This is a genomic window from Micromonospora sp. NBC_00389 (genome assembly GCF_036059255.1).
GTDB lineage: Bacteria > Actinomycetota > Actinomycetes > Mycobacteriales > Micromonosporaceae > Micromonospora.
Genome location: NZ_CP107947.1, coordinates 1,817,700 through 1,874,014 on the forward strand (window position 1 = coordinate 1,817,700; position 56,315 = coordinate 1,874,014).

Below are 56,315 nucleotides of genomic sequence, written 5' to 3' on the forward strand. Positions count from 1 at the left end.
CTGGATGGGCGTGGGGACCTGGTCGTCTTTCGCCAAGTGCGACAACGGGCACGTCGCTTTCAATGCGACGTGGCAGACGCGATAGTCCGATCCTCGGATGCCGGGCGTCGGACGCTACCTGTCCGACGCCCGTGCGCATTGGCAATAATGCCCGCGTCCTGCAATCAGCAGTGAATGCTGGCTGCAATTGAGGATTCACCGATCTCTGGAATCCGTGCTGCTAGCGCAATGAAACCGGACAGGAAAACGACGACCGACGGTCAGTTCGGTGCGTGGAACAGGCCGGCGGACCAGGCGATCAGCAGACCGACGGCGGCGGAGCAGCAGCAGACGAGCAGGGCACCGACCACCACCGCGAGGATCATCCAGGCGGACGCGCGCCTGGCCGCTCCCGGCGGCGCATCGGTCTCCGACCCGTCCCGGTCCTCGTCGGTGTCATGCACCGGGCGGGTCGTCGATGGAGATCTGCGATGCCGGGGCGCCGCTCTGCGATGATCCGGCCACTCGTGCTCAGTACACCCGCCTCGTGCAGACGCCGTCGGTCGAGCGGGCCCTGGAGGTACCGCTGGAGCAGTTGGCCTGGCTCGGTGCCGGCGCGTTGGCGGCGGTGCTGGTGACGGTCGGTGTCGGCCTGCTCTTCCTGCAGGTCAGTACGGCGGTGGAGGAGCTGCGCCCGGCCTGAGTCGATGTAACGCCGTTGATGGCGGTGCCGCTATCTGCACCGGAGACCCGGACCATCGGGTCCCCGGCGCCGGACCGGATGGTTCCCGGCGCGGTGATGGCGGGAGCTCGCTAGATGCACAACCAACCGGGCGGTGCTCCGCCGGTGTTCGTCGACGCGACGGGGCGCCGTCGTCGGCTGACCGTCATCGCCGGAACCGCGATGGGTCTCGGCCTGCTCACCAGCCTCGGGCTGATCGCCGCCGGGCTCTTCCTGGACACCTCGGTGCCGCTGCCGGGCTGGTCCGACGACCCTCGGGTGCCCCCGGTGGAGGCCGGCGTGGACGGGATCAACCAGTCACGGTTGGCCGACACGCCGTCGCCCTCGTCCTCCCCGGCGACCAGCACGTCTGTGCCACTGCCCAGCCCAGCCCCGACCACCGGCGCCCGGCGCTCCGGCCCGCCTACCACGGCCACCGTGGCGCCGTCCGCCACGGAGCAGCCGGGCCGGGGCGACCAGCACCGCAACACCGCGAAGCCGAGCAGGTCACCCGGTAAGCCGCAGTGATGACGGCGCGACACGTGGCCCGGCGCGATCCGCGGGCGCACTGGCTCCTGCTCCTCCTCGGGCTGCTCCTGCTGCTCGCGGCGCTCACCGTCAACGGCCTGGTGACCGGCATGGCCGGTGGCTCCGGCATCCCCGCGGCCGACAGTCCCGACGCTGGCGTACCGGCCCAGGTCGGCTCGGGCGGCCCGGTGCTGCGGCTGGATCGGGCCGAGCCGGTCAGCCGGGCCGTGCCGGACCGGACCATCGCGCTGACCTTCGACGACGGACCGGATCCGCGCTGGACCCCGCAGGTGCTCGACGTGCTGCGTCGGCATGGCGCGCACGCCACCTTCTTCGTGGTCGGGGCCCGGGTCAACGAACACCCGGAGCTGGTCCGGCGGATCCTCGCCGAGGGCCACGAGATCGGGTCGCACACCTTCACCCACGCCGATATCGCCGCCGTACCGCCGTGGCGGCGTGACCTCGAACTCTCGCTGACCCGCAAGGCGATCGCCGCGGCCACCGGCCAGGAGGTCACCCTGCTCCGGCCACCGTTCTCCTCGGTGCCGACGGCGCTGACCGGACCCGAGTACGCCGCGCTGCGCGCCGCCGCCGGGGCCGGGCACGTCGCGGTGCTCGCCGACCGGGACACCAGGGACTGGCAGCGCCCCGGCGTCGACAAGATCGTGCAGGCGGCCACCCCGACGCAAGGGCGGGGCGCCGTGGTGCTGATGCACGACGGCGGCGGTGACCGGGCGCAGACGGTGGCCGCGCTGGACCGGCTGCTGCCCGCCCTGACCGGTCAGGGCTACCGGTTCACCACCGTCTCCAGCGGCATCGACGCCTCGCCGTCGATGGTCCCGGCGGGCGTTGGCACCCGGTTGAGCGGCGCCGCGCTGCGCTGGACCCAGACCGGCGCACGCTGGTCGGCCGGGGCGATGAACCTGCTGCTCGCCGTCGCCCTCGTGCTCGGCGTGGTGCGTCTGGCGGTGCAGGTGTTCTGTGCCCACCGGCACGTGCGCCGGGTCCGCCGGCCCCGGCGGGACGGGCCCGAGGTACGCGCCCCGGTGTCGGTGATCGTGCCGGCGTACAACGAGGCGGCGAACATCGCGGCCACGGTCCGTTCCCTGGTGGCCAGCGCATATCCGGCGCTGGAAGTGATCGTGGTGGACGACGGGTCGGACGACGGCACCGCCGACATCGTGGAGCGGATGCGGCTACGCGGGGTACGCGTGATCCGGCAGGCCAACGCCGGTAAGCCGGCGGCGCTGAACACCGGCATCCGGGCCGCTCGGGCGAACCTGCTGGTGCTGGTGGACGGGGACACCGTGTTCCAGCCGGACACCGTGCACCGGCTGGTGCAGGGCTTCGCCGACCCGTCAGTCGGCGCGATCAGCGGTAATACCAAGGTCGCCAACCGACGCCGACTGCTCGGCCGGTGGCAGCACCTGGAGTACGTGATCGGCTTCAACCTCGACCGGCGGATGTATGACGTACTGGAGTGCATGCCAACCATCCCCGGCGCGATCGGCGCGTTCCGCCGCGAGGTGCTTCTGCGGGTGGGCGGGGTGCCGGCGGACACGCTGGCCGAGGACACCGACCTGACCATGAAGGTGCTCAGGGCCGGGTGGCGGGTGGTCTACGAGGAGTCGGCCATCGCCTGGACCGAGGCCCCCTCGTCGCTGCGTCAGCTCTGGCGGCAGCGCTACCGCTGGTGCTACGGCACCATGCAGGCGATGTGGAAGCACCGGCACGCGCTGCGCGAGTCAGGTGCAGGCGGGAAGCTCGGCCGGCGTGGGCTGCCGTACCTCACGGTGTTCCAGATCGTGCTGCCGCTGGCCGCGCCGGCGGTCGACGTGTTCGCCGTCTACGGTCTGCTGTTCCTGCCCTGGTCGACCCTCGCCATCGCCTGGGCCGGGCTGCTGCTACTCCAGGCGGCCACCGCCGGCTACGCGCTGCACCTCGACGGGGAGCGGTACGGGCCACTGTGGGCGCTGCCGTTCCAGCAGCTGGTCTACCGGCAGCTGATGTACCTGGTGGTGGTGCAGTCGGTGGTCACCGCGCTGATCGGCAAGCGGCTGCGCTGGCAGCGGATGGTGCGTACCGGCGAGGCCGCCGCCCTGGTCGGCGCCGGCCGCGGCTGACTGGGCCGCTCAGGCGGCACCGGCTGACTGGGCCGCTCAGGTGGGACCGGCGGGTCGGGGACGCACGGCGATCGGTCAGGTCAGGGGGTGGAAGAGGCCGGCGGACCAGGAGATCAGCAGGCCGACGGCGGCGGAGCAGCAGCACACGAGCAGGGCGGCGGCCACCACCGCGAGGATCATCCAGGCGGATGCGCGCCGGGCCGCGGTCGGTGCCGCTTCGGGCGTCAAGCCGTCCTCGTCGTCGCCGGTCAACGCCGCCCCCCGATCACTCCGGAAGTCTAGGCGGCACCGCCGCCCGGCCGACCGTCATTCGCTGCGCGGAGCTGCCCGGCGACCGGGCAATGTCCTGGAAGTAGTGGCCTCGACGGGAAGCCAAGGCCACTACTTCCAGGTTGTAGCGCGATCATCCCGGTGGGCACCGGGAGGCTCGACCGTCAGGCGCGGTTGAGGCGGTCCACGATCCAGGCGTTGATGAACGCCTCCTCGCGCCAGGCGTCGTAGCGACCGCTCGGACCGCCGTGACCGGCGCCCATCTCCGTCTTGAGCAGGTAGTCGCCGGTCGGGGCGACCGCCCGCAGCCGGGCGATCCACTTCGCCGGCTCCGAGTAGAGCACCCGGGTGTCGTTGAGGCTGGTCACGGCGAGGATCGCCGGGTAGTCCACCGACGCCACGTTCTCGTACGGCGTGTAGGACTTCATGTACGCGTACACCTCGGGGTCCTCCAGCGGGTTGCCCCACTCCTCCCACTCGGTGACGGTCAGCGGCAGCGACGGGTCGAGGATCGAGGTGAGCGCGTCCACGAACGGCACCTGCGCGACGATCCCGCTGAACGCGTCCGGGGCGAGGTTGGCCACCGCGCCCATCAGCAGGCCACCGGCCGAGGCGCCCCGGGCGACCAGTCGGTCGCTGGCCGTCCAACCGGCCTTGACCAGGTGCCGGGCGCAGGAGACGAAGTCGGTGAAGGTGTTCTTCTTGGCCAGCATCTTGCCCTGGTCGTACCAGCGCCGGCCCAGCTCACCGCCGCCTCGGATGTGCGCCACCGCGAAGACCACGCCCCGGTCCAGCAGGGACAGCCGGGCCACTGAGAACCACGGGTCCATGCTGGCCTCGTACGAGCCGTAGCCGTACAGCTCGCAGGGGGCCGAGCCGTCCCGGGGAGTGCCGACCCGGCAGACCAGCGAGATCGGCACCCGGGTGCCGTCATCGGCGAGTGCCCAGTCGCGGTGCTGCTCGTACTCGGCCGGGTCGTACGGCCGCCCGTCCGGCCCGGGCAGCACCGGCTTCTGCTTGCGCAGCACCATCTGCCGGGTGACCAGGTCGTAGTCGTACACCGAGTCGGGGGTGACCAGCGAGGAGTAGCGCAGCCGGACCTGCCCGGTGCGGTACTCCGGGTTGGCGTCCAGCCCGACGCTGTACAGCGGCTCGGGGAAGTCGATGTCGTACTCGTCGCCGCCGCCGATCGGCAGCACCCGCAGCCCGGTGAGCCCGTCGGTGCGCAGCGACACCACCAGGTGGTTCGCGAAGGCGTCCACCGCCTCCAGGCGGGTGCCGGGGCTGTGCTCGATCAGCGGCACCCAGTCGCCCGGCGTGTCGGCCGAGGTGAACGCCAGCGCGAAGTCCTCCGCGCCGTCGTTGTGCAGGATCAGGAAGCGGTGGCCGTGGTGCTCCACCGTGTACTCGACGCCCTGCCGCCGAGGCGCGATCACGGCCGGCGCGCCGGTCGGGTTGCCGGCCGTGACCACCAGCACCTCGCTGGTGACCTTGCTGTGGATGTCGATCAGGATGAACTTCTCCGACCGGGTCAGCTCCACGCCCACCCAGAACCGCTCGTCGTCCTCCTGGTGGACCACCACGTCATCGGCCGCGGCCGAGCCGACGGTGTGCCGCCAGACCCGGTTCGGCCGCCAGGCGTCGTCGACCGTCACGTAGAACAGCACCGAGGCGTCGGCCGACCAGGCGGTGCCGTAGAAGGTGTCCGGCACCTCGTCCGGCAGCAACTCGCCGGTGGTCAGGTCCTTCACCCGCAGGGTGAACCGCTCGTCGCCGGAGAAGTCGGTGGAGTAGGCCAGCCAACGCCCGTCGGGGCTGACGTCGAAGGCACCCAGCGAGAAGAAGTCGTGCCCCTCGGCCAGCAGGTTGCCGTCGAGCAGCACCTCCTCGCCGTCCAGCGGGGCGCCGTCCGCGCTGAGCGGCGGGTCGGTCTCGGAGTCGCGGACCGCGCGCCGGCAGTGCACCCCGTACTGCTGCCCCTCCACCGTCCGGGTGTAGTACCAGTGCCCGCCCTTGCGGGTCGGCACGGACAGGTCGGTCTCCCGGGTGCGCCGGCGGGTCTCCTCGAACAGGTCCGCGCGCAACTCGGCCAGGTGCGCTGTGCGCTCCTCGGTGTACGCGTTCTCCGCGGTCAGGTAGGCGATCGTCTCCGGGTCGTCCTTGGCGGCGAGCCAGGCGTACTCGTCGACGACGGTGTCGCCGTGGTGGGTGCGCTCGGTGGGCACCCGCTTCGCCGCGGGCGGGGCAGTCTCGGTGGTCACGGCGGCCACGTTACCGGCCGGCCCGCTCCGCGCGCCGGACCAGCGGCATCCCGATAGTCGCCACCACGCCATTCGAACACATGTACGATGACCGGCATGGCGGCAGCAGCGAGTTCCCTCGGCCGGTCCGGAGCCCTCGAGATCACCCGGCGGTTGACGGCGATCTGCGGTCCGCCGTTCGCCCGGCTCGCCGGGCCGGCCGACGAGGTGGCCGGGCGGCCGGCCCGCTGGGTGGCGGTGCCGGGTGGTCCGCACGCCGCGGCCGAGGTGCTGCGGCTGGCCGCCGCGCACGACCTGGCGGTGGTCCCGCGCGGTGCCGGCACGAAGATCGACTGGGGTGCCACCCCCGTGCAGGTCGACATCATGCTCGATACCGGTCGGCTGGCCGGCATCGGTCACGAGCCGGTCGGCGCGCCGGTGGCCGAGGTGGGCGCCGGCACCCCGCTGCGAGCGGTGCAGGCCACGCTGGAGCGCACCGGGCAGCGGCTGGCCATGGACGCCCCGTCGCCGGGCGCGACCCTGGGCGGGGTGCTCGCCGCCGGTGAGGCGGGCCCTCTGCGGCACCGCCACGGCAGCCCGTGCGACCAGCTCCTCGGCGTCCGCTACCTGGGCGCCGACGGCGAGCTGGTCAGCGCCGGCGGCGGCGCGCCCGGGCTCGACCTGGCGCGGCTGCTCTGCGGCTCGCAGGGCGCGCTCGGTGTGCTGGTCTCGGCGAGCATGCGGGTGCAGTCGGTGCCGGCCAGTCGGCTCTGGGTGTCCCGGCCGGTGTGGACGCCGCTGGAGGTGCACGACCTGGTCCGGGCGATCCTCGCTGCCCGGCTGGAGCCGGCGGCCATCGAGCTCGATCTGCCGGCCGGAGCGCCCCGGCCCCGCTCGCCGTACCCGTCCGGCCACCCGGCCGCCACCGCCCGGGAGCGCCACCCCTCGATGTCCGGGCGGGCCAGCGCCCCGTCCCGGGCGGGCAGCCTGGTGGTGCTGCTGGAGGGCGGTCCGGCCGACGTCACGGAGCGGGCCGAGCGCCTGGTCGGCATGCTGCACGGGGAGGCCACCGTCACGCACTCCGCGCCGCCGTGGTGGCGCCGCTACCCGTTCGCACCCGGCGACACGGCGCTACGCCTGGAGGTGCCGATCAGCGACCTGCACGCCGCTGTCTACGCGCTGCGCGACGCGGCCGGCACCCCGGTGCCGGTGCGGGGTTCCGCCGGGCTGGGCGTGGTGCACGCGGCGCTGCCCGGCGCACTGCCCCCCGACCGGGTGGCATCCATCCTGGCCGCCGTCCGGGGGGTCCTGCTGGCCCGGCAGGGCCGCTGCGTGGTGGTCTCCGCCCCCGCGCCGGTGCGGCAGGCCGTTGACCTCTGGGGTGAGCTGGCCGGCCTGGCCCGGCTGCGGTCCGCCAAGGAGCACCTCGACCCGGAGCATCGACTCGCCCCCGGCCGCCTCCCCGGCGGCCTGTGACGGGGCTCCGCCACCGCCACCGCTACCGGTGCTCGGTCAGTCCAGCCACCACCGGTGCATGTCCAGCAGCGGCGGGGTGAACCGGGCCACCAGCACCAGCAACGTGACAGCCGCACCGGCCAGCAGCAGCGTCCGGGTCACCCGGGGCAGGGCGTCCCGTTCCCGCGCGGCGACGGCCACCGCGACGATTGCCAGCGGCAGCCCAAGCACTGCGCCCACCAGGTAGAGCATCCCCACCACGGCGTAGAGCCAGAGGAACGGGTTCGCACCGTGCATCCCGAACGGGATCAGCTCCTTGGGGTCGTACGCGCCGGTCAGCATCTCGGCCGGGCCGACGCCGGCGGCTGCCATCCGGCCCAGGTAAAGAAGCAGCACCGTGAGGAACGCTCCGACGGTCGCCAACTGCCCGGCGATCAGCGCCCGGACCGCTGGCCGGGAGTACGGCGTGGCCTGCGCGACACTGGACATGACCGTCAATCTACCGAGCCGACCGGGACCCGGTGCGACGAGCGGCGGTCAGCGCGCGTCGTTGCGCAGGACCAGGATGGCGATGTCGTCCCGGGGCGGCTCGACCGAGAAGTTGATCGCGGCGGCGCGCAGCCGGGCCGCCACCACGTCGGCCGAGTACCCGCCCAGTGGCGCCGCCGCGTCACGCAGCCGGTCGGTGCCGAACAGCTCCCGGCCGCGCCGCCGCTCGGTCACCCCGTCGGTGTAGAAGATCAGGGAGTCACCCGGGGCGAGCGTGATCTCCGCCGTCGGCGAGGTGATCGTGTCGAGCAGGCCCAGCGCGGTGCCTCCGGTGCCGACGAACCCGGCGCCACCCGCAGCGGCCAGCAGCACCGGCCGGTCATGCCCGGCAAGGTGCAGCGAAACGTCCAGCTGGTCGCCGTCGCCCTGGGCGACCGCCGCCAGTGCCAGGGTGCAGTACCGGCCGCCGCCCCGCTCGACCAGCGTCTCGTTGAGCCGGGCCAGCGCCTCCGGCAGCGGCTTGCCGTCACCGACCAGCACCCGGATGACGTCCCGGACCAGCCCGGTGACCGCGGCTGCCTGGACGCCCTTGCCCGAGACGTCCCCGATCACCACCAGCCAGCGCCCGTCGGGCAGCGGCAGCACGTCGTAGAAGTCGCCGCCCACCTCGGCGTCGTCGCCGGTGGGGACGTACTCGGCGGCGAAGCCGATCCCGTCCACCAGTGGCAGCACCGGCGGCAGCAGGGACTGCTGGAGCGTCTGTGCCACCCGGCGACGCTCGGCGTGGATGCGGGCGTTCTCGATGGCCAGAGCGGCCCGTCGGGCCACGTCCTCCAGCACGGCCACCTCGTCCGGGTCGTGCCGGTGTCGCTGGTGCCGCCCCACGGCCAGGGTGCCGAGCCGCTGCCCGCGTGCGATCAACGGGACCGCGAAGCCCTCCATCGGCCCGCCGAGCGGAATCTGCGCCGCGCTGCGGGATGCCTCACGCAGCCGGGCCTGGATCGAGTCCGGGCCGGTCTCGGCCAGCACCTTGTGCAACTGCGGCAGCACCGACTCGTCGGCGTGGCTGGCCGCCGCCAACCGGAGCCGGCCCCACTCGTCGGTGGTGTGCACCGCGCACCACTGGCCGAGACGGGGCACTACCAGGTGCGGGATCAGCGCCATGGTCAGCTCGACGTCCAGTGACTGGGCCAGCAGTTCGCTCGCCTCGGCCAGGAAGGTCAGCCACGCCTGCCGGCGGACGTCGGCCCGGCGTAGCCGGTCGTTCTCCAGGTGCAGCGACAGCCGCTCGGCGGTGAGCACCGCCAGCGGCCGGGCGTACGCCGAGGGTGCGGCGTCCAGCTCCAGCTCCCCGGCGTACGGGCGGTGCACCGTGAGCGGCACCCGGAGCAGTTCACTGTCGTCGCGGGGTTGTCGGCCGAAGCGGGCCAGCACCTGGCGACCCTGCCCGTCGCCCCGGTCCAGACGGATCATGCCGCCGGCCGCGCCCACCATCTCGGCGACCCGACTGAGCAGGCTGTTGGCGAAGTCGGGCAGCGGGTCGTCCGCGTAGATGTCGGGGGCGGTCTGCATGAGTTCGCTCATCGCGCCGGCGCTCGGCGCGGAGCCGTCGGTGGCGGCCCCCGGGCCGGAACTGGCCGGCATCGACTCGCCGCCCGCGCTGGCCCCGGCCGGCGGGTCGGCGCCGGGGCGGTTCAGCCGGAACCAGACGCCCTTCCCGGTGGGCAGGTACGTGGTGCCCCAGCGGCTGGCGAAGTGGTCGACCAGCAGCAGGCCCCGACCCCGCTCGGAGACCTCGTTGATCTCGGTGGCGTCGTTGCGGGTGCCGACGGTCAGCTCGTCGCCCGTACCGGGCGCGAAGTCGGAGACGGTCACGGACAGCCCGATCTCGTCCGCGACGACCTCGATGTCCAGTTCGGTGCCGGCGTGCTCGACGGCGTTGGTGGTCAGCTCCGTGGTGAGCAGCAGCGCCTCGTTGGCCAGCTCGTCCAGGGCCGCCTCGGTCAGCACCGAGCGGACCACCGCTCGGGCAGCGGCCGGCGTACGACGGTCAGCGGGCAGGCGGACACGCCGGACCGCCCCGTTCCGGGCCCCGGCCGTCGCGGGCCCCGCCTCGGCTGACACCCCCGTATCCTCCACCGTCCCACCGCCGGGTGCCAAGCCGATCGACCATCGCGTGGGCCAGGTCGCCAGCCGGTCCCGTTCCGCTCTCCGCCCGGCTGCGACCATCCGCCCGCCGTGGCGGGGTCCCGGCACCCGGGCGAGGTGTCCGACCGGACGCGCCCGCTCGGCCCACATAGAGCGGATCGGGTGGCCCAGCGGGGCCAATCGGCGGGTCGCGCACCCTGGCACTGCGGCGGACCCGGGCACAATATGGAATGCCGGCGTGTGCGCACGGGCCGGCGCCCCCGAGTTGAGCGAGGAATGATGACCACGGCGAAGCAGTCGGTGGCGGATCCGTCCGCACCCGACCACGAGGCGCTCCTCGGTGAGTTGACCGAGGCGCTGCGACGGGTCCGTCGCGGCGACCTGAAGGTTCGGCTACCCCGCCGCGCGGGCAAGGGCGGCGAGGTGGCGGACGCCTTCAACGAGGTGGTCTCGCTCCAGGAGCGGCAGTACCTGGACCTGCGGCGGATCAGCCGGATCGTCGGTCGGGACGGCCGGCTCACCGAGCGACTCGACGACGAGGGGCTGGACGGCTCCTGGGCGGAGGGGCAGCGGGCGATCAACTCGCTGATCGACGATCTGGGTCGGCCGACCACCGAGATCGCCCGGGTCATCGTGGCGGTCGCGGACGGCGATCTGTCCCAGCACATGGCGCTGGAGATCGACGGCCGACCGCTGCGCGGTGAGTACCTGCGCATTGGGCGCACGGTGAACACCATGGTCGACCAGCTCTCGTCGTTCTCGAACGAGGTGACCCGGGTCGCGCGCGAGGTGGGCACCGAGGGCAAGCTGGGTGGCCAGGCCGACGTCCGGGGCGTCGCCGGCACCTGGAAGGACCTCACCGACTCGGTGAACACCATGGCGTCGAACCTCACCTACCAGGTGCGGTCGATCTCCCAGGTGTCCACGGCGGTGGCCAAGGGTGACCTGTCCCAGAAGATCACCGTGTCGGCCAAGGGTGAGGTCGCCGAGCTGGCGCACACCATCAACTACCTCACTGACACGCTGCGGCTCTTCGCCGAGCAGGTGACCCGGGTGGCCCGTGAGGTGGGTACCGAGGGCAAGCTGGGCGGCCAGGCCGAGGTGCCGAACGTGGCCGGCACCTGGAAGGACCTGACCGACAGCGTCAACTCGATGGCGTCGAACCTGACCGCCCAGGTGCGCAACATCGCCCAGGTCTCCACGGCGGTGGCTCGCGGTGACCTGTCGCAGAAAATCACGGTGGCGGCGCAGGGCGAGATCCTGGAGCTGAAGGACACCGTCAACACGATGGTGGACCAGCTGTCGTCGTTCGCCGACGAGGTGACCCGGGTGGCCCGTGAGGTGGGCATCGAGGGCAAGCTCGGCGGCCAGGCCCAGGTGCGTGGGGTCTCCGGCACCTGGCGTGACCTCACCGAGAACGTCAACCAGTTGGCCGGCAATCTGACCAGCCAGGTCCGCAACATCTCCCAGGTCTCCACGGCGGTGGCGAAGGGTGACCTGTCGCAGAAGATCACGGTGGACGCCCAGGGCGAGATCCTGGAGCTGAAGTCGACGGTGAACACGATGGTGGATCAGCTGTCGTCGTTCGCCGACGAGGTGACCCGGGTGGCCCGTGAGGTGGGCACCGAGGGCAACCTGGGTGGTCAGGCGCAGGTGCGCGGCGTCTCGGGCACCTGGCGGGACCTGACCGACAACGTGAACTCGATGGCGTCGAACCTGACGAGCCAGGTTCGCAACATCGCCTCGGTGACCACGGCGGTGGCGAAGGGTGACCTGTCGCAGAAGATCACGGTGGATGCTCGGGGCGAGATCCTGGAGCTGAAGTCGACGGTGAACACGATGGTGGATCAGCTGTCGTCGTTCGCCGACGAGGTGACCCGGGTGGCCCGTGAGGTGGGCACCGAGGGCAAGCTCGGCGGCCAGGCCCAGGTACGCGGCGTGGCCGGCACCTGGCGGGACCTGACCGACAACGTGAACTCGATGGCGTCGAACCTGACCGCCCAGGTGCGAAACATCGCCCAGGTCTCCACGGCGGTGGCGAAGGGTGACCTGTCGCAGAAGATCACGGTGGACGCTCGGGGCGAGATCCTGGAGCTGAAGTCCACCGTCAACACGATGGTCGACCAGCTGTCGTCGTTCGCCGACGAGGTGACCCGGGTGGCCCGTGAGGTGGGCACCGAGGGCAAGCTCGGTGGTCAGGCGCAGGTCAAGGGCGTCTCGGGCACCTGGCGGGACCTGACCGACAACGTGAACTCGATGGCGTCGAACCTGACCGGCCAGGTGCGCAACATCGCCTCGGTGACCACCGCCGTGGCGAAGGGCGACCTGAGCCAGAAGATCACCGTGGACGCGCAGGGCGAGATCCTGGAGCTGAAGTCCACGGTGAACACCATGGTCGACCAGCTGTCGTCGTTCGCCGACGAGGTGACCCGGGTGGCCCGCGAGGTCGGCATCGAGGGCAAGTTGGGCGGTCAGGCGCAGGTCAAGGGCGTCTCCGGCACCTGGCGTGACCTCACCGAGAACGTCAACCAGCTCGCCTCGACCCTGACCACCCAGCTGCGAGCCATCGCGCAGGTGTCCACGTCAGTGACCCGGGGTGACCTGACCCAGCGGATCGCGGTCAAGGCGCAGGGCGAGGTCGCCGAGCTGAAGGACAACATCAACCAGATGATCGTCACCCTTCGGGAGACGACCAAGAAGAATGCCGAGCAGGGCTGGCTGGACTCCAACCTGGCCCGGATCGGCGGCCTGTTGCAGGGCCAGCGGGATCTGGGCGAGGTCTGCCGCATGATCATGACGGAGGTGACCCCGCTGGTCGACGCCCAGCTCGGCGCCTTCTTCCTGGCCGACGACGCCGACGGCAGCATGCGACTGAAGCTGACCTCCTCCTACGGGTACGTGGCGCGAGGGCACGACGTCACCTTCGGGCCGGGTGAGGGGCTGGTCGGGCAGACCGCCCTCTCCCGCCGGACGATCCGGGTCAGCGCATCCCCGAACAGCCGGCTCACCCTGCGCTCCGGCCTGGCCGAGACGCCCCCGTCCGACCTGGTGGTACTCCCCGTGCTGTTCGAGGGGGAGCTGCTCGGGGTGATCGAGTTCGCCAGCGTGGCGGCCTTCTCCGAGCTGCACCTGTCGTTCCTGGAGCGGCTGGTGCTCACCATCGGCATCGCGGTCAACACCATCCAGGCCAACCGTCGTACCGAGGAGCTGCTGGCCCAGTCACAGCGGCTGGCGCACGAACTCCAGGAGCAGTCGGCGGAGTTGCAGCGCACCAACGCCGAGCTGGAGGAGAAGGCCACCCTGCTCTCCGAGCAGAAGGGCAACATCGAGACGAAGAACCGGGAGATCGAGCTGGCCCGGCTCGGCCTGGAGGAGAAGGCGCAGCAGCTCACCCGGGCCTCGGCGTACAAGTCGGAGTTCCTGGCCAACATGAGCCACGAGCTGCGGACGCCACTGAACTCGCTGCTGCTGCTGGCCCGGCTGCTGGCGGAGAACTCGGAGCAGAACCTCAACCCGAAGCAGATCGAGTTCGCCCGGACCATCCACAGCGCCGGCTCGGACCTGCTCTCGCTGATCGACGACATCCTGGACCTGTCCAAGATCGAGGCGGGTCGGATGGACGTCGAGCCGACCGAGATCCGGTTCGCGGAGATCCGCGGCTACGTCGAGCAGGCGTTCGCGCCGCAGGCCGAGGAGAAGAACCTGGACTTCCAGGTACGGGTGAGCAAGGACCTGCCACCGGCGCTGGTCACGGACGCGCAGCGGTTGCAGCAGATTCTGCGCAACCTGCTCTCCAACGCGGTGAAGTTCACCGACAACGGTGCGGTGACGCTGCGAATCGCCCCAGCGGCGGAGAACGCGGTCTTCGACGTGCCGGCGCTGACCAACGCCCAGCAGGTGATCGCGTTCACCGTGATCGACACCGGGATCGGCGTCTCCGACGACAAGCTGTCGATCATCTTCGAGGCGTTCCAGCAGGCGGACGGGACCACCAGCCGCCGCTACGGCGGCACCGGCCTGGGCCTGTCGATCAGCCGTGACCTGGCTCGGTTGATCGGGGGCACGATCACCGTGTCGTCGGCGCCCGGGCAGGGGTCGACCTTCACCCTGTTCGTGCCGCAGGTGCTGGCCCCGGACGCCGTGGTCGCGCCCCAGGCGCCGTCCCCGCAGCGCGCCGGTCTGCCGTCGTCGCTGCTGATGCCGCCGCTGGAGCTGTTTCCCGAGCGGCCGGAGGCGCCGGCCACCCGCCAGCTGGACGGGTCCACGGTGCTGATCGTGGACGATGACGTGCGTAACGTCTTCGCCCTGACCAGCGCCTTGGAGTTGCACGGGATGACCGTGCTGTACTCGGACAACGGCGTGGACGGTGTCCGCCTGTTGGCCGAGCACCCGGAGGTGGACATCGTGCTGATGGACGCCATGATGCCCGACCAGGACGGGTACGAGACCACCCGCCAGATCCGCCGCAACCACCGGTTCGCCGACCTACCGGTCGTCTTCCTGACCGCGAAGGCGATGCCGGGCGACCGCGAGTCCGCACTCGCGGCCGGGGGCAGCGACTACATCACCAAGCCGGTCGACCTGGACGACCTGATCGAGCTGATGTCGTCCTGGATCAGCGGCAGCCGGACCGAGGAGACTTCGTGACCCAGATGGCCAAGGCGCTGCTCGTCGACGACCGGCGGGAGAATTTGATGGCACTGGAGGCGATCCTCCAGGGCCTGCCGGTCCAGTCCGTGGCGGTGGAGAGCGGCGAGGCGGCGCTCAAGCAGCTGCTGGTGGACGACTTCGCGGTGATCCTGCTGGACGCACAGATGCCGGACATGGACGGCTTCGAGACGGCCAGCCACATCAAGCGCCGGGAGCGGACCCGGCACGTGCCGATCATCTTCCTCACCGCCGCCGACCGGGACGCTCAGCTCGCCCTGCGCGGGTACCAGGTGGGCGCGGTGGACTACCTGACCAAGCCGTTCGACCCGTGGGTGCTGCGGGCCAAGGTGTCGGTCTTCGTCGAGCTGTGGGTGAAGACCCGGCAGTTGGCTGCCCAGTCGGACCTGGTGCGGGAGCGCGACACGCAGTGGCGGCGGCTCACCGACGCGGTCGACGAGGCGGTCACCCTGCTCCGCTCCGACGGGCCGGAGGCTCGGGACCGGGCGGTGGAGCTGCTCGAACAGGCCCGCTGGGGCAACACCTCCTGACGGAGGGGCGGGCGCTCAGCCCTCGCCGGGCGGAGCAGGGTGGCCGCCCGGCGGGCCTGCCAGCGACTGGGCCTAGCCGGTGGGTTGGTCGTTGCGGATCATCAGGGCGCTGCGGAGGCCGGTGATGTCCAGGACGCGGATCAGGAAATCACCCACGTGGGTGAGCATCAGCAGGCTCTGCGCGTGGCTGGCCTTGCGGCTGAGCACGACCAGGGTGCCCAGGCCCTGTGAGTCGCAGAAGGTGACGCCGCCGAGGTCGAGCACGATCTTCGGCGGCGGGTCGGCCAGCACCTCGTTGACCACGGTGGAGAGCTGCGCGGCCGTGAGCATGTCGATCTCACCGGCCAGGCGCAGCACTGCTTCGTCGCCCGTCCGGTGTAGCGTGATGGACAGTTCGGCACGATCCACCCGATCAGCCTAGCGCGATCCGGACGACCCGGCCTGTCGAGGCCGCGAGGCGCTCCGGCCGCCGTGTCGGCCCCGTTGACGGGCACTGGAGGCGGGTGAGCCGGGTAACCCCGGTCCGGGGTGGCTGCGGCCTGACCGTTCGGCGCTGACACAATGGCGGCATCGTGACCGAGACATTCTCTGCCGGATCCGGCCGCTACCCGGCCGACGCGCCGGCCTCCGAGGCCCTGTTTGACCGCGCCCGCGCCATCGTGCCGGGCGGGGTGAACTCCCCCGTGCGCGCCTTCCAGGCGGTCGGCGGCACCCCGCGATTCATGGTTCGTGGCGAGGGTCCGTGGCTGCACGACGCCGACGGCCGTCGCTACGTCGACCTGGTCTGCTCCTGGGGTCCGCTGATCCTCGGGCACGCCCACCCGGAGGTGGTGGACGCCGTACAGGCCGCCGCCGCCCGGGGCACCAGCTTCGGCACCCCCACCCCCGGTGAGGTGGAGTTGGCCACCGAGATCGTCGACCGGACCCCGGTGGAGCAGGTCCGGCTGGTCAACTCCGGCACCGAGGCGACCATGTCGGCGATCCGACTGGCCCGTGGCTTCACCGGCCGCTCCAAGATCGTCAAGTTCGCCGGCTGCTACCACGGGCACGTCGACGCTCTACTCGCCTCCGCCGGGTCCGGCGTGGCCACCCTGGGCCTGCCCGACTCACCCGGCGTCACCGGCGCGGCGGCCAGCGAGACCATCGTGCTGCCGTACAACGACGTCAGGGCGGTCGAGGAGGCCTTCGCCGCCGAAGGCCAGCACATCGCCGCGGTGATCACCGAGGCCGCCGCCGGCAACATGGGCGTGGTCGCCCCCCGCGACGGCTTCAACCAGCAGCTCGCCCGGATCGCGCACGCGCACGGCGCGCTGCTCGTGGTCGACGAGGTGATGACCGGCTTCCGGGTCTCCCGCGCCGGCTGGCACGGCCTCGACCCCTCCGACGCCGACCTGTGGACGTACGGCAAGGTCATGGGTGGTGGGCTGCCCGCCGCCGCGTTCGGCGGGCGCGCCGAGATCATGGCCCGGCTCGCCCCGGCCGGCCCGGTCTACCAGGCCGGCACGCTCTCCGGTAACCCGCTCGCCTGCGCCGCAGGCCTGGCCACTCTGCGGCTGGTCGACGACGAGCTGTACCGCCGCCTCGACGAGACGGCCGCCGTCGTGGGCAAGCTCGCCGCCGACGCGTTGGCCGCCGCCGGGGTCCCGCACCGGCTGTCGTACGCGGGCAGCATGTTCTCGATCTTCTTCACCGACGCCGAGGTGGTCGACTACGACAGCGCCCGTACCCAGCACGTGCCGGCGTTCAAGGCGTTCTTCCACGCGATGCTCGCCGCCGGCGTGTACCTGCCGCCGAGCGCGTTCGAGTCGTGGTTCGTGTCGGCGGCGATCGACGACGCCGCTCTGGAGCAGATCGCCGCCGCGCTGCCGACGGCGGCGAACGCGGCGGCAGCGGCGGGTCACGGGGGGTAACGAGCGGTGAGCAAGACGGTGGTCCACGTGCTCCGGCACGGCGAGGTGTACAACCCCGACCAGATCCTCTACGGCCGGCTGCCCGGTTTCCGCCTCTCCGAGCTGGGTGTGCAGATGGCCAAGGCCGCCGCACAGGGGCTGGCCGAGCGGGAGGTCGTGCACGTGGTGGCCAGCCCGCTGGAGCGCGCCCAGCAGACCGCCGAGCCGATCGCCGCCCAGTTCGGGCTGTCGGTCGGGGTGGACGAGCGGCTGATCGAGAGCGCCAACTGGTTCGAGGGCAAGAAGGTGTCCCCGGGCGACGGGTCGTTCCGCGACCCGCGCAACTGGTGGGTGCTGCGCGACCCGGTGACACCGTCCTGGGGCGAGGCGTACCGGGTCATCGCCGAGCGGATGTTCGCCGCCGTGCACGCCGCCCGGGTCGCCGCCGAGGGGCGCGAGGCGGTGCTGGTCTCGCACCAGTTGCCGATCTGGACGCTGCGTCGGTACGTCGAGCGCAAGCGGCTCTGGCACGACCCGCGCAAACGACAGTGCGGGCTGGCCAGCCTCACCTCGTTCCACTTCGACGGCGCCAAGGTGGTCGGCATCGGCTACAACGAGCCGGCCGCGCACCTGATCGCCCTCTCCGCGACCGCCCGGACGGCCAAGGGGGCCTGATGAACGCCCGGAGGTGGACCGCGGGTCTGCTCGCCACCGTCGCTGCGGTGGCGCTGGTCGGCTGCACCTCGCAGGGCCGGGAGAAGACCTGCACGACCACCTCCGACGGTGTCATCGAGTGCACACCGGACCAGCGCTCGGCACCGCCCGCGATCAGCGGTGAGCTGCTCGCCGGTGGCAACTACGACGTCAGCCAGGCCCGTGGCCAGGTGGTGGTGCTCAACTTCTGGGGTTCCTGGTGCGCGCCCTGTCGCGCCGAGGCGGACGACCTGGAGGGCACCTACCAGGCCACCAAGGCCTCCGGGGTGACCTTCCTCGGCATCAACGTCCAGGACCAGCGGGACAAGGCCAAGGCGTTCGAGGAGGGCCGGGTCACCTATCCGAGCCTGTTCGACCCGCCGAGCAAACTGGCGCTCGCCCTGGACATCCCACCGAACAGCATTCCGGCGACCGTGGTGCTCGACCGGGAGGGCCGGATCGCCACGGTGATCCGGGCAGCGGTCAAGCAGGAGGGCCTGCAACCGATCGTCGAGCGGATCGCCGCCGAGAAGGCGGCGTCTCGCTGATGGGCGAGACCTTCAAGGAGTTGGCCACGAGCGGGCCGCTGCTGCTCGCCATCGGCGCGGCGGCGCTCGCCGGCCTGGTCAGCTTCCTCTCCCCGTGCGTGCTCCCGCTGGTCCCCGGCTACCTCTCGTACGTCACCGGCCTCGCCGGCGCCGACCTTGAGGGCCGCCGTCCGGTGGCCGACGCCGCGCCGGCCGAGGCCACTGGCGGTGTCGCCGTCCGGGAGCGGACCGCCACGGCCGCGGCCGTCAAGGGTCGGGTGCTCGCCGGGACGCTGCTCTTCATCGCCGGCTTCACCGTCGTCTTCGTCGCCACCGCGATCCTGTTCGCCAGCATCGGCCGGGTCTTCTTCGAGTACGAGCGGCAGCTGGAGATCGCCATCGGCGCGCTGATCATCGTGCTCGGGCTGGGCTATCTCGGGCTGATCCCGGCCCTGCAGCGGGAGTTCCGGATCTCCCGTCTGCCCTCCGCCGGGCTGCTCGGCGCCCCGGTCTTCGGCGCGGTCTTCGCGCTCAGTTGGGTGCCCTGCACCGGCCCCACGCTCGGCGCGGTGATGGGCATGGCCACCGCGAGCGGCCAGAGCGACCGTGCGGTCGTGCTCGCCGTGGCGTACTGCCTCGGGCTGGGGATACCGTTCGTCGTCTTCGGGCTGGGCTTCCAGCGCCTGCTCGGGGTCTTCCGCGCCGTTCGGCGCAACAGCCGCTGGGTCACCCGGGTCGGCGGCGCCCTGCTCATCCTGATCGGCCTCGCGCTGGTCACCGGCGGATGGCAGAGCTTCGTGATCTGGTTGCAGACCACCGTCGGGGTGGGCGAGGTGAGCATCTGATGACCGCCCTGGACGACCGGCCGGAGACCGCGGCCCCGGCGCCTCGGCGCCGGCCCAACCGGCTGCTGGCCCTGCTGCGCAACTCGTGGCGGCAGCTGACCAGCATGCGTACGGCGCTGATCCTGCTCTTCCTGCTCGCCGTCGCCGCCATCCCCGGCTCGGTGCTGCCGCAGCGCGGGATCAGCCCGGAGAAGGTCAACGAGTACTTCACCGAGCACCCTGACCTGGCCCCTCGGCTGGACCGGATCGGCGCGTTCGAGGTCTTCGGCTCGGTCTGGTTCTCCGCGATCTACCTGCTGCTGTTCACCTCCCTGATCGGCTGCATCACGCCCCGGCTGCGCGACCACGTTCGGGCGCTCCGGTCCCGGCCGCCGGCCGCGCCGAAGCGGCTGCAGCGGCTGCCGCAGCACGCGGTGCTGCCCGCCCCGGCCGGCGGCGCGGCGGCGGTCGCCGAGGTGCTGCGCGGCCGGCGCTGGCGGGTGGAGGTCCGCGGCGACGAGGTCTCCGCCGAGAAGGGGTACCTCAAGGAGACCGGCAACCTGCTCTTCCACACCTCGCTGATCGCCGTGCTGATCGGCGTCGCGCTCGGCTCGTGGTACGGCTGGAGCGGCAACCGGCTGCTGGTGGCGGGCGCCGACAACGCCTTCTGCAACACCCGGCAGCAGTACGCCGAGGCGAAGCTCGGCCCCCAGGTGGACAGCGAGGACCTGCCCCGTTTCTGTCTGCGGCTGGACGACTTCCAGGCCCGGTTCCTGGCCTCCGGCCAGCCGGAGTTCTTCGACGCCACGGTCACTGTCGACGGCCCTGACGAGCCGACCCGCAGCGCCAACTTCTCGGTGAACTCGCCACTGCGGCTGGGCGACGCGAACGTCTACCTGCTCGGCCACGGGTACGCCCCGGTCATCCGCTACACCGACCGGTTCGGCCGCACCCAGGTCAGCGACGAGCCGTTCCTGACCACCGGCGACATGGGCCTGACCAGCGAGGGGCTGGCGGCCTTCCCGGACGCGAACGTCGACCCGCGCACCGGGCAGCGCGCACCGGATGAGCAGATGGCGTTCACCGGCATCTACCTGCCCACGGCGCCGCAGCAGGCACCGTTCGTCAGCTCGCAGTACCCGACCGAGCGCAACCCGGCGCTGAACCTGGTCGCCTACCGGGGCAACCTCGGTTTGGACGCCGGCATCCCGGGCTCGATCTACCAGCTCGACCAGCGGCAGGTGCGGACCGGCAAGGTCAAGGAGGTCGGCACCAAGCTGCTCAAGAAGGGCGAGACCTGGACGCTGGACGACGGCAGCAAGGTCGAGTTCCTCGGCACCGAGCGGTACGTCACCCTCTCCGTCCGGCACGATCCCGGCTCGACGATCCTGCTGATCAGCTGCGGGTTCCTGCTGGTCGGGTTGATGGGCTCGCTGTTCGGGCGGCGCCGCCGGGTGTTCTTCCGGGTGATGCCGGCCGACCCGGCGGACGGATCTCCGACGGGCGGTAGTAGCTTGATGGAGGCCGGTGGCTTGCCGCGCACCGACTATCCAGGGTTCGCCGACGAGTTCGCCCAGCTCGTCGCCGCGGTCAGCGGTGACGAACGGGCGGCCGAGCGGGCGGCAACGGATGCTGACTCCAGCGGCCGGGCCGGTGTGCGAGAAGGGACCGAGTGATGTCCGCGCTCTCCGACAATCTGGTGACCTTCGCGATCCTGGTGTACCTGGTCGCGATGATCTGCCACGCCGTGGAGTACGCGCTGGGCAACGCGCGTACCTCGGTCGCCGCCGCGGCTCCGGCTCCTGAGCTGGTCGGCGCTGGCGTCGGCGGAGGCGGCGGTGTCGTCCCGACGTCGTCCGCGCCGGTCCCGGTGTCGGCCGCAGCCGACCGCTCGGCGCGGCGCGCCCGGATCGCCGGCCTGGCCGCGGTGGGCGCCACCGCGCTCGCCGCCGTGCTGCACCTCGCGGCGCTGGTCACTCGCGGCATCGCGGCCGACCGGATGCCCTGGGGCAACATGTACGAGTTCGTGCTCACGGTGACGTTCATCGGGGTCGCGGCCTGGCTCGTGGTGCTCTGGAAGCGGCCCTCGCTGCGCAAGCTCGGGCTGTTCCTCACCCTGGTGATGGTGTTGCTGGTGGCCACCGCCGAGCTGGTGCTGTACGTGCCGATCGTGCCGCTGGTGCCGGCGCTGAACTCGTACTGGTTCGTCATCCACGTCTCGACCATCGTCTTCGCGTCCGGCATCCTGCTGTTGGGCGCCGTGCCGGCGGTCGGCTACCTGATGCGCTCCGGGTACGAGCAGGGCAAGCGGAGCTTCCCGTACACCCTCGCCAAGCGGTTGCCGGCGGCCGCTGGTCTGGAGCGGCTGACCTTCACGCTGCACGCCTTCGCCTTCCCGATCTTCACCTTCGCGGTGATCGCCGGTGCGATCTGGGCCGAGGCGGCCTGGGGGCGGCCGTGGGGCTGGGACCCGAAGGAGACCTGGGCCTTCATCTCCTGGGTCGTGTACGCCGGCTACCTGCACGCCCGGGCCACGCCCAGCGTGAAGCGCAACGTGGCCACCTGGATCGCCGTGCTCGGCTTCCTCACCGTCCTGATGAACCTGTTCGGCGTGAACATCTTCTTCACCGGCCTGCACTCGTACGGTGGCCTGGACTGATCCTCGGGTAGCCCGACGTCCTACCCGTCGGATCCCGGCGACCGGGGTCGCCAGCCGCGCAATGTCCGGTCCACCTGCACGGTGACCTGGTAGGCCACCTCCGGCAGGTCGGCCAGTTCGATCCGTTCGGCGCGCAGCGCCAGTTGGGCGTGCAGTTCCCGGGCGATGGCGTCGCGCACCTCGACCAGCAGGGGCGACAACCCGTCCGGGTCGCCGACGACGTAGGCATCCGACACGCCTTCCAGGCTGCGCGCCGGCGGGCGAGGCACGCCAGTGCCGGTGAGATTTGTCCGCGCGGCTTGACCCACTCCAGGTCGGCGATGTCGCGGTGTTTCGCGCCGCCAACACCGCCATGTCGGCAACATGGTGTCGATCAACCCTGGTGCGGTCAGCCGCCGAACCACCCTGGCACGTCGAGCCGGAACCAGTTGGCGGCGGCCATCGTCCGCAGGTCGTCCTCCAGGGCGTCGACCCGCTCCGGGCCGAGGGTGTCGGCCCACTGCTCGCGCAACCGGTCGAAGATCTCCGCCGAGCGGCGCAACCCGTCGACACCGCGCGGGGTCATCATGACCAGCCGGCGGCGGGCGTCCTGGGGGTCGTCGACCCGGGCGAGGTAGCCGACGGCGACCAGCCGGTCGACCGTCTTGCCGGCTGCCTGCTTGGAGATGCCCAACCGCTGGCCCAGTTCGGTGGCGGTGGTGCCGTCCGCCCCGACCGCCTGGAGCACGAAGCCGTGCAGCGGTCGCAGCTCCGGATGGCCCTGGCGGGCCAGCTCGGCGTGCAGGTCGTCGATCAGCGTCCGGAAACCGGCCAGGAGCAGCAGCGGCAGCTGGAAGCCGGGCCGGGCGGGTTCAGCGGTTGCCATGTTCGACAACCACGTTTACTATCCCGTCAACCACGTTGACTATCGTACGGGGCTCCGGGCGACGTGGCACTCCCGACTCCGCTGCCGAAAGCAGGTAACCGTGTCCGTCTTCACCGCGCACACCGCCGAGACCGCCCCCGTCGCCGCCCGTCCGACCGTCGAGGCGGTACGCCGCCGGTTCGGCTGGTTGCCCGCCCCGGTGGCGCTGATGGCCGACTCGCCGCAGCTACTCGCCGGCTTCCTCACCGCCAACGCGGGCTTCGAACAGACCGCCCTGGAACCGCTGGAACGGGAGGTGGTCGTCCTCGCCGTCGCCACCACGAACGAGTGTCACGTCTGCGTCGCCCTGCACACCGGCACGCTCACCCGGCTCGGCGCGACCACCGAGCTGATCACCGCGCTGCGTGCCGGCACGGCGCTGCCGGAGCCACGGCTGGAGGCGCTGCGCCAGTTCACCCTGGCCGTGCTCGACCATCGAGGTGCGGTGCCCGACGACGTGCTGGACGACTTCCTGACCGCCGGCTATCAGCCCCGGCACGCACTGGACGTGGTGCTCGGTGTTGGCACGTACACCATCTCCACCTTCGCCAACCGGCTCACCCGCGCGCCGCTCGACCCGCCGCTGGCCGCCCACGCCTGGGAGCCGGCCGCCTGACGGCCGCCGCCGGTGGTCGGCCGGCGGCCGAGCCGGTCAACCTTCGGCCGCCACCCGGTCGAGCCACTCGCCCAGCAGCGCGTCGAACAGCCCGGGCTGCTCGATCTGGAGGTTGTGGCCGGCGACGTCGAGCACCGCGAACGTCGCCCGCGGGTAGTGCGGCAGCAGCACAAACTGATCGAGGTAGCCGGTGACGTGGTCCTGGCGCCCAGTGAGGATCAGGGTCGGCCGGGTGAACGGCGCGCCGTCCTCGGGATCCTCGCTGAGCGTCCACCGCTGCCGGATGCGCGCCATCGCCGTGGTGTCCGCGAGATCGAGGCCGGTCAGGATCTCCTCGCGGAACCGGCGCAGCGTCTCCGGGGTCTGCGCGACAGAGATGTCCGCGAACTCGGCGGCGGTCCGTGCGTCGGTCGAGGCGAGCAGATCCGGGTCGGGCCGCAGCACCTGCGGACGGGGCACCCGGCGATCCGCGTTCTCCACCGCAGTGCCGGTGGGGCAGACCAGCGCCAGGCCGCACACCTGCTCGGGCCGGGACCGAGTCAGAGCGCGCGCGAGGTAGCCGCCGTACGACTCGCCGACGAGCAGAAACGGTGCGTCGCCGAGGACGTCGTCCACGAAATCCTGCACGGCGTCGAGCATGTCGTCCGAGCTGGCGATCTGCGGCGGAGCCGGCGAAGCGCCCATGCCGGGCAGGTCCGGGTAGAGCCGTCGGTAGCCGGTGCGCCCGGCGAAGACCGGCTCGAGACAACCGAGCATCAGCCGGTGGTCAGGTGTCCAACCGTGCAGGGCCAGCACCGGGGTCCCCGTACCGTGCTCGACGAAGTTCAACGTCACCGGCGTGCGGTGCGGCATGGTGTCCCCCTGGTCTGTTGCGACGGCCCACGCATGGTGCCGGTCGGCGCCGACAGATCCGGCCCGGACCGGCGGCTGCTGTGGCGAACCCCACGGGGCCGTCGGCACACAACGGGCGATCCGCCACCGGCGTGCGGTCAGGATGCCTCCGGATCAGTGACGCCCGCCATCCCCGGACCCGGCCGGGAGGGTTGGGGCGCCAGTGGGGGAGACTGGCGGGTATGGCGCGTGGCTTCCCGTACACCGATCTCAAGGACTTCCTCGCGGCACTGGAGCGCGCGGGGGAGCTGCGACGTGTCGACGTCCCGGTCGACCCCACGCTGGAGATCAGCGAGGTGGTCACCCGGACGGTCCGCGCCGGCGGCCCGGCACTGCTCTTCGAGCGGCCCACCCGGGGCGAGATGCCGGTCGCCGTCAACCTGTTCGGCACCGAGAAGCGGATGGCGATGGCGCTCGGGGTGGAGAACCTCGACGAGATCGGCGCGCGGATCGGCGAGCTGCTCAAGCCGGAGCTGCCGCAGGGCTTCTCGGGCATGATGGGCGGGCTCGGCAAGGTCATGCAGCTCAAGTCGATGCCGCCGAAGAAGGTCAAGACGGCCCCCTGCCAGCAGGTGGTCTACCGCGGCGACGACGTCGACCTCAACCGGTTGCCGGGGCTGCAGGTCTGGCCGGGTGACGGCGGGATCTTCCACAACTTCGGGCTGACCCACACCAAGCACCCGGAGACCGGCAAGCGCAACCTCGGGCTCTACCGGCTCCAGCAGCACTCGCGCAACACCGTCGGCATGCACTGGCAGATCCACAAGAACTCCACGGCGCACCACGCGGTCGCTGAGCGGCTCGGGCAGCGGCTGCCGGTGGCGATCGCCATCGGTGCCGACCCTGCGGTCGCCTACTCGGCCAGCGCGCCACTGCCGGCCGACATCGACGAATACCTCTTCGCCGGTTTCCTGAGCGGCGAGCGGGTCGAGATGGTCGACTGCCTGACCGTGCCGCTGCAGGTGCCGGCGCACGCGCAGATCGTCCTCGAGGGCTACATCGAGCCGGGCGAGCGGCTGCCGGAGGGCCCGTTCGGCGACCACACCGGCTTCTACACGCCGGTGGAGCCGTTCCCGGTGCTGCACATCGAGTGCATGACCATGCAGCGCGACCCGGTCTACCACTCGATCGTCACGTCCCAGCCGCCCCAGGAGGACCACGGTCTCGGCAAGGCCACCGAGCGGATCTTCGCGCCGCTGCTGCGCTTCCTGATCCCGGACATCGTCGACTACGACCTGCCCGCCGCCGGGGTCTTCCACAACTGCGCGATCGTGTCGATCCGCAAGCGGTACCCGAAGCACGCCCAGAAGGTGATGAACGCGATCTGGGGCGCGCACATGATGTCGCTGACCAAGCTGATCGTGATCGTCGACGAGGACTGCGACGTGCACGACTACAACGAGGTGGCCTTCCGCGCCTTCGGCAACGTCGACTACGCGCGCGACCTGCTGCTCACCGAGGGTCCGGTGGATCACCTCGACCACGCGTCGTACCAGCAGTTCTGGGGCGGCAAGGCGGGCGTCGACGCGACCCGCAAGCTGCCCACCGAGGGATACACCCGCGGCTGGCCGGAGGAGATGCGCATGTCGCCGGAGGTCACCTCCCTGGTCGACAAGCGCTGGAAGGAGTACGGCATCTGATGGCGGTCCTCGACGCGCCGGCCGAACGTCCGGGCCGGATCAAGTCCTTCCTCAAGCTCGTCGCGATCGAGCACTCGGTCTTCGCGCTGCCGTTCGCGTACCTGTCGGCGCTGACCGCGATGCAGGTCAACGGCGGCCGGGTGCGCTGGATGGACCTGCTGCTGATCACCGTGGCGATGGTCGGGGCGCGGACGTTCGCGATGGCCGCCAACCGGATCCTCGACCGGCGGATCGACGCGCGGAACCCGCGTACCGCCGGCCGTGAGCTGGTCACCGGTGCGGTGAGCGTGCGGACGGCCTGGACCGGCGCGGCCGTCGCACTGGTGGTCTTCCTCGCCGCCGCCGCCCTGCTCAACCCGCTCTGCCTGGTGCTGGCGCCGCTCGCCGTGGTGCCGCTGGTGGTCTATCCGTACGGCAAGCGGTTCACCAACTGGCCGCACGCCATCCTCGCGGTGGCCCAGGCGGTCGGCCCGGTCGGCGCCTGGCTGGCGGTCACCGGCACCCTGGACGGCTCCTGGCCGGCCTGGCTGCTGGGCGCGGCGGTCGGGCTGTGGATCGGCGGCTTCGACCTGATCTACGCCTGCCAGGACACCGAGGTGGACCGGGAGATCGGTGTGCACAGCGTGCCCGCCCGGTACGGGCGGCGCTTCGCGCTGCACGCCTCCACCGTGGCGCACGTGGTGACCTTCGGGCTCTTCGTCTGGTTCGGCGCGCTGATCGGGTTCGGCTGGCTCTGGTGGGTCGGCCTGGCACTGACCGCGGTCGCCTTCGGCTACCAGCACGTGGTGGTCACCCCGACCGATCTGAGCAAGGTCAACCGGGCGTTCTTCACCGCCAACGGCTTCGTCGGCATCGCGCTGTTCGTCTTCGCCCTGCTCGACCTGGTGATCCGGCTCGACCTGCGGCCCTGATCGGTCCGCATCGCCCGACCTCCGCCCCGACCCCCTGCGGCGCGGTCCGGGCCGGCTCGGTCAGGGCTGGGACGTGCCGGCGGGCTCGGGATGCTCGGTGGGGTAGCGCCCACTCTCCAGCGTCCACTCGATGGTGCCGCGCACCGCGTCGGCCACCCCGTCGAGGTGGTCGGTGACCGCCTCGTCCAGCGCCGGGCCGAACGACGGCACTGCGGCCCGCAGCGCGACGAAGTGCCGCATCGACTCCCGCCAGCGCTCCGCCACCCGGTCGACCGCCGTCGCGGGCGACAGGCCCCACTCGTCCTGCATGGCCAGGACCAGGTTGTGCCCGCCCGCGGTGGCCCGGTCCCGGTCCAGCGAGGCCAGGTCGTTGTACCAGGAGAGCAGGTCGTTGCCGGTGTGGGCGAGCTGGCGCAGCAGCGGGTGGTGGTAGACCGGGTCGGGCAGCGGTCGGCCGCTGACGAACTCCACCAGCGGGTAGGACACGTCCGCCGCCGAGGTGGCCCGCCGCAACTCGACGTACTCAGTGACGCCGGGCCGGTGGCCGGCCTCCTTGTTGACCGCCTCCCGCCAGGTGCCGTCGAGATGCCGGGCCACCGCGTCGGCGAAGCGCAGTCGCCACCGGGCCGGCATCCGACGGCGCGGCTCTCGCCAGGCCAGCACCAGCAGCCGTCGCAGCGGACCGGTCAGCCCGGCGTGCCGTGGCCGGGGGCCGTCGTGCAGCAACGCCAGCGTGCCGTTGCGCAGCGCCCGGATCTGGCTCGGGTCGAGCCGGCCCGGCCCGTCGCAGGCGTCGTCGACCAGGAAGAACCAGGTGAACAGGGCGGTCAGCACACGCAGGTCGGCCTCGCTCGCGTCCGGATAGAGCCGGCCGGCGTACCGGGCGAAGGCGCCCCGGGTCAGCCGGTGCAGCGCGGCGTCGTCCAGCGGCAGGCCCAGCTCGGGCAGCAGGCCGAGCAGCCACTCCTGCACCCGGTCGGCGTGCGGCGAGAGCCGGGCCGGGATCGGACACTCGGCGCGTAGCGTCCAGAGGACCTTGCCGGTCGTCACCGATGCCTCCTGTGCGATCTGCTGCCGGTGCGAATCGCCACCGGCAGCATCTCAGGTCGACGGGATGCACAGGTACCCCCCGGACAACTCGGGCGACCAGCGATCCCGGGGGTGCCCGCCGACGCACGAGCCCGACCAGGCAGGCTGGAAGGCATGCGGGAACCATGGGTGGTCGGAGTCTCCGGGGCCTCCGGCACGCCGTACGCGGCGGCCGTCATCGGCGGGCTGCTCGACGCGGGCGAGGCGGTGGACCTGATCGTGTCCCGGGCGGCGCGGCTGACCCTGCTCGACGAGACCGGGCGGCCGTTCCGCGACGCGCACTGGGCCGAGGATCTCGCCGCCTGGCTCGGCCGGGACCTGACCGGCGTGGACCTGCGGCACTGGCCGGCGGGTGACCTGGCCGCCGGGCCGAGCAGCGGCTCCTACCGGGTACGCGGAATGGCCGTGGTGCCGGCCAGTACGGCGGCCTGTGCCGGCATCGCGATCGGGCTCTCCAAGGACCTGTTGCAGCGTGCTGCCGAGGTCAACCTCAAGGAACGCCGGCCGGTGGTGGTGGTCCCCCGGGAGACGCCGGTGACCCGTAGCCACCTGGAGCACCTGATCGCACTGCACGACGCCGGCGCGGTGGTGCTGCCGGCCAGCCCGGGCTTCTACGGCGCGGGCGCGTCGGCCAGCGCCCAGCAGTTGGTCGACTTCGTGGCCGGCAAGGTGCTGGACGCGCTCGCCGTCCCGCACACTCTGTTCCGACGGTGGTCCGGCCAGCTCGGCGCGGCCCGGAGCTGAGCCGTCCGCTCAGCCCGACCGGTCCTGCGGCCGGACGACTGGTCGTAGTGGGACGCGGACCGGACTGATGCCCGGTCCGCGTGGCGTTGTCCGCACCAGTTCAGTACATGCCGGCGTTGGCCGGACCCGGCCCAGTGGAGGCGGCCGGTCCCACATTGCGTGACTTTCCGACCTCGTCCACCTCGTCCAGCATGCCCTCCCCCTCAAGCAGGGCTCGCACCTCGGATTCCCGAAACCGGCGATGCCCGCCTGGAGTCCGGATGCTTCCTATCCGGCCGGCCGCCGCCCATCTCGTCACAGTCTTCGGGTCCACCCGAAACAGCGCGGCGACCTCACCCGGTGTCAGCAGGCGATCTCCAGTGTCCACAGCCCCCTCCTCGCGTCGACGAAGCCCCTGGCTGAACACACTGCCCCCGGCTGGTGCGAGCCCAGAGCCGTCATGAGGGACGTATGGCAATTACAGCACCAGGGACCTGGCCTGTCCGCCAAACGCGAAAAACGCACTGAGTGGGAAGTTAGTAAATGCTACTGGCGTAACCCCTACCTTCACTGTCTGTTTGTGAACAGTTACTCACTGCTGTGTGCAACGGATGCCGAAGGCGTCGCGTTACGCCCAACCGGTTAAGGTCACTCTCCGTGGACGCCATCGACCTCAGCCTCGTCGACCTGCTGCGCGGCAACGCCCGCCTCTCGTACGCCGAGTTGGCCCGGCAGGTAGGCCTCTCCGCCCCGGCCGTGCACGAACGGGTCGGCAAGCTGGAGAGCAGCGGCGTGATCCGGGGCTACCGCGCGGACGTGGCGCCGGAGGCGATCGGGCTGGGTGTCACCGCGCTCATCGGCATCGTCGAGGACTCGGGCGCAGACAGCGACGACATGCTCGAGTCGCTCCGGGTGCTGCCCGAGATCGAGTCCTGCTACTTCATGGCAGGTGTGGAGTCGTTCCTGCTCAAGGCGCGGGTCGGCACCATCGCCGAGTTGGAGCAGCTGATCGTGCGGCTGAACCGGACGCCCGGGGTCGCCTCCACCCGGACCGCCATCGCGCTCTCAACGAAGTGGGAGAACCGCCCCCAGCCCGTCGGCTCGCCGCCGGCCTGACCCCCGCGTACCGCCCACCCGGCCGTCGGCGTACCCCCGGACCCGGCATCGGTGGTCCGGCAGCGTGGCCGGTCGGCCCTGGTGCCGCCTGCCCGGCCGGCGGTAGCGTGCGCCGATGACCTTGCCGGGACGTGGAGCGGCCGTTGTGACCGGGGCTGCCGGCGGCCTGGGTCGCGCCGTCGCCGCCGCGCTGCACGCCGACGGCTGGTCGGTGCTGCTCACCGACCTCGACGCGGACGCCGTGGCGGCCGCCGCCGCGCCGCTCGGCGGCTGGTCCGCCGCGCTGGACGTCCGGGACGAGAACGCCTGCGCCGAGATCGCGGCGACCGCGGCGAGCCGTGGCGCCCTCGGCCTATGGGTCAACAACGCCGGCATCCTGGTCACCGGCCCCGCCTGGGAGCACGACGGCCCGACCCGCCGCCGGGTGCTCGACGTGAACGCGCTCGGCGCCATGAACGGCACCCTCGCGGCGCTCGCGGTGATGCGCGGGCAGGGGCACGGCCACGTGCTGAACGTCGTCTCGCTGGCCGGGCTGGTCGCCGCGCCCGGCGAGACGGTGTACGCGGCCAGCAAACACGCGCTGTTGGCGTTCAGCCTCGGCATCCTGTCCGACCTGCGGATGGCCGGTTACCGGCGGGTGCACGTCTCCTGCCTCTGCCCGGACGGCATCTGGACCCCGATGCTGCACGACCGGCTGGACGACCCCGGGGCGCTGGCGTCGTTCACCGGGTCGCTGCTGACCCCGGAGCGGGTGGCCGCCCGGGCGGTCCGACTGGCCCGGCGACCACGCCCGGTGGTCAGCCTGCCGCGCTGGCGGGGAGCGCAGGTCCGGCTGCTGGACACCCTGCCCCGGCTGGCCGTCGCGCTGACCCCACTCGTCCAGGCCGTCGGCCGGGCCGGACAGCGCCGCCAGTCGCGCCGGGCCACCCCGCCGGACCGGAGCTGACCAGCTGACGGCTGCTTGCTAGGTTTCCCGCGTGACTCATCTCGACCGGTGCGACGAGGCCAGCCGGACCTGGGTGACCGAAGCGATCGCCGCCGTCGAGGCGGACGCGAACCGCTCGGCCGACACCCACCTGCTGCCGTTCCCGCTGCCTCGGGCATGGGGGATCGACCTCTACCTCAAGGACGAGTCGGTGCACCCGACCGGCTCGCTGAAGCACCGGCTGGCCCGGTCGCTGTTCCTGTACGGGCTCTGCAACGGCTGGATCGGGCCGCGTACCACGATCGTCGAGGCGTCCTCCGGCTCCACGGCGGTCTCCGAGGCGTACTTCGCCCGGATGCTCGGGCTGCCGTTCATCGCGGTGATGCCCGCCTCCACCTCACCGGAGAAGATCGCGCAGATCGAGTTCCAGGGCGGCCGGTGCCACCTGGTGGACGACCCCGCGACCGTGGTGGTCGAGGCCCGCTGGCTGGCCGAAGACTCCGGCGGCCACTTCATGGACCAGTTCACCTACGCCGAGCGGGCCACCGACTGGCGGGGCAACAACAACATCGCCGAGTCGATCTACGCGCAGTTGGAGCTGGAACGGCACCCGATCCCCACCTGGGTCGTGGTGGGCGCCGGCACCGGGGGCACCAGTGCCACCATCGGCCGGTACGCCCGCTATCGCCGACTGGCCACCAAACTCTGCGTCGTGGACCCGGAGAACTCCGCGTTCTACCCGGCCTGGCTGGCTGCCGACTGGTCGGTGCGTACCGGGAAGGGATCCCGGATCGAGGGGATCGGCCGTCCCACCGTGGAGGCGTCCTTCCTGCCGTCGGTGGTGGACCGGATGGTCCAGGTGCAGGATGCCGCGTCGCTGGCCGCCATGCGGGCCGGCTCGGCGGTGCTCGGCCGCCGGGTGGGTGGCTCCACCGGCACCAACCTGTGGGGCGCGTTCGGCCTGATCGCCGGGATGCTCGCCGAGGGCCGGGCCGGCTCGGTCGTCACCCTGATCTGCGACGCTGGCGATCGGTACGCCGACACGTACTACGACGACGACTGGGTGAGCGCTCAGGGCCTCGACCTCGCGCCGCACCTGGCCATCGTCGAACGGTTCCTGACCAGCGGCGCCTGGCCCGCCTGAGCCGTGCCGACGGGGTTCGCCGGTCGCGGGCGCCCCTCGCGGGTCGGGTCGCCCGTTCAGCGCGGGTCGATCCGTTCGGCCAGCCCGGGGTAGCGCACCACGTAGCCGTCGGCATCCAGGTCGATGTCGGCGGTGAAGGTGCCGCTGGCGAACCGCACCCGGCCCGGCCCGAGCCCGGTGTAGATCTGCTCGGCCGGCACCACCTCCAGGCCAGGCAGCAGAACCCACGCCACGGTGATCCGGTGTGGCCGGTCGGCCGGCCCGGCGGCCAGCCCGAGCCGGTGGACCGGGAGGGCGTTGAACAGCGGTGACCCGCTCAGGTCCACGTCGAGCGCGTCGGCCAGCCGGTCCGGGTCGTCGGTGCCCGGCAGGCCCGTCCGGGGGTGACCGGCCGCGGTCAGCGCCGCGTCCAGGTCGCCCTGCTCGGCGGTGGTCACCCGCCACCGGTCCGCGGCCCGCTCCAGCGTCACTCTGCGCAGCCAGCCCAGCCCTTCGACCTCGACCTCCACCCGGGTGGTGGTCCAGTCCGGCGTGGTGGTCAGCTGGTAGCGGGCGGTCCAGGGGATCGGGTCCACGGCGAGCAGGGTGCCCCGGGCCGCCAACCCGTGGCCGTCGTCGAGCAGGGCCTGCTCGCTGCCGGCGGTGTCCGTCCGGGACCAGAAGATCGACTTCGGCATGGTCGCCATGAGCCGGACGTTACGCGACCGGGCCGTCATCGGCAGGGCATGCGCGAACGCCGCCGCGGAGCGTGGGCTCCGCGACGGCGTCCGGTCGATCAGTGCGTCAGATCATCAGTGGGTACGGGCCGGCGGTCGCCCACCGAAGCCGCGCCGGTCGTCACGCGGCCGGTCATCGCGCGGCCGGTCGTCCCGACCACGGCCCTCGGAGCGGAAGCCGCCCCGGGAGTCCCGGTCCGCGAAGCGCCGCTCCCCGGCGGGCCGGTCGCCCTGCTGCCGGTCGCCCTGCGGACGGTCGCCGTAGCGCCGCTCGCCGGTCGGGCGGTCGCCCCTGCCGTCCCGGTCGCCGAACTGCGGTCGGTCCCCGAACCGGCGCTCGCCCTGCGGCCGATCGCCGTAACCCCGAGTGTCCCGATCGGCGTAACGACGCTCACCGGTCGGACGGTCCCCGTAGCCCCGGTCGCCGGTCGGGCGGTCGCCCTGCGGCCGGTCGCCGTAGCGGCGCTCGCCGGTCGGGCGGTCGCCGTACTGCCGGTCGCCCTGCGGCCGGTCGCCGAAGCGGCGCTCACCCTGCGGTCGGTCGCCGTAACCCCGGTCGCCCTGCGGACGGTCGCTGTAGCGGCGCTCGCCGGTCGGACGGTCGCCGTACTGCCGCTCGCCCGTCGGGCGGTCGCCGAAGCGCCGCTCACCCTGCGGACGGCCGCCGAAGCGCCGCTCGCCCGTCGGGCGGTCGCCGTAGCGCCGCTCACCCTGCGAGCGGTCGCCGAACCGGCGGTCACCACTCGGGCGGTCGCCGAAGCGGCGCGGGCCCCCGGACCGGTCGTCGAAGCGGCGCGAGCCGCCGGAGCGGTCGCCGAAGCCACGGGGCTCCGCCTCCACGCGAACCGGGACGCCGCTCGGCGCACGGGCGCCGATCAGCTCGGCCAGCACCGGGTCGCCGGCCTTGACCCGGGTCTCGGCCGGCGCGACGCCGGCCTTCTCCAGCATGGCCAGGGTGGTGCGGCGCTGCTTGGGCAGCACCAGCGTGGCGACCGCGCCCGACTCGCCGGCCCGGGCGGTACGCCCGGCGCGGTGCAGGTAGTCCTTGGGGTCCTTCGGCGGGTCCACGTGCAGCACCAGGGTGACCCCGTCCACGTGGATGCCCCGGGCCGCCACGTCGGTGGCGACCAGGACGTTCATCCGGCCCTCACGGAACTCGGCCAGGGTCTTGGTGCGCATCCGCTGGGTCTTGCCGCCGTGCAGCCCACCGGCCCGTACGCCGACCGCGGCGAGCTGCTCGACCAGCCGGTCCACGCCCAACTGGGTGCGGGCGAAGACCATGGTCCGGCCATCCCGGGCGGCGATCGAGGCAGCCACCGGGAACTTGTCGTGCGGCGGGATCAACAGCATGTGGTGGTCCATGGTGGACACCGAGGCGGTGGACGGCGCCGTGGAGTGGGTCACCGGGTCGGTCATGAACCGCCTGACCAACGCGTCGACGTCACCGTCCAGGGTGGCCGAGAAGAGCAGCCGCTGACCGTTCGCGGGCGTCTTCGCCAGCAGGTCGGTCACCTCGGGCAGGAAGCCCATGTCGGCCATCTGGTCGGCCTCGTCCAGCACCGTGACCTCGACGTCGTCGAGCTGGCAGATGCCCCGCTCGATCAGGTCGCCGAGCCGGCCCGGGGTCGCCACGATGATCTCCACGCCGCGCCGCAGCGCGTCGATCTGGCGGTCGTACGGAACCCCACCGACGGCGGTCTTCAGGAACACGTTGAGCGCCTTGCCCAGCGGCAGCAGGGCGTCGTTGACCTGCATGGCCAACTCCCGGGTCGGGACCAGGACCAGGGCGCGCGGCCGCAGCGGCCGGGCCGGCTTGGCGGCGGCGACCCGGGCCAGCAGCGGCAGGCCGAAGGCGAGCGTCTTGCCCGAACCGGTCTGCCCGCGGCCCAGCACGTCCCGGCCGGCGAGCGCGTCCGGAACGGTGGCCCGCTGGATCTCGAACGGGGTGGTGATGCCCTGGCGCGCCAGCGCGCGGACCAGGGGTTCGGGCAGGCCGAGCGCGGCGAAGTCGATCTGCTCGGCGGCGGTCGGCGCCGGCGCGGTGCCGGCCTCCGTCGAGGTGGCGTCGGTCGTCTCCGGGGAGGCGTCGGCCGTCACCGGGGCGGGGTTGAAAACGGACGGAACGATGCTGGGGTCAGCAGAGGTGGTCAACAAATGCCTTTCGAGCGGGGCGCATCTTCGCGATGGCCCGCCGCGGCTGTACCGCCGGATCGCCCGCAAGATCGCCCATGGGCGCGCATCACGCGCGCCGGGTCAGTGATCTCGCCCAGTGTACGGCGGTCTGGCGGAGTCGCCAGCCGGTTGACCGACGGTAGTGGGCGGACTCACCATCGCCTACGGTCGCCGGCTCAGCCGCTGAGCACGCTGCCCATCAGACCGTCCAGGGCGTTGTTGGCGAGCAGGACGATCAGCACGCTGATCGCCACCAGCAGCCCCAGCGCGGCGGCCAGGACGATCACCACGCGGGTGGTCCTGGAGCGCTCAGCCGGCGTGTCCGCCCAGCCCTGGGCCAGGATGTGCCCGGTCAGCGAGCCGGAGTTCTCCACCGCGTTGGCCGGCAGCGCGATCGTGGCGAAGCCCGGCCCGTCCCCGCCGGCGTAGACGGTGCCAGCCAGGTCCGGGCCGCCGTCGTACCGTCCGCCGGGCGCGCCCCGCCCCGCTGGCCGCCCGGCCACCGGGTGGGCCGGCGAAACGGTCGGCCGGGACACGCCGACGCCGCTTGCGTACGACTGGGGAGCGCCGGTGGTGGATGGCGGCCAGCTGGGCAGCGCGGGCGCGGGCACCACCGGTGGTGCGGAGACGGGTGCCTTGGCCCTGCCGCCGGCCGAGGTCGGCTGCGCCGCGACGGCCGCGGACGGCCAACCGGCCGGTGGTGCGGAGACCGACGCGGTGGCACGGACGCCCGGCAGAGTGCCGGGCATCGCCGGTGGCGGCGGGAACGGCGGTGCCGGCATCGGCCCGGGCGGCGGTGGTGGCGCGGGCACCGGCGGGCCGGGCGGCGGCACCGGCGGACCGGGCACTGGTGGAGCCGGCGGGCCCGGGATGGGCGGCAACGGCGAGGGCGGCGGTGTGGGCGGGCCCGGGACGGGCGGCACCGGGCCGGGTGGTGGCGTGGGCCGAGGCCCTGGCGTCGGCGCCGGGCCGGGCGGGTACGGCACCGGGGTCGGCGCAGGCCCCGGTTCGGGCCGCGACGGCGGGGTCGGCCCGGGCTCCGGCTCGGGCCGCGACGGCGGGGTCGGCCCTGGCCCGGGTGGTGCGGGGATCGGCTCCGGCTCCGGGGTCGGCGGCGTGGGCGGCTGGGCGGGCTCCGGCGGCTGCACCGGCTCCGGCGGCTCCGGGTTCACCGGACCGGACCGGTAGATGGCGGGCGCGCTCGCCCGAGGGTCCGGGGTGCCCGCCGTTCCGGCCGTGACTCGACTGCTGCCGGGCACCGTGGCGCTGGCCCGGGCCGAGGCCGTCGAACCGTCCCGCTGCCCGGGCAGCGCACCGGCCGGCGTGGCGGAACCGGTCGCCCGGTAGGTGGTCGCGCTGGCCGGAGCGCTGGCCGGAAGGTCACCGGTCAGCGCGGCGGCGGTCGCGACACTCGCCCGGGCTCGTACCGGGACGGCAGCCGGGTCAGGGCGAGCGTCCTCGGGTGCCGGCTGCCCGGCGTCCGAGTCCGGAGCGTCCCCGGCGGCGCCGGTGTTGTCGGGGGTGTCGGCGGTGGCGGAAGCGGCGGAGGCCTCGCTGGCGGCCGACTCGGCGTCGCTGGTGGGTGCCGGGTCTGCGGGCTCCGCTGGATCGGCCCGGTCGATGGCGACAGGGTCGACAGTCTCCGCCGGATCACTCTGCTCGGCCATCTCCGCCCTCCGTGCCGCACCCGCACCCGCACCCGTGACGTCGGGCCGGGTGTGCATGGATGTCACGGTGCCACAGATCGCCCCGAGCGGACAGCCGGAGCCAAACGTGGCGGGTCAGCTTTCGGTGCTCGGGCTGCCCTCCGTGCTCGCGGCCGGGCTGTCGCTGGCTGCCCCGCTCCGGCTGGCCGACGGCTCGCTGGCCGGGGACGAGCTGGCCGGGGACGAGGTGGCCGGTGCGCTGGTCGGCGGCGGCGGGGTCGTCGGCGGCGGGGTCGTCGGGGTCTGGGTCGGGCTGGGCGACGGGCTCGGCGAGGTGCTGCCGGTCGGCGTCGGCGTCGGCGTCGCGCTGCCCGTGGGCGTCGGGGTGGCCGAGCCGGTCGGCGTCGGCGTCGGCTTGGTGGTGGGCGTCGGCTTCGGGGTCGCGCTGGGCGGCGGGGTCGGCACGATCGGGGCCGGCACCGCGCCGATCACCCGGGTGGCGGCGTACAGCCGGGACCAGGAGACGACCGAGATCTTGACGACGTCGCCGGTGGTGGGCGCCTGCACCATCTTGCCGTTGCCGATGTACATGCCGACGTGGTGGATCGTGGTGTAGCTGCTGCCCGAGGCGAAGAAGAGCAGGTCGCCGGGGAGCAGCGCGGCCTGCGGCACGGTCCGCGACCGGGTGGCCGCGTACTGGTCCCGGGAGACGCGGGGCAGGTCGAAGTAGTCGGCGCCCGGGGACCGGTACGCCGCCCACATGAGACCGGAGCAGTCGAACCGGTCCGGCCCCTCCTCCGACCACTTGTACGGGTCGCCGAGCTGGGCCAGGGCGTACGCGACCGCAGCCAGCGCCCGCGGGTGCGCGGCCATCCCACTGACGCTCTGACCCGCCACGTAGCCGGCACCGAGCTGCTGCTCGACGGCCTCCTGCTGGCGCTCGATCTGGATCAGCTGCGCGGCGTTGTCCCGGCGCAGTTTGAGCAGGCTGGCCTCGGCCGTGCGCAGTGCCTGATCGCCAGCGGTGAACTCCGCCTCGGCGGCGTCGACCCGGGCCTTGGCCGCGGTGTGCGCCTGGTAGGCGAGCTGCTCGCCGTTGCGGGCCCGGGACAGTTCCCCGGCCACCCCGGTGGTGCCGCCCGCGACCTTCTCGCCGCGGGTGATCTGCTGGAGCCGGCTCAGCCCCTGGATGTCGTCGGCGAGGTCGCCGGGCGGCAGCGCGGCGGCTGCCTTGATCGCGTCCGAGGCGGCCACGTCGGCGGCCTGCTGAGCCCGGAGCAGGGTGTCCTGCGCGGTCTCCAGCATCTTGCCGGCCGCTTGGAGCTGCGCCTGCGCGTCGGTGCGTTTCTGCCGGCTCAGCAGCAGCGCCTCGCCGAGCGTGCCGACCTGGATTTCACCGGCGGAGATCTGGGCGGCCAGCGGGCCCGTGCCGACGTTGACGACCGGCGGGACCGGGATGCCGGCGACGGGCGCGCCGCCGGGCAGTTGGAGCGCGCCGGCCACCGCCGGGCGCGCGCCGGTGTCGGGCACTGTGGTCGGCAGCCCGGGTTCGGCGTACGCGGGGGTGGCCAGCACCGCGGCGGCGATCGCCCCGAGCAGGGCGGCCCAGAGCCTCGGGCGCAGCACCGGCGAGATCACCGGGCTCCGTCGTCGCTGCCGTCGCCCGCGCTCGCTGTCGACCATTCCGCTCCCCGTCCCGCAGCCCGTCGCCGCGCCCCAAGGGCGCAGCCGTCGGGACGGTACCAGTGTGTTCCGCCCCACCCTGTCTTACCGCAACGGGGCAGTGATGTCGATGCATCGCCGGGTTACGGGAGGCTGAGAGTCTGGTGAAGTGGGTCGCCTCCGGCGACCGTGCCGCCGGGGCTGTCGGCGTCCCGACGTACGCTCGACCGGGACCGCAGGTGGAAGGGACGTGCCATGGACGCCGGACTCAAGCGTGAGCTCGAAGCGAAGGTGTACGCCGGTGAGCGGCTGACCCGGGAGGACGGGGTCGCCCTATACGACAGCGATGACCTGACCTGGCTGGGGCGGCTGGCTCATCACAAGCGCACCGAGCTCAACGGCGACCGGGTGATGTTCAACGTCAACCGGCATCTCAACCTGACCAACGTCTGCTCGGCGTCCTGTGCGTACTGCTCGTTCCAGCGCAAGCCGGGCGAGAAGGACGCGTACACGATGCGCATCGACGAGGCCGTCCGCAAGGCCAAGGAGATGGAGGATGAGCAGCTCACCGAGCTGCACATCGTCAACGGCCTGCACCCGACCCTGCCCTGGCGTTACTACCCCAAGGTGCTGCGCGAGCTGAAGGCGGCGCTGCCGAACGTCAAGCTCAAGTGCTTCACCGCGACCGAGGTGCAGTGGTTCGAGAAGATCAGCGGTCTGAGTGCCGACGAGATCCTCGACGAGCTGATGGACGCCGGTCTGGAGTCGCTGACCGGCGGCGGCGCGGAGATCTTCGACTGGGAGGTCCGGCAGCACATCGTCGACCACGCCTGCCACTGGGAGGACTGGTCGCGGATCCACGCCCTGGCGCACAGCAAGGGCATGAAGACCCCGGCGACGATGCTGTACGGCCACATCGAGGAGCCCCGGCACCGGGTCGACCACGTGCTGCGGCTGCGCGAGTTGCAGGACGAGACCGGCGGCTTCGCGGTCTTCATCCCGCTGCGCTACCAGCACGACTTCGTGGACTCGGCGGACGGCAAGATCCGTAACAAGATCCAGGCGCGCACCACGATGGCCTCGCCGGCCGAGTCGCTGAAGACGTTCGCCGTCTCTCGGCTGCTCTTCGACAACGTGCCGCACGTGAAGAACTTCTGGGTGATGCACGGGCTCTCGGTGGCCCAGCTCTCGCTGAACTTCGGCGTGGACGACCTGGACGGCTCGGTTGTCGAATACAAGATCACCCACGACGCCGACTCGTACGGCACCCCGAACACCATGCACCGCGATGACCTGCTGCACCTGATCTGGGACGCCGGATTCCAGCCGGTCGAGCGGGACACCCGCTACAACGTGGTCCGGGAGTACGACAAGGCACCGTCGCTGGCCGAGCGCCGTGCCGAGCCGCAGCAGGTCTGGGCCTGAGTCACCACGTACCCTCGCAGTCGATGACCGAGCAGCGTAAGTCCGAGCAGCAGAGCGGGTTCCCCCGCCGGGACGCCGAGGGGCGCGTCCGTACCCTGGGCGATCTGCTCGGGGTGTGTCTGGCCGGCCTGGTCATCGGCGCGCTGGCGCTCGTGCTGTTCGACTGGGCGTTCGCCTCGATGGGCGCCGGCGACTTCGGGCATACCAACGGCTGGTTGGCGGTGATCCTGCCGGCCTGGCTGTTCTGGGACGACTTCCGGGCCTGGGAGTTCGGCGCGGCCCGGGTGGTGGCGGCGTTGGTCGCCGCCGCCGTCGGGGTGTTCGCCGGGTTGCTGATCGCCGGTCTGGGCGCCGGGTTGCCGCCGCTGCTCTCCGGAGCGTTGGCGGCGGCGGCGTTCACCGTGGCGTACGCGGCGGTCTGGTTCCCGGGCGTCCGCTGGCTGGCCCGCCGGACCGGCTGACCCCGACCGCCCGCCGGGCGGATCGATTCTTCCGCCGGCACCGGCGGGTGACGGAGAACGGAGTGGTGCAGGTGAGCGCGGCGGTCAAGTACACGCTGGGCCGGATCGGGCTGTTCGTCGCCGTGCTGGCGGGCCTCTGGCTGATCGACATGAACGTGTTCCTGAAGCTGATGCTGGCGCTCGCCTTCTCCGCCGCGCTCTCCTTCTTCCTGCTGCGTGGCTGGCGGGACGAGATGGGCGAGGAGATGGCCGACGCGGCGGAGCGCCGCCGCAGCGAGAAGGAGCGTCTCCGCTCCGCCCTGGCCGGCGACGACCAACCCTCCACCGACCCCGAGCCTCCCACCGACCGACCCTCGCGTTGATCAAGAGGTTTGCGTCACCAGGACGGCTCCCGGTGACGCAAACCTCTTGATCAGACGCGCTCGGCCGGGTGGGTCACCAGTTGGTGGAGCCGGGGACCTTCGGCCAGGCCTTCCAGGTGGGCTTGATCAGGTACGCGACGCCGCCCGAGCCGCCGGAGACGCCGCCGCTGGCGTTGGTCCGCTTGGTACGCAGCCAGATCTGCTCGAACTGGGCACGCTTGTAGACGTTGCGCACCACGTCGTTGCTGGACGATGCGGGATCGTTGACGATCACGTCGCCGTCAGCGGTGAAGCCGACCACCACGAACAGGTGCCCGGAGGTGCCGTAGTTCGCCCCGTCCAGCTCGCTGGCGAGGAAGGACTGGCTGGTCACCACCGGGATGCCGGCGGCGATGAAGCGTTCCAGTTCGTCCAGCGAGTGCATCCGGGTCACCCGACCCTCCAGGCCGGGGAAGCTGGCCGCGTACGCGGTGTTGAAGGGCCAGTTGCCGGCACCGTCGTACGCGTAGTCGTAGGTCATCCGCGCAGCGTGGTTGACGGTCGGGTCGGGGTAGGTCGGGTCCACCCAGGAGGTGTCGGCCGCCGACGGCCGCCGACCCCAGTACTCGACCACCATCTCCGTGGAGGTCGGGGAGCACCATGCCTCGCCACCGCCGTCGTACTCGGGGTAGTGCCCGGAGTGCACGTTCTGCGAGTAGCGCGGCACCGGCAGCTCGACGCCCCAGGCGATGTGCCCGGCGCTCGGCGTGACGGTGAACCGGTCCGGCACGGTCGAGCTCATCGCGCCGAGCATCCGGACCACCGGCGCGGCGGCCTGACCGGGCGCGCGGTAGAGGGTCAGCCGCAACTGGTACGACCGCAGCAGCACCCCGGCGGTGGCGTCGTCGATGCTGAAGGTGTCGGTCCAGATCGTCGACCAGGGGTCGCCCTGCCGGTTGACGGTGGTCCGCTTGATGTCGTTGTCGCCGGACGCCCAGCGGCCCATGACGTACCAAGGGGTCTGGTCACCGCTGGTGTAGCTGCCCTGCATCTCCACCTGGATCCAGGTGCCGGCCGGGGTCTCCGCGTTCCAGGAGGCGATCAGCTCGGTGGCGTCGAACCCGATCCGGGTCACCGGCGAGGTCCAGGTGCCGTACTCCCAGCTGCGGGTGGTGCCGCTGTGCGGGTCGGCGTACTCGGTGGTGCCGGTGGGGCGAGCCAGGGTGAGGCCCGATCGGGCGCCGGGCACCACGCGGGTGCCGGCCCGGTCGCCCCGGTGCCAGTCCGCCGGCCCGGACCAGTCCTGGAACGTGATCTGCTCGTCGTGGGTGATGGGGTGCGGACGGCCGCCGGTGAGCGGTTGGGCCGCCACCGCGGGTGCGGCGGTGGCGAGCAGGGTGAGCGCGGTGACGCCGGCGAGGGCGGCCGTGCGCAGGCGGGATCTGGCCATGGGTGCTCCGCGGTGTCGAGAGGGACATCGTCGCTGGTCAGTGTTCCGCTTGGAGGGAAGTTTCGCCAGATGTTCGATGGTGGAAAATCATTGCCGCCGCGATGATCCGCCTGGGATGCATTAGGCAGCGATTAATATTGATATGACCATGTGACTGATGGTGAAGTGTCCTCCACCGAGCGGGATCTCCCGCCCTTCGAGGAGGTAGTCCATGGCCCTCCGCACGCCCACCCCTCTCCGCCGCGTCCTGGTGCTCGCCGTCGTCACCGGGCTGGCAATCGCCACCGTCGGCGCCGCCCCGGTCGCCGCCCGACCAGCACCGGACCGGACCGCCGAACAGGCCGCCACCGGCTACCGGGTGCTCGGCCCTCGGACCGTCGCCGACCGCACCGCGGTGGCCCGCACCGGGGCCGCCATCGACTACTCCGAACACGGCGTACTGCACATCTCGGCCACCGCCACCGAGGCCGCCGCGATCAGCCGTCTCGGCTTCCGGCTGGAACCGCTCGCCCCACCGCCGAACGTCGAGCGAGGCGCAGGCGAGGTGGGCACGTTGGCGTTCCCGCCCGCCGACTCCAACTTCCACGACTACGCGGAACTGACCGCCGTGGTGAACCAGGCCGTCGCCGACCACCCGGCCATCGCCCGCAAGATCAGCATTGGTGCGTCGTACGAGGGCCGCGACCTGATGGCGGTGAAGATCTCCGACAACGTCGGCACCGACGAGGGTGAGCCGGAGATCCTGTTCAACGCCCAGCAGCACGCCCGCGAGCACCTGACCGTCGAGATGGCGATCTACCTGCTCAACCTCTTCACCGACAGCTACGGCTCCGACTCCCGGATCACGAACATCGTCAACAGCCGGGAGATCTGGATCGTGCCAACGGTCAACCCGGACGGCAGCGAGTACGACATCGCCACCGGGTCGTACCGGTCGTGGCGCAAGAACCGGCAGCCGAACAGCGGCTCGTCCGCGGTCGGCACTGACCTGAACCGCAACTGGTCCCACCAGTGGGGCTGCTGCGGCGGCTCGTCCGGCAGCACCTCGTCGGAGACCTACCGCGGCCCGTCGGCGTTCTCCGCCCCGGAGACGCAGGCGCTGCGCAACTTCGTCAACAGCCGGGTCGTCGGCGGCGTCCAGCAGATCAAGGCGAACATCGACTTCCACACCTACTCGCAACTGGTGCTCTGGCCCTTCGGCTACACCACCGCCAACAATCCGGCGGGGATGAGCGCGGACCAGTACAACACCTTCGCCACCATCGGCCAGCAGATGGCGGCCACCAACAGCTACACCCCGGAGCAGTCCAGCGACCTCTACATCGCCGACGGCACCAGCATCGACTGGATGTGGGCCACCCACAACATCTGGGCGTACACCTTCGAGATGTACCCGGGCTCGGCGAGTGGCGGCGGCTTTTACCCGCCGGACGAGGTGATCCCCGCGCAGACCACCCGCAACCGGGAGGCCGTGCTGATGCTCAGCGAGTACGCCGACTGCCCGTACCGGGCCATCGGCAAGCAGGCGCAGTACTGCGGCGGCGGTGGCGGCACCACCGTCTGGTCGGACACCTTCGAGACGGCCACCGGCTGGACGATCAACCCGTCCGGCACCGACACCGCCACGGCCGGGGTGTTCGAGCGGGGCGCCGCCCAGGCGACCACCTCCAGCGGGGCCAAGCAGCTCACCCCGTACGCCGGCGCCAACGACCTGGTCACCGGCCGGCTCGCGGGATCGGCCGCCGGTGACCACGACGTCGACGGCGGCGTGACCAGCGCCCGGTCCCCGGCGGTGACCCTGCCGTCGTCCGGCACGCTGACCCTGTCGTTGGCCTGGTACCTGGCGCACGGCTCGAACGCCTCTTCGGCGGACTACCTGCGGGTGAGCGTGGTGCACAACGGCGGCACCACGGCGCTGCTCACCCAGGCCGGCGCGGCAGCCAACCGCACCGGGAGCTGGGCGGTGGCCAACCTCAACCTCAGCCCGTACGCGGGCCAGTCGGTGCGCATCCTCGTCGAGGCGGCGGACGCCTCCGGCGCCAGCCTGGTGGAGGCGGCTGTGGACAACGTCACCATCACCGCCTCCTGATCGGGTGGGGCCCCGTCCCGCCCCCGGCGGGGCCCCACCACCCGCTCCGACCCCGCGGATCCGGGACATATCGCCGCCGGTCGACCACCCCACCCCGTCATCGGGCGGCCCAGGTGATCGACCGGCGGTGATCGGTCCTTGATCGATCCGGCACGTCCTGGCGGTGCGCTACCGTCTTAGCGACCAGTCCGCAGCGAAGCCGGTGTGAGTCCGGCGCTGTCCCGCAACTGTGATGCCCCGTCCTGACGGCGGGGACGAGCCAGGTCGCCTGCGGATCGGTCGCGACACGCGCTCTCGAGGAAGGGCGCCTCGTGGGCGGGCGCACGAAAGTCCTGTCGGCGAAGCACCACACTCCTCGACCGACAGGAGGACCCATGTCCAGACGTACCCCCCGGCTCTTCGCCGCGACCCTCGCGGTCGCCGCACTCGCCCTCGGCGCCTGCGCCGAGAAGGCCGCCGACCAGCCGGCCGCCGGCGCCAGTTCGGCGACCGTCGCCTACCCGGTGACGGTCGGCTCGCTGACCCTCGACAAGCGCCCCGAGAAGATCGTCTCGTTGTCGCCCACCGCCACCGAGATGCTCTTCGCGATCGGTGCCGGCCCGCAGGTGAGCGCGGTCGACGACCAGTCCAGCTACCCGGCCGACGCGCCCAAGAGCGACCTGTCCGGCTTCCAGCCCAACGCCGAGGCGATCGCCGGCAAGAGCCCCGACCTGGTGGTGCTCTCCGATGACCGAAACAAGATCGTCGAGCAGCTCGGCAAGCTGAAGATTCCGGTCTACCTGACTCCGGCGGCGACCACGCTGGACGACTCCTACCGGCAGATCACCGAGCTGGGCAGCCTGACCGGGCACGTCGACCAGGCCGCCGACGTCACCGGCCGGATGAAGGACGACATTGCCAAGCTGCTCAAGGACGTGCCGCAGCGCGCCGAGAAGCTCACCTACTTCCACGAGCTGGGCCCGGAGCTGTACAGCGCGACCAGCAAGACCTTCATCGGCTCGCTCTACAGCCAGGTCGGGCTGACCAACATCGCCGACCCGGCCGACGCCGACGGCAAGAGCGCCGGCTACCCGCAGCTCTCCCAGGAGTTCATCGTCAAGGCCAACCCGGACTTCGTCTTCCTGGCCGACTCCAAGTGCTGCCAGCAGAACGCCGACTCGGTCAAGGCGCGCAGCGGCTGGGCCGGGCTGACCGCGGTGAAGAACAACCAGGTGGTCGCACTGGACGACGACATCGCCTCCCGCTGGGGCCCGCGGATCGTGGACCTGCTGCGGGTCATCGTCGACGCGGTCGCCAAGGTGCCCGCGTGACCGTCGTCCGTCGATGACCGGGCCGTCACCCTCGGGTGCACCGGCAGCATCCACCCAGCCGGCCGGGACGCAGCCTCCGTCCCGGCCCGCCGGGCTGCCGTTCGGAGCCCGACCCGCTGGGCTGCCGTCTGGAACCCGGCCCGCCGGGCTGCGCAAGCGTTGGCTGGTCGCCGGCGTGTTCGCGGTGCTGGTCGCGCTGATCGCCGGGGTGTCCATCGGCCCGGTCAGCCTGCCGCCGGGCAGCGTCGCCGCCGAGCTGCTCAACCTGATCCCCGGGGTGCACCTGGACAGCGGGCTGACCGAGCGGGAAATCGCCATCGTCACCGAGCTGCGGCTGCCCCGGGTGGTGCTGGGTCTGCTCGTCGGCGGCCTCCTCGCCCTGGCCGGCGGCTGCTATCAGGGGGTTTTCCGCAACCCGCTGGCCGACCCGTACCTGCTCGGCGTTGCCGCCGGCGCCGGGCTGGCGGTCACCGCGGTGATCGCCCTCGGCGGCGCCGGTCGGCAGGGCTCGATCACCGGGCTGCCGGTGACCATCCCACTGGCGGCCTTCGCCGGCTCGCTGGTCGCCGTGACGATGACCTACCTGCTCGGTGGTGCCGGCGGGCGGAGCCGCTCACCCGCGATGCTGATCCTGGCCGGGGTGGCGGTCTCCGCGTTCCTGTCCGCCGGGCAGACGTACCTGCTGCAACGGCACTCCGACAGCATCCAGCAGGTCTACTCCTGGCTGCTCGGTCGGCTGGCCACCGCGGGCTGGCACGACGTGCTGCTGGTGCTGCCGTACGCCGTGCTGACCACCGTGGTGGTGCTGCTGCACCGCCGCGAGCTGGACGTCCTCGCCGTCGGTGACGACGAGGCGAAGAGCCTCGGCCTGCACCCGCAGCGCTCCCGCTACCTGCTGATCGCCGCCGCCTCGCTGGGCACCGCCGCGGCGGTCTCCGCGACCGGCCTGATCGGCTTCGTCGGCATCATCGTGCCGCACACCGTCCGCCTGCTCGCCGGGGCGAGCTACCGGGTGATCCTGCCGCTGTCGCTGCTGTTCGGCGCCGCGTTCTTGGCGCTGACCGACGTGGTGGCCCGCACCGCCGCCGCCCCGGCCGAGATCCCGATCGGGGTGGTCACCGCCCTGCTCGGCGGCCCGTTCTTCGTGCTCGTGCTGCGTACCGCCCGGCGGGTGCTCACGTGAGCCCCGAGCGCACCGCCGGCTCGCCCGCTGCTGGCCCTGCTGGCGCGGCCACCACCGGTCCGGCTGGCTTGGCCGGCGCGGCCACCACCGGCCCGGCTGGCTTGGCCGGCGCGGCCGCCACCGGCCCCGCTGGCCCGGCCGGCGATGCCGGCGTGCCGGCTGTCGAGGTCCGGGGGCTGCACGTCAGCCTGGACGGCACGCCGATCCTCACCGGCGTCGACCTCACGGTCGCGGCCGGCGAGTGGGTCACCGTGATCGGCCCGAACGGCGCCGGCAAGTCGACCCTGCTGCGCGCCGTCGGCGGGCTGCTGCCCGCGCCGGGGGCGATCACCCTGTTCGGTACGGCGAGCGCCGCGCTGCGCCGCCGGGACCGCGCCCGGGTGGTGGCCACGGTGACGCAGTCCCCGGTGGTGCCGCCAGGCATGTCGGTGCTGGACTACGTGCTGCTGGGGCGCACCCCGTACATCCCGCCGCTGGGCCGGGAGTCGGCCGCCGACGTGGACGCCGTGCACGAGGTGCTCGACCGGCTGGACCTCACCGGCTTCCACCACCGGGAGTTGGCCACCCTCTCCGGGGGCGAACGCCAGCGGGTCTTCCTCGCCCGGGCACTGGCCCAGGGCGCGACGCTGCTGCTGCTCGACGAGCCGACCAGCGCGCTGGACATCGGTCACCAGCAGGACGTGCTGGAGCTGGTCGACCAGTTGCGCCGCGAGCACGGCCTGACCGTGCTCGCCACGATGCATGACCTCTCCCTGGCCGGCGAGTACGCCGACCGGATGGTGATGCTCGCCGACGGCCGGGTGGTGGCCGCCGGAACCCCCCGCGAGGTACTGACCGAGCACCTCCTCGCCACCCACTACCGGGCCAGCGTCCGCGTCGTCCCCGGCACCCACGGCCCTCTGGTAGTCCCCGTCCGCCCCCGCACGCCCTGACCCCTCGCTCCAATCCTGGGGGAGGTGGCCAGGTCAGGGGCCCAGGTCGATGACGGAGAAGAGGGCGCCCTGGGGGTCGCGCAGGGCGGCGAACCGACCGGCCGGGTTGTCGCGGGGCGGGACCAGGATCGTCCCGCCCAGCTCGGCGGCGCGGGCCGCGGCGGCGTCCGCGTCGGCCACCGCGAAGTACACCGTCCAGTACGCCGGCAGGTCGGCCGGGAAATCGTCGGCGAACGGCGGCATCATCCCGGCGACGATCCGCGCCCCGAGCCGCCATCCGGTGTACGTCATCCCGCCGACCGGCTGGTCATCGGGCTGCCAGCCGAACACCAGCTCGTAGAAGACCTTCGCGCCCTCCGGGTCCGGGGTGACCAGCTCGTTCCAGCTCATCGCGCCGGGCACGTTGAACACCTCGGCACCGGGCATGGCCTGCGGTTGCCAGACGCTGAAGGTGGCGCCCGCCGGGTCGGCGAAGACCGCCATCCGGCCCCGGTCGAAGACCTCGAACGGCGGCACGACGACCTGCCCGCCAGCCCGTTCCACCCGCCCGGCGACCAGCTCCGCGTCGTCGGTGGCGAGGTACGTCGACCAGATCGGCACCTGGTCCGGGATCGCCGGCGGCCCGGCGCCGGCCACCGGCTGTCCGTCGAGCAGGAAGACGGTGTAGCCACCCGCCTCGGGCTCCGGTGTCACCCGGCCGGTCCAGCCGAACAGCTCCGGGTAGAAGCGCCGGGCGTCGGTCAGGTCCGGGGTGGCCAGGTCGGCCCAGCAGGGCGTGCCCGGCGGGACGGTGCTCACGGTGAAGACCCCTCTCGGCCCGGGCGGCCACGACGGCCCCCTGCCGGAATCCTGGCACCGTCCCGCTGCGGCCCGGGGCGGAAACGGACGAATCGTCAGCTAAACCGGCGACCCTCGTCCCGTCGGTACGCCCAGCCGGCGAGCGTGGCGAGCAGCACCACCCAGACGCCGAGCATGATCACCGACAGCGGCTGGACCGGGTAGTCACCGACGGCCGACCAGATCAGCTCGACCGCACCCCGGGTGGGCAGGAACGGCGCGATCGTCTCGATGAACCCGGGTGCCTCGCCTGGTGCGGAGAGCAGGCCGCCGCCGAACGCGAGCGGCAGGAAGACCACCTGCGCCACCACGATCGCCGCCTTGCTTGGCAGCGAGTAGCCGATGGCGAGCCCCATCAGCGTGAACGGCACCGAGATGACGGCCACGGTACCGGCGGCCAGCAGGAACGCCGCCGGCGTGATCCGGGCCGCGGTCAGCGTCGCGCCGATCACCACGACCGGGATCAGCGACAGGTACGTCAGCGCCAGGCCGGCCAGCACCCGGCCGGCGAACCGGGGCGCCGGCCCGGCCGGCAGGGTCCGGGTGTACGGATTCCACGGCTGGTCGCGGTCCTCGGCGACGCCGACGCCGTACTGGAAGATGTTGGCGCTCATCACCGAGAAGGTGACCATCGACGCGGTGGCGAAGGTGGCGCCGACCGGGTCTTCGCCGGCGAACGGCACCACGAAGAAGATCATGGCGGCGGCCGGGAAGAAGGCGCTGCCGAAGACGGCCACCGGAATCCGGATGATCTCCAGGAGCTGGTAGCGGGCGTGGACCAGGGCGAGCTGCACGGTGGACGCCTCCTCAGGCGGTGGTGGGTCGGCCGCCAGCGGTGGCGGTGGTGGCGGGCGGTTCCCCGGCAGCGGACTGCTTCCCGATGGCGGGCTGCTCTCCGGTGGGGACCTGCTCCCCGGCGGTGATGGCGAGGAACGCCTCCTCCAGCGAGGTGGGCCGGACCTCCAGGTCGGCGAAGGCGGTCCCGGCGGTGACCAGCGCCCGGACCAGCTGGTCGGCGTCGGTGGTGAGCAGGTGCAGCCGACCGTCGATCCGTTCGGTGCGGACCACCCCGGGCAGCTCGGGCAGCTCGTCGGCGACCAGGCTGACCCGGCGCACGCCGACGATGCCGCGGACCGCGTCCACCGTGTCGTCGGCGAGCACCCGGCCCTGCCCGATCACCACCACCCGGCGGGCCAGGGCCTCCACCTCTTCCAGATAGTGGCTGCTCAACAGGACCGTCCCGCCGTCATCGTGGAACGCCCGGATCGCGTCCCACAGGGTGTGCCGGGCGGCCACGTCCAGGCCGGTGGTCGGCTCGTCGAGCAGCACCAGCCGGGGCCGGCCCACGAACGCCAGCGCCACCGCCAGCCGCCGGCGCTGCCCGCCGGAGAGGCCGCCGGTCTGCCGCCGGGCGAGGTCGCCCAGACCGAAGCGGTCGAGCAGTTCACCCCGAGGCACCGGATCCGGGTAGTGCGCGGAGACGAAGTCGACGACCTCACCGACGCGCAGCGTGCCCGGCAGGCCGGTCTCCTGCGGGGTGACCCCGATCTGTCGCCGGGACGCCGGGTCGCGGGGGTCACCGCCGAACAGCTCGACCCGCCCCGAGCTGGGACGACGTAGACCGACCAGCAGGTTCATCAGAGTGCTCTTGCCGGCGCCGTTCGGGCCGAGCAGGCCGACCAGCTCACCGGCCCGGACTTCCAGGTCGACGCGGTCGAGGGCCAGGACATCGCCGTACCGGCGGCTGGCCTGGTCGGCGCGGGCGAGGATCATGGCTGCTCCTTCGACGGAGTGGGGTCAAGCTGGGTGGGGTCGAGCAGGGCGCGGATGGCTTCGGTGTACTCCTCGAACGCAAGCCGGCCCCGCCGGCTGAGCCGGATCAGGGTGGCCGGGGTGCGCCCACGGTGGGTCTTGCTGACCTCGACGTAGCCGGCCTCCTCGAGCTTGCGCAGGTGCACGGAGAGGTTGCCGGCGGTCATCGCGAGCAGCTCCTGCAATCGGGGGAAGGCGATCCGGTCCCCGTCGCCGAGCGCGGAGAGGGTGGCAACCACCCGCAGCCGGGCCTGCGCGTGGATCACCGGATCGAGCTCGGTCACGAACGCCGCCGCTGTCGCAGCCGGCTGATCGCGCCGGCGACCAGGATCCCGCCACCGCCGGCCACCGCCAGCACCAGCGCGTGCCAGCCCGGCCCGGCGAACGTACCGGCCACGTTGATCACGCTGATCCAGACGCCCAGCCGGAACAGGTCCCGGTCCAGCCAGATTGCTCCGCCGGCCATCTGCAGCGCACCGGTCAGCCCGACGGCGGTCGCCGACCAGAGCAGCGCCGCCTGGTCGTGTGGCAGGTGGTCGACGACCCGGCCGAGCACCGCGAACACGCTCACCGAACCCAGGGCCCAGGCGCAGCCGTACCAGCGCCCGCGCCGGGCGGAGTCGCCGCTGACCTGGCCGTACGCCCGCGCGCTGGCGACCGCCTGGACCGCCGCGGCGGCCACCAGCAGGCCGAAGAGGGCGGTCACCGGCAGCCAGTCCGGTAGCCGGACCAGCACCCGACCGTCGGGTGCGAAGCGCAGGAAGAACAGCCCGAAACCGACCAACCAGGCGACACCCCATGGCCAGTAGAGCAGTCGGGCGTCCGGCTCGAGCCGGCGTGCCGTCGCCACCCGTTGCTCCCGGATGAGGTGGAGCGCTGCCGCGGCGTCGGGGGGTGGCGGATCGTCGTCGTCGAGGTTCACGCAAACTACTTTAAACCACAAAGTCAATCCCACAAGACCTGGACGCCTCCGCCCGGGATGTCGGTAGCAGCACAGAGTGCCTATGGTGGGGGCTGCGGCGGCTGACTCGTCGCACAGGACACAGGGGAGGGTCCGTGTCGAGCCCGAGCAATCAGCTGGAGGTCCAGCCGGAGGCCTTGACGGCATTCGCCGCGGCGTCAAACGATCGGGCGGCCCGCTTTCGCGAGCTGCATCGCTCGTTCGGCGACGGGCACGTGTCGCGGCACGCCTTCGGGGTGATGCCGGCGTCCTTCAGCCTCGCTGCGACGTACGCCGAGCAGTTTGAAGCGTGCCTGCAGGGGCTTGCCGACGGCGCCGAGGTGATGGCGGACATCGCCGAAGGGCTGAGCGACACCGCCGAGGCCTACACCGGCACCGACGTGGCCAGCACCGATCTGTTCGTGCCCGGCCGCCCGGCCGCTCCCGACGTCATCGCGCCCGGCCCCTGGTCGCCCGGCGCCGGTGGCCCGAGTGGACAGGTGTAGGCGTGAGTACGGAGGCGTTGCAGCGCAACAAGACCTACTTCGAGCAGATCGTGTCGGGCACCCCCGACCCGTTCAAGCCGCTGTCCAACGCGGTGCTCTGGCCCTTCGAGCAGCTGCTCGAACTGGTCGCCGGCGAGCCGGACGAACTGATGAACGCCGCCCAGCTCTGCCTGACCACCGGCGAGGCGGTCCGCGCGATCGCTGGCGAGCAGATCCAGGACCGGGCCCGGCTGCGGGGTGCCTGGTCGGGTGATGCCGCCGAGAGCTTCCACGCCTCGATGGACTCGGTGGAGGAGGCGATCGAGGAGTTGGCCCGCGGGTTGGACGGCACCAAGGAGGTGCTGGTCGACGCGGCCAACGCGGCGGTCGACGCGTTCAACCTGCTGGTCGAGCTGATCCTCGAGTTCCTGCTCTGGTTCCTCACCGAGGTGATCATCGCGGCGGTGGCGGCAGCGCTCAGCGCCGGCATCTCGCTCGCGGCGACGGTCGTCCGGGTGCTGGCCCGGCTCGCCACCACGGTCGGCCGGATGGTCAAGATCGTCGCGCGGTTCGCCGAGATCCTGACGAAGCTGGCCACCAAGATGCAGAAGGTCGCCGAGCTGCTGATGAAGTACCGCCGGGCGGTGCTGGAGATCCGCAAGGCCAAGAAGGCGTACCGGATGTGGAACAAGTCCGGGTGGTCGGCCGAGGCCAGGGCGTTCCAGCTCGAGAAATTCAAGACTCTCTTCCCGGGCAAGTTCCTGATCAACCAGGCGTCCCCGGTGAACATCCCTGGCTTCGGCGGAGCCCTCATGGACACCGGAGTCGGGCTGCACGACATCTCCGACGGCACCAAGGACCGCAACTACCTGGTGGACGGCACGTACCGCGAGGATATGGGCCCGTACACCAAGGGCGTGCAGAATGTCTTCGACTCCATCCTGACCTGAGAGGGACCGCCATGACCTTTCCCGGTCTGGACCGCATCGAGGCGCTGGCCCGCAACCTGGACGGCTGGCAGCGCGAGCTGGCCAGCAAGATGACCGAGCTCGAAGAGAGCAGCGCCGAGGGCGTGAGTGACTCCGGCCTGGTCCGGGTCACCGCCGCGGCGGACGGCACGATCGTGTCGTCCGAGATCAACGCCAGGGCGATGCGCCTCGACTCGTTCACCCTGGCCGAGGAGTTCACCGCCGCGGCCAGCCGCGCCCAGGCCGCGGCCGCCGCCCGGGTACGCGAACTGGTCGGCGAGGTGATCGGCGACGCTCCCGACGCCGGCCGACCGGCCGCCGACCGGTACTGAGCCGATGGCGGACATCAGCTACCAGGAACGGCTGACCCAGCTGGTCGAGCCGGGGGAACAGGTGCTCGCCGTCGCGAAGACGGAGATCGCCCAGGGCGTCCTGCCAGCCGACCCACCGCAAGCGGAGCAGCCGGGAACCTCCGGCGCCGGTGGTGGCGGAGGTGTCTCCGGGGCGCTGCTCAACCTGCTCTCGCCGCTGTTCTCCTTCCCGGCGGGGGATCGGATCGTCGACCGAGTCACCCACGGGGTGGCCGGCCGGGGAGCGCCCGGCTCGTCCGCCTCCACCCTGCAACACGCCCGGCGGCCGGTGCCCCCGGCCACGACGCTCAACGACACCGTCCTCGCCGTCACCGACCGGCGGTTGCTCGTGTGCGCGTCCGGTCCGACGAAGCTCTGGTCGAGCCAGGCCGACGACGAGCGGGCGGTGGCCGAGACCCGGGTCGTCTGGTCGGCGCCCCGGACGGCAATGGCCGACGCCCGGGTGGGCTGGCACCGGCTCAACCCGAAGCGCCTCCGGATCGAGTTCACCGACGGCTCCTGGCTGGCCTTCACGGTGCCGATCGCCGAGTCGGGCAAGCCGCTGCGCGAGATCGCCTCAGCTCTCTCCGGTCGCTGACCCGGTCAGGAGCGGCGCGGGCAGCGGCTCGTGGTGCAGCACCGCGAGCCGCGACACCGCCCGGGTGAGCACCACGTACAGCCGGTGCAGCCCGCGCGGCTCGGCCGCGACGATCGCGGCCGGCTCGACCACCACCACGTGGTCGTACTCCAGGCCCTTGACCAGCGTCGCGGGCACCACGGTGACCCGCGCCAGGTCGGCCACGTCGTCGGCGGTCGCGGTCGGGACGCCGACCGCGGCCAGCGCCGCGCGCAGCCCGTCGACCGCGTCGTCCGCGGCGATCACGCCGACCGAGCCGTCGTGCGCGAGCGCCGCGCGCACCTCGGCCACCGTCGCCGCGGTCAGGTCGGTCACGGTACGCACGTCCAGGCCGCCATCGTGGCGCAGCGACTCTGCCGGGGGTACGTCCACCGCGAGCGCCGGCAGCAGTTGATTGGCGAACGCGACCACCGCGGCGGGCACCCGGAAGCCGATCGTCAGTGGCACCACCACGGCGTCCGGCTTGCCCAGGTGGGCCAGGGACTCCCGCCAGTCGGTCGCCGCCCACGGTGCGGTGCCCTGGGCGAGGTCACCGAGGAGAGTGACCGAGCCGTGCTCGCTACGTCGGGCGATGGCCCGGCACTGCATCGGGGAGAGGTCCTGCGCCTCGTCCACCACCACGTGCCCGAACCCGGAGGGCCGCTCCAGCAGCCCGGCCGCCTCGTCGACCAGCACCGCGTCGGCGGCGGTCCAGCGGGTCGCCTTCGCGGTACGGGCCGGCTTCGCCCAGACCAGCAGCGCCTGCTCGGCGTCGCTGAGCAGTCCGTCCGCCGCGGCGGCGAGCCGGGCCGGGTCGGCCAGCAGGCCGTGCACCAGCCCTTCGGGGGTGAGCGCCGGCCAGACCGCGTCCAGGAAGTCGGCTACCTGTCGGCACCGGCCCATCCGGCGCAGCCAGGCGTCGCTGGGCGACTCCGCCCGGCGTGCCTCGGCCTGCCGTTGCAGCAGGCTCACCACTCGCGCCCGGACCCGCTCCCGGCCGGTGCCGTACGGCAGCCCCTCCCGACGGGTCTCCTCGACAATCCGGTGCAGCGGCTCCAGGCCGATCCGCCACCGGAACGAGCCGTCCGACACGGTGATCGGATCGGTCGGCGTACCGATCTGTGCCTGCACCGCTCGGCGCAGCACACTGGCCATCCGCACGTCGTGCTTGAGTGCGGCGACCGCCGACGGCTCGACCGCCCGGACCGGCACCCGGGAGATCAGCTCCTCCACCGTGGCCTGCTCGACCTCGACCTCGCCCAGCGCCGGCAGCACCGCCGCGATGTACGACAGGAACGCCCGGTTCGGCCCGACGATCAGCACACCCGCCCGCCGCAACCGCTCCCGGTGCAGGTAGAGCAGGTACGCGGCCCGGTGCAGACCGACGGCGGTCTTCCCGGTGCCCGGCGCGCCCTGCACGCAGATCGAGTCGGCCAGGTCGGCCCGGACCAGTTCGTCCTGCTCCGGCTGGATGGTGGCAACGATGTCCCGCATCGGCCCCACGCGCGGCCGCTCGATCTCGGCCGTGAGGATCCGGCTCGTCGTGCCCAGCTCCTCGCCCCGGTCCAGCCGCTCATCCTCGAAGCTGGTCAACACCCCGTTGCTGAACCCGAACCGGCGCCGGACCGCCACCCCCTGCGGATCCCGAGCACTGGCCCGGTAGAACGACCGCGAAACCGGTGCCCGCCAGTCCAGCACCAACGGCTCGCCCAGCTCATCACTGACATGCCGCCGCCCCACGTGATAGCGCCGCCCGTCATGATCGCTGCCGCTGCCGCTGCCGCTGCCGCTGCCGCTGCCGCTGCCGCCGGTCGGGCTCGTGCTGCCGGTTGTGCCGGCGCTGCCGGTTGTGCCCGTGCTGCCGGTTGAGCCCGTGCTGCCAGTTGTGCCGGCGCTGCCGGTTGGGCTCGTGCTGCCGGTTTTGCCAGCGCCGCCGGTCGTGCCTGATCCGGCAATCTCGATCGCGTCCGGGGCTGGGCCGCTGTCCGCCGTTGTTCTGGTCGTGGTCGTGCCATCAGGGGTCCCGCTGTCCGTGGTCCCGCCGAAGTCGAGGCGGCCGAAGAAGAGGGGCGTGGTCGGGTCGTCGGCCAGCTCGGCCACCCGGCGGGCCAGCGTGCGGCCGAGCGTCTCCGCGGCGTAGGCGTCGCCGGCCACCTGGTCACCCGTGGCGAAGAGGGCCTCGGCCCGCTCGCGCATCCTTCGCAGCGCCGCCCGTGAGGTGGCGAGGTGTGCGCGCTCGGCGGCCAGATCCGTGTCGAGGTGGGTGTCGAGGTCAAGTGCGGGCATGCTGACGTCCCATCGTTCACATCTGCTGCGCGCTCGCGTGTCCGGGGGCGGATGGCCGGCCACCCGGCGCGGGGACGTCCGTTCCGGTGCAGCTCACCTCGGCCGTCAAGCGGGCTGCAACCCTACGCTCCCACGCCCGACCCTTCCACCGAATTACCGAAGCGACCACCCGATGGAGACGGCGTGGCGCTGGGTGCTGCGGTGCCACGTGCTCGGTCCCGGACTGAGTCGGCGCTCCTCGCCGGCATTACCCACGCTGCCGCCCAAAGGACGCGGCGTGGCGACGGGGTGCTCGCCCCCGGACTGAGAAGCGTTGCGGAGGTTGGTGCTTCCTCGGCGTCAGCACCGCCGGTGGTAGAGGTTGCGGCGCGGGGTGCGGAGCGGGTCAAGCCAGCTGGGCGGGAGGAAGTCGGCCTGGCCGTCCGCCGCGATACGGACCGTCCAGTCGCCCTGATGGAGGAGCCGGTGGTGGTGGCCGCAGAGCAGGACGGCGTTGCCCAGCGCCGTTGCCCCGCCGTCGGCCCAGTGCTGGACGTGGTGGCCGTCGCACCAGCGGGATGGCCGATCGCAGCCTGGGAAGGCGCAGCCGCCGTCGCGCAGCACCAGTGCCCGGCGCAACGGGCCGGTGAAGAGTCGGCGCTGACGCCCTACGTCCAGCACCTGACTGTTGCCGCCCAGCACGGCCGGCAGCACGGCGGCGTCGCAGGCGAGGCGGCGCACCGCGCCGGGCGTCAGGTGTGCGCCGGTCTCCAGTGCGCCAGCGCGGACGCCGTTGACCAGCGCGTCCAGGGAGACGGTCACCACGAGCTGTGGTCGGTCGCCGCCGCTGTCCGGCAGGTGGCCGGTGCGCAGCGCCAGCCGACAGATTTCGCCGAGCGCGTCCGCCCGGCGCTGACCGGGACTGCGGTCGTCGTGCGCACCGGCCGGTGCGC

Annotated in this window: 53 protein-coding genes and 1 riboswitch (1 of these 54 only partly in view); of the genes, 30 read left to right on the forward strand and 23 right to left on the reverse strand. The window is 72.3% G+C overall.

All coding sequences use genetic code 11. The annotated features are described in order from the left end of the window. Positions 1-260 precede the first annotated feature (260 nt). On the reverse strand, positions 261-443 hold the full coding sequence (locus OG470_RS08700; RefSeq protein ID WP_328422499.1) for a hypothetical protein: 183 nt from the start codon (positions 441-443) through the stop codon (positions 261-263). Between the two features lie 83 nt (positions 444-526). On the opposite strand from OG470_RS08700, the gene OG470_RS08705 reads away from it, so the two are divergent. The 3 genes from OG470_RS08705 to OG470_RS08715 all read left to right on the forward strand — a co-directional run bounded on the left by OG470_RS08705 (position 527) and on the right by OG470_RS08715 (position 3,351). After that, entirely contained in the window at positions 527-682 is a 156-nt protein-coding gene (locus tag OG470_RS08705) for a hypothetical protein (protein ID WP_328422501.1), read from the forward strand. Between the two features lie 114 nt (positions 683-796). Further along, on the forward strand, positions 797-1,228 hold the full coding sequence (locus OG470_RS08710; protein WP_328422503.1) for a hypothetical protein: 432 nt from the start codon (positions 797-799) through the stop codon (positions 1,226-1,228). After that, positions 1,228-3,351: a bifunctional polysaccharide deacetylase/glycosyltransferase family 2 protein gene (locus OG470_RS08715; RefSeq protein WP_328422505.1), complete on the forward strand. Its 2,124-nt coding sequence runs from the start codon at positions 1,228-1,230 to the stop codon at positions 3,349-3,351. The genes OG470_RS08710 and OG470_RS08715 overlap by 1 nt, the downstream gene beginning before the upstream one ends. A gap of 75 nt (positions 3,352-3,426) precedes the next feature. On the opposite strand, the gene OG470_RS08720 is transcribed toward OG470_RS08715, so the two are convergent. Together OG470_RS08720 and OG470_RS08725 are read right to left on the reverse strand one after the other, a co-directional pair. Beyond that, positions 3,427-3,579, reverse strand: a complete 153-nt coding sequence (locus OG470_RS08720; RefSeq protein WP_328422507.1) for a hypothetical protein — start codon at positions 3,577-3,579, stop codon at positions 3,427-3,429. Positions 3,580-3,785: 206 nt separating this feature from the next. After that, entirely contained in the window at positions 3,786-5,882 is a 2,097-nt protein-coding gene (locus tag OG470_RS08725) for a S9 family peptidase (protein WP_328422509.1), read from the reverse strand. Between the two features lie 96 nt (positions 5,883-5,978). On the opposite strand from OG470_RS08725, the gene OG470_RS08730 reads away from it, so the two are divergent. Beyond that, on the forward strand, positions 5,979-7,337 hold the full coding sequence (locus tag OG470_RS08730) for an FAD-binding oxidoreductase (RefSeq protein WP_328422511.1): 1,359 nt from the start codon (positions 5,979-5,981) through the stop codon (positions 7,335-7,337). Between the two features lie 36 nt (positions 7,338-7,373). Here the strand turns inward: OG470_RS08730 and OG470_RS08735 are convergent, their stop codons facing one another. Both OG470_RS08735 and OG470_RS08740 read right to left on the reverse strand, forming a co-directional pair. Then, positions 7,374-7,805 carry a hypothetical protein gene (locus tag OG470_RS08735; RefSeq protein ID WP_328422513.1) on the reverse strand — a complete coding sequence of 144 codons (432 nt, stop codon included), beginning with the start codon at positions 7,803-7,805 and terminating at the stop codon, positions 7,374-7,376. Between the two features lie 48 nt (positions 7,806-7,853). Then, positions 7,854-9,929, reverse strand: a complete 2,076-nt coding sequence (locus tag OG470_RS08740) for a SpoIIE family protein phosphatase (protein ID WP_328422514.1) — start codon at positions 9,927-9,929, stop codon at positions 7,854-7,856. 303 nt (positions 9,930-10,232) lie between these two features. Here OG470_RS08740 and OG470_RS08745 point away from each other — a divergent pair, with 303 nt between their 5' ends. After that, the gene (locus OG470_RS08745; RefSeq protein WP_328422516.1) at positions 10,233-14,600 is read left to right on the forward strand and encodes a HAMP domain-containing protein; all 4,368 of its coding nucleotides are present in this window, start codon (positions 10,233-10,235) and stop codon (positions 14,598-14,600) included. Next, positions 14,597-15,151 carry a response regulator gene (locus OG470_RS08750; protein ID WP_328422517.1) on the forward strand — a complete coding sequence of 185 codons (555 nt, stop codon included), beginning with the start codon at positions 14,597-14,599 and terminating at the stop codon, positions 15,149-15,151. Before OG470_RS08745 ends, OG470_RS08750 begins: the two co-directional genes overlap by 4 nt. 72 nt (positions 15,152-15,223) lie before the next feature. On the opposite strand, the gene OG470_RS08755 is transcribed toward OG470_RS08750, so the two are convergent. After that, positions 15,224-15,559, reverse strand: coding sequence for an STAS domain-containing protein (locus tag OG470_RS08755; RefSeq protein WP_088951070.1), 336 nt, complete (start codon positions 15,557-15,559; stop codon positions 15,224-15,226). 164 nt (positions 15,560-15,723) lie between these two features. Between OG470_RS08755 and hemL the strand changes: the two genes are divergently transcribed. From hemL to ccsB, 6 genes are read left to right on the forward strand one after another with little or no spacing between them, the layout of a single operon-like run. Continuing rightward, entirely contained in the window at positions 15,724-17,061 is a 1,338-nt protein-coding gene (hemL, locus tag OG470_RS08760; RefSeq protein WP_328422519.1) for a glutamate-1-semialdehyde 2,1-aminomutase, read from the forward strand. Positions 17,062-17,067: 6 nt separating this feature from the next. Further along, positions 17,068-17,715, forward strand: coding sequence for a histidine phosphatase family protein (locus OG470_RS08765; RefSeq protein WP_328422521.1), 648 nt, complete (start codon positions 17,068-17,070; stop codon positions 17,713-17,715). Then, positions 17,715-18,281, forward strand: coding sequence for a TlpA family protein disulfide reductase (locus tag OG470_RS08770; protein ID WP_328422523.1), 567 nt, complete (start codon positions 17,715-17,717; stop codon positions 18,279-18,281). Before OG470_RS08765 ends, OG470_RS08770 begins: the two co-directional genes overlap by 1 nt. Continuing rightward, positions 18,281-19,105, forward strand: a complete 825-nt coding sequence (locus OG470_RS08775) for a cytochrome c biogenesis CcdA family protein (protein ID WP_328422525.1) — start codon at positions 18,281-18,283, stop codon at positions 19,103-19,105. The genes OG470_RS08770 and OG470_RS08775 overlap by 1 nt, the downstream gene beginning before the upstream one ends. Further along, positions 19,105-20,760, forward strand: coding sequence for a cytochrome c biogenesis protein ResB (gene resB, locus OG470_RS08780; protein WP_328422527.1), 1,656 nt, complete (start codon positions 19,105-19,107; stop codon positions 20,758-20,760). The genes OG470_RS08775 and resB overlap by 1 nt, the downstream gene beginning before the upstream one ends. Then, the gene (gene ccsB / locus OG470_RS08785) at positions 20,760-21,743 is read left to right on the forward strand and encodes a c-type cytochrome biogenesis protein CcsB (protein ID WP_328422529.1); all 984 of its coding nucleotides are present in this window, start codon (positions 20,760-20,762) and stop codon (positions 21,741-21,743) included. Before resB ends, ccsB begins: the two co-directional genes overlap by 1 nt. A 20-nt stretch (positions 21,744-21,763) precedes the next feature. Here the strand turns inward: ccsB and OG470_RS08790 are convergent, their stop codons facing one another. Together OG470_RS08790 and OG470_RS08795 are read right to left on the reverse strand one after the other, a co-directional pair. Beyond that, positions 21,764-21,979: a hypothetical protein gene (locus tag OG470_RS08790; protein ID WP_328422531.1), complete on the reverse strand. Its 216-nt coding sequence runs from the start codon at positions 21,977-21,979 to the stop codon at positions 21,764-21,766. 152 nt (positions 21,980-22,131) lie between these two features. Further along, entirely contained in the window at positions 22,132-22,608 is a 477-nt protein-coding gene (locus tag OG470_RS08795) for a MarR family winged helix-turn-helix transcriptional regulator (RefSeq protein WP_328422533.1), read from the reverse strand. Positions 22,609-22,708: 100 nt separating this feature from the next. Between OG470_RS08795 and OG470_RS08800 the strand changes: the two genes are divergently transcribed. Continuing rightward, positions 22,709-23,263, forward strand: coding sequence for a carboxymuconolactone decarboxylase family protein (locus OG470_RS08800; protein ID WP_328422535.1), 555 nt, complete (start codon positions 22,709-22,711; stop codon positions 23,261-23,263). A 36-nt stretch (positions 23,264-23,299) separates the two neighbouring features. On the opposite strand, the gene OG470_RS08805 is transcribed toward OG470_RS08800, so the two are convergent. After that, positions 23,300-24,115: an alpha/beta fold hydrolase gene (locus tag OG470_RS08805; protein ID WP_328422537.1), complete on the reverse strand. Its 816-nt coding sequence runs from the start codon at positions 24,113-24,115 to the stop codon at positions 23,300-23,302. 221 nt (positions 24,116-24,336) lie between these two features. Between OG470_RS08805 and OG470_RS08810 the strand changes: the two genes are divergently transcribed. Both OG470_RS08810 and mqnP read left to right on the forward strand, forming a co-directional pair. Continuing rightward, complete coding sequence (locus OG470_RS08810) at positions 24,337-25,794, forward strand: menaquinone biosynthesis decarboxylase (RefSeq protein WP_328422539.1); 1,458 nt, start codon at positions 24,337-24,339, stop codon at positions 25,792-25,794. Beyond that, positions 25,794-26,705, forward strand: a complete 912-nt coding sequence (mqnP, locus tag OG470_RS08815) for a menaquinone biosynthesis prenyltransferase MqnP (RefSeq protein WP_328422541.1) — start codon at positions 25,794-25,796, stop codon at positions 26,703-26,705. Before OG470_RS08810 ends, mqnP begins: the two co-directional genes overlap by 1 nt. 60 nt (positions 26,706-26,765) lie before the next feature. Here mqnP and OG470_RS08820 read toward each other — a convergent pair whose 3' ends face one another. Continuing rightward, positions 26,766-27,755: a terpene synthase family protein gene (locus OG470_RS08820; protein ID WP_328422543.1), complete on the reverse strand. Its 990-nt coding sequence runs from the start codon at positions 27,753-27,755 to the stop codon at positions 26,766-26,768. Positions 27,756-27,908: 153 nt separating this feature from the next. Between OG470_RS08820 and OG470_RS08825 the strand changes: the two genes are divergently transcribed. Further along, positions 27,909-28,538, forward strand: coding sequence for a UbiX family flavin prenyltransferase (locus OG470_RS08825; RefSeq protein ID WP_328422545.1), 630 nt, complete (start codon positions 27,909-27,911; stop codon positions 28,536-28,538). Between the two features lie 100 nt (positions 28,539-28,638). Here the strand turns inward: OG470_RS08825 and OG470_RS08830 are convergent, their stop codons facing one another. Beyond that, a complete protein-coding gene (locus OG470_RS08830) occupies positions 28,639-28,905 on the reverse strand; it encodes a BldC family transcriptional regulator (RefSeq protein ID WP_328422546.1) in 267 nt (88 codons plus the stop codon). 269 nt (positions 28,906-29,174) lie between these two features. Between OG470_RS08830 and OG470_RS08835 the strand changes: the two genes are divergently transcribed. From OG470_RS08835 to OG470_RS08845, 3 genes are all read left to right on the forward strand, one after another. Continuing rightward, on the forward strand, positions 29,175-29,633 hold the full coding sequence (locus OG470_RS08835) for an Lrp/AsnC family transcriptional regulator (RefSeq protein WP_328422547.1): 459 nt from the start codon (positions 29,175-29,177) through the stop codon (positions 29,631-29,633). 115 nt (positions 29,634-29,748) lie between these two features. Further along, the gene (locus tag OG470_RS08840; RefSeq protein ID WP_328422548.1) at positions 29,749-30,579 is read left to right on the forward strand and encodes an SDR family NAD(P)-dependent oxidoreductase; all 831 of its coding nucleotides are present in this window, start codon (positions 29,749-29,751) and stop codon (positions 30,577-30,579) included. A gap of 31 nt (positions 30,580-30,610) precedes the next feature. Beyond that, a complete protein-coding gene (locus OG470_RS08845) occupies positions 30,611-31,702 on the forward strand; it encodes a PLP-dependent cysteine synthase family protein (protein ID WP_328422549.1) in 1,092 nt (363 codons plus the stop codon). 56 nt (positions 31,703-31,758) lie between these two features. On the opposite strand, the gene OG470_RS08850 is transcribed toward OG470_RS08845, so the two are convergent. The 4 genes from OG470_RS08850 to OG470_RS08865 form a co-directional block, all read right to left on the reverse strand. Further along, a complete protein-coding gene (locus tag OG470_RS08850; RefSeq protein ID WP_328426230.1) occupies positions 31,759-32,379 on the reverse strand; it encodes a putative glycolipid-binding domain-containing protein in 621 nt (206 codons plus the stop codon). Between the two features lie 114 nt (positions 32,380-32,493). Continuing rightward, on the reverse strand, positions 32,494-34,515 hold the full coding sequence (locus tag OG470_RS08855) for a DEAD/DEAH box helicase (protein WP_328422550.1): 2,022 nt from the start codon (positions 34,513-34,515) through the stop codon (positions 32,494-32,496). A 251-nt stretch (positions 34,516-34,766) separates the two neighbouring features. Beyond that, positions 34,767-36,257 carry a hypothetical protein gene (locus tag OG470_RS08860; RefSeq protein ID WP_328422553.1) on the reverse strand — a complete coding sequence of 497 codons (1,491 nt, stop codon included), beginning with the start codon at positions 36,255-36,257 and terminating at the stop codon, positions 34,767-34,769. Positions 36,258-36,371: 114 nt separating this feature from the next. After that, on the reverse strand, positions 36,372-37,919 hold the full coding sequence (locus OG470_RS08865) for a C40 family peptidase (protein ID WP_328422555.1): 1,548 nt from the start codon (positions 37,917-37,919) through the stop codon (positions 36,372-36,374). A 234-nt stretch (positions 37,920-38,153) separates the two neighbouring features. Between OG470_RS08865 and mqnE the strand changes: the two genes are divergently transcribed. The 3 genes from mqnE to OG470_RS08880 all read left to right on the forward strand — a co-directional run bounded on the left by mqnE (position 38,154) and on the right by OG470_RS08880 (position 40,146). Continuing rightward, positions 38,154-39,323, forward strand: coding sequence for an aminofutalosine synthase MqnE (gene mqnE / locus OG470_RS08870; RefSeq protein WP_328422557.1), 1,170 nt, complete (start codon positions 38,154-38,156; stop codon positions 39,321-39,323). Positions 39,324-39,346: 23 nt separating this feature from the next. Continuing rightward, the gene (locus OG470_RS08875) at positions 39,347-39,784 is read left to right on the forward strand and encodes a hypothetical protein (RefSeq protein ID WP_328422559.1); all 438 of its coding nucleotides are present in this window, start codon (positions 39,347-39,349) and stop codon (positions 39,782-39,784) included. 71 nt (positions 39,785-39,855) lie between these two features. Further along, positions 39,856-40,146 (forward strand): DUF4229 domain-containing protein, encoded by a 291-nt coding sequence (locus OG470_RS08880; protein ID WP_328426232.1) that lies wholly within the window; start codon positions 39,856-39,858, stop codon positions 40,144-40,146. A 73-nt stretch (positions 40,147-40,219) separates the two neighbouring features. Here the strand turns inward: OG470_RS08880 and OG470_RS08885 are convergent, their stop codons facing one another. Further along, positions 40,220-41,575: a C39 family peptidase gene (locus OG470_RS08885; protein ID WP_328422561.1), complete on the reverse strand. Its 1,356-nt coding sequence runs from the start codon at positions 41,573-41,575 to the stop codon at positions 40,220-40,222. A gap of 211 nt (positions 41,576-41,786) precedes the next feature. Here OG470_RS08885 and OG470_RS08890 point away from each other — a divergent pair, with 211 nt between their 5' ends. The 4 genes from OG470_RS08890 to OG470_RS08905 all read left to right on the forward strand — a co-directional run bounded on the left by OG470_RS08890 (position 41,787) and on the right by OG470_RS08905 (position 47,089). Next, complete coding sequence (locus OG470_RS08890) at positions 41,787-43,664, forward strand: M14 family metallopeptidase (RefSeq protein ID WP_328422563.1); 1,878 nt, start codon at positions 41,787-41,789, stop codon at positions 43,662-43,664. Between the two features lie 167 nt (positions 43,665-43,831). Further along, a riboswitch (cobalamin riboswitch) is annotated at positions 43,832-43,954 on the forward strand. A gap of 84 nt (positions 43,955-44,038) precedes the next feature. Further along, positions 44,039-44,974, forward strand: a complete 936-nt coding sequence (locus OG470_RS08895; RefSeq protein WP_328422565.1) for an ABC transporter substrate-binding protein — start codon at positions 44,039-44,041, stop codon at positions 44,972-44,974. Positions 44,975-44,987: 13 nt separating this feature from the next. Beyond that, on the forward strand, positions 44,988-46,157 hold the full coding sequence (locus tag OG470_RS08900) for a FecCD family ABC transporter permease (protein WP_328422567.1): 1,170 nt from the start codon (positions 44,988-44,990) through the stop codon (positions 46,155-46,157). A 152-nt stretch (positions 46,158-46,309) separates the two neighbouring features. Beyond that, positions 46,310-47,089 (forward strand): ABC transporter ATP-binding protein, encoded by a 780-nt coding sequence (locus tag OG470_RS08905; RefSeq protein ID WP_328426234.1) that lies wholly within the window; start codon positions 46,310-46,312, stop codon positions 47,087-47,089. 33 nt (positions 47,090-47,122) lie between these two features. Here the strand turns inward: OG470_RS08905 and OG470_RS08910 are convergent, their stop codons facing one another. The 5 genes from OG470_RS08910 to OG470_RS08930 all read right to left on the reverse strand — a co-directional run bounded on the left by OG470_RS08910 (position 47,123) and on the right by OG470_RS08930 (position 50,660). Continuing rightward, positions 47,123-47,887, reverse strand: a complete 765-nt coding sequence (locus OG470_RS08910; protein ID WP_328422569.1) for a VOC family protein — start codon at positions 47,885-47,887, stop codon at positions 47,123-47,125. Positions 47,888-47,982: 95 nt separating this feature from the next. Continuing rightward, positions 47,983-48,720 (reverse strand): ABC transporter permease, encoded by a 738-nt coding sequence (locus tag OG470_RS08915; RefSeq protein WP_328422571.1) that lies wholly within the window; start codon positions 48,718-48,720, stop codon positions 47,983-47,985. Between the two features lie 13 nt (positions 48,721-48,733). Next, entirely contained in the window at positions 48,734-49,699 is a 966-nt protein-coding gene (locus OG470_RS08920; protein WP_328422573.1) for an ABC transporter ATP-binding protein, read from the reverse strand. Beyond that, entirely contained in the window at positions 49,696-50,022 is a 327-nt protein-coding gene (locus OG470_RS08925; protein WP_328422575.1) for a transcriptional regulator, read from the reverse strand. Before OG470_RS08925 ends, OG470_RS08920 begins: the two co-directional genes overlap by 4 nt. Next, positions 50,019-50,660: a transporter gene (locus OG470_RS08930; protein WP_328422577.1), complete on the reverse strand. Its 642-nt coding sequence runs from the start codon at positions 50,658-50,660 to the stop codon at positions 50,019-50,021. The genes OG470_RS08925 and OG470_RS08930 overlap by 4 nt, the downstream gene beginning before the upstream one ends. Before the next feature lie 134 nt (positions 50,661-50,794). Here OG470_RS08930 and OG470_RS08935 point away from each other — a divergent pair, with 134 nt between their 5' ends. From OG470_RS08935 to OG470_RS08950, 4 genes are read left to right on the forward strand one after another with little or no spacing between them, the layout of a single operon-like run. Continuing rightward, positions 50,795-51,184 (forward strand): type VII secretion target, encoded by a 390-nt coding sequence (locus tag OG470_RS08935; protein WP_328422579.1) that lies wholly within the window; start codon positions 50,795-50,797, stop codon positions 51,182-51,184. Between the two features lie 2 nt (positions 51,185-51,186). Continuing rightward, on the forward strand, positions 51,187-52,113 hold the full coding sequence (locus OG470_RS08940; RefSeq protein WP_328422581.1) for a WXG100 family type VII secretion target: 927 nt from the start codon (positions 51,187-51,189) through the stop codon (positions 52,111-52,113). A gap of 11 nt (positions 52,114-52,124) precedes the next feature. Then, a complete protein-coding gene (locus tag OG470_RS08945) occupies positions 52,125-52,463 on the forward strand; it encodes a YbaB/EbfC family nucleoid-associated protein (RefSeq protein WP_328422583.1) in 339 nt (112 codons plus the stop codon). Positions 52,464-52,467: 4 nt separating this feature from the next. Continuing rightward, on the forward strand, positions 52,468-53,079 hold the full coding sequence (locus OG470_RS08950; RefSeq protein ID WP_328422585.1) for a hypothetical protein: 612 nt from the start codon (positions 52,468-52,470) through the stop codon (positions 53,077-53,079). Here OG470_RS08950 and OG470_RS08955 read toward each other — a convergent pair. Together OG470_RS08955 and OG470_RS08960 are read right to left on the reverse strand one after the other, a co-directional pair. After that, on the reverse strand, positions 53,059-55,383 hold the full coding sequence (locus OG470_RS08955; RefSeq protein WP_328422587.1) for a HelD family protein: 2,325 nt from the start codon (positions 55,381-55,383) through the stop codon (positions 53,059-53,061). The two genes, OG470_RS08950 and OG470_RS08955, sit on opposite strands and share 21 nt — an antisense overlap. Positions 55,384-55,722: 339 nt before the next feature. Further along, positions 55,723-56,315, reverse strand: partial view of an HNH endonuclease signature motif containing protein gene (locus OG470_RS08960; protein ID WP_328422589.1) — the 3' portion only. It continues 658 nt past the right edge of the window; 593 of the gene's 1,251 nt are visible here — the last part of the coding sequence; its start codon lies off the right edge, out of view; it ends in the stop codon at positions 55,723-55,725.

What these genes read in the sequence shown, in the direction of transcription:
- OG470_RS08710 (WP_328422503.1), top strand. Translation starts at nt 797, where the DNA reads ATGCACAACCAACCGGGCGGTGCTCCGCCGGTGTTCGTCGACGCGACG.
- OG470_RS08715 (WP_328422505.1), top strand. Translation starts at nt 1,228, where the DNA reads ATGACGGCGCGACACGTGGCCCGGCGCGATCCGCGGGCGCACTGGCTC.
- OG470_RS08730 (WP_328422511.1), top strand. Translation starts at nt 5,979, where the DNA reads ATGGCGGCAGCAGCGAGTTCCCTCGGCCGGTCCGGAGCCCTCGAGATC.
- OG470_RS08735 (WP_328422513.1), bottom strand. Translation starts at nt 7,805, where the DNA reads ATGTCCAGTGTCGCGCAGGCCACGCCGTACTCCCGGCCAGCGGTCCGG.
- OG470_RS08745 (WP_328422516.1), top strand. Translation starts at nt 10,233, where the DNA reads ATGACCACGGCGAAGCAGTCGGTGGCGGATCCGTCCGCACCCGACCAC.
- OG470_RS08770 (WP_328422523.1), top strand. Translation starts at nt 17,715, where the DNA reads ATGAACGCCCGGAGGTGGACCGCGGGTCTGCTCGCCACCGTCGCTGCG.
- OG470_RS08775 (WP_328422525.1), top strand. Translation starts at nt 18,281, where the DNA reads ATGGGCGAGACCTTCAAGGAGTTGGCCACGAGCGGGCCGCTGCTGCTC.
- resB (WP_328422527.1), top strand. Translation starts at nt 19,105, where the DNA reads ATGACCGCCCTGGACGACCGGCCGGAGACCGCGGCCCCGGCGCCTCGG.
- ccsB (WP_328422529.1), top strand. Translation starts at nt 20,760, where the DNA reads ATGTCCGCGCTCTCCGACAATCTGGTGACCTTCGCGATCCTGGTGTAC.
- OG470_RS08795 (WP_328422533.1), bottom strand. Translation starts at nt 22,608, where the DNA reads ATGGCAACCGCTGAACCCGCCCGGCCCGGCTTCCAGCTGCCGCTGCTG.
- OG470_RS08805 (WP_328422537.1), bottom strand. Translation starts at nt 24,115, where the DNA reads ATGCCGCACCGCACGCCGGTGACGTTGAACTTCGTCGAGCACGGTACG.
- OG470_RS08810 (WP_328422539.1), top strand. Translation starts at nt 24,337, where the DNA reads ATGGCGCGTGGCTTCCCGTACACCGATCTCAAGGACTTCCTCGCGGCA.
- mqnP (WP_328422541.1), top strand. Translation starts at nt 25,794, where the DNA reads ATGGCGGTCCTCGACGCGCCGGCCGAACGTCCGGGCCGGATCAAGTCC.
- OG470_RS08825 (WP_328422545.1), top strand. Translation starts at nt 27,909, where the DNA reads ATGCGGGAACCATGGGTGGTCGGAGTCTCCGGGGCCTCCGGCACGCCG.
- OG470_RS08840 (WP_328422548.1), top strand. Translation starts at nt 29,749, where the DNA reads ATGACCTTGCCGGGACGTGGAGCGGCCGTTGTGACCGGGGCTGCCGGC.
- OG470_RS08850 (WP_328426230.1), bottom strand. Translation starts at nt 32,379, where the DNA reads ATGCCGAAGTCGATCTTCTGGTCCCGGACGGACACCGCCGGCAGCGAG.
- OG470_RS08860 (WP_328422553.1), bottom strand. Translation starts at nt 36,257, where the DNA reads ATGGCCGAGCAGAGTGATCCGGCGGAGACTGTCGACCCTGTCGCCATC.
- OG470_RS08865 (WP_328422555.1), bottom strand. Translation starts at nt 37,919, where the DNA reads ATGGTCGACAGCGAGCGCGGGCGACGGCAGCGACGACGGAGCCCGGTG.
- mqnE (WP_328422557.1), top strand. Translation starts at nt 38,154, where the DNA reads ATGGACGCCGGACTCAAGCGTGAGCTCGAAGCGAAGGTGTACGCCGGT.
- OG470_RS08875 (WP_328422559.1), top strand. Translation starts at nt 39,347, where the DNA reads ATGACCGAGCAGCGTAAGTCCGAGCAGCAGAGCGGGTTCCCCCGCCGG.
- OG470_RS08885 (WP_328422561.1), bottom strand. Translation starts at nt 41,575, where the DNA reads ATGGCCAGATCCCGCCTGCGCACGGCCGCCCTCGCCGGCGTCACCGCG.
- OG470_RS08890 (WP_328422563.1), top strand. Translation starts at nt 41,787, where the DNA reads ATGGCCCTCCGCACGCCCACCCCTCTCCGCCGCGTCCTGGTGCTCGCC.
- OG470_RS08895 (WP_328422565.1), top strand. Translation starts at nt 44,039, where the DNA reads ATGTCCAGACGTACCCCCCGGCTCTTCGCCGCGACCCTCGCGGTCGCC.
- OG470_RS08900 (WP_328422567.1), top strand. Translation starts at nt 44,988, where the DNA reads ATGACCGGGCCGTCACCCTCGGGTGCACCGGCAGCATCCACCCAGCCG.
- OG470_RS08920 (WP_328422573.1), bottom strand. Translation starts at nt 49,699, where the DNA reads ATGATCCTCGCCCGCGCCGACCAGGCCAGCCGCCGGTACGGCGATGTC.
- OG470_RS08945 (WP_328422583.1), top strand. Translation starts at nt 52,125, where the DNA reads ATGACCTTTCCCGGTCTGGACCGCATCGAGGCGCTGGCCCGCAACCTG.
- OG470_RS08950 (WP_328422585.1), top strand. Translation starts at nt 52,468, where the DNA reads ATGGCGGACATCAGCTACCAGGAACGGCTGACCCAGCTGGTCGAGCCG.
- OG470_RS08955 (WP_328422587.1), bottom strand. Translation starts at nt 55,383, where the DNA reads ATGCCCGCACTTGACCTCGACACCCACCTCGACACGGATCTGGCCGCC.